This window comes from Agrococcus baldri (assembly GCA_900114805.1).
Taxonomy (GTDB): Bacteria; Actinomycetota; Actinomycetes; order Actinomycetales; family Microbacteriaceae; genus Agrococcus; species Agrococcus baldri.
The window spans coordinates 114,286-170,129 of sequence record FOZN01000003.1; the positions used below are offsets into that span (position 1 = coordinate 114,286).

General features: G+C 72.0%; 58 protein-coding genes and 2 tRNA genes (2 of these 60 only partly in view). 44 read left to right on the top strand and 16 right to left on the bottom strand.

Translation table 11 applies throughout. The features are described from left to right. On the top strand, window positions 1-390 hold the final stretch of the coding sequence (ahcY, locus tag BM288_RS08805) for an adenosylhomocysteinase (protein ID WP_404799698.1). Its footprint begins 1,056 nt before the window's first position; 390 of the gene's 1,446 nt are visible here — the last part of the coding sequence; its start codon lies beyond the left edge, outside the window; it ends in the stop codon at window positions 388-390. 33 nt (window positions 391-423) lie between these two features. Here ahcY and BM288_RS08810 read toward each other — a convergent pair whose 3' ends face one another. The 3 genes from BM288_RS08810 to BM288_RS08820 all read right to left on the bottom strand — a co-directional run bounded on the left by BM288_RS08810 (window position 424) and on the right by BM288_RS08820 (window position 2,624). Further along, window positions 424-1,854, bottom strand: coding sequence for a phospholipid carrier-dependent glycosyltransferase (locus tag BM288_RS08810; RefSeq protein WP_177220325.1), 1,431 nt, complete (start codon window positions 1,852-1,854; stop codon window positions 424-426). 39 nt (window positions 1,855-1,893) lie between these two features. Further along, window positions 1,894-2,382: a MarR family winged helix-turn-helix transcriptional regulator gene (locus tag BM288_RS08815; RefSeq protein WP_092918062.1), complete on the bottom strand. Its 489-nt coding sequence runs from the start codon at window positions 2,380-2,382 to the stop codon at window positions 1,894-1,896. Window positions 2,383-2,553: 171 nt separating this feature from the next. Next, window positions 2,554-2,624 (bottom strand) — tRNA-Gln (locus tag BM288_RS08820). A 63-nt stretch (window positions 2,625-2,687) separates the two neighbouring features. On the opposite strand from BM288_RS08820, the gene BM288_RS08825 reads away from it, so the two are divergent. The 7 genes from BM288_RS08825 to BM288_RS08855 all read left to right on the top strand — a co-directional run bounded on the left by BM288_RS08825 (window position 2,688) and on the right by BM288_RS08855 (window position 10,745). Further along, window positions 2,688-3,611 (top strand): glycosyltransferase family 2 protein, encoded by a 924-nt coding sequence (locus BM288_RS08825; protein WP_092918064.1) that lies wholly within the window; start codon window positions 2,688-2,690, stop codon window positions 3,609-3,611. Window positions 3,612-3,637: 26 nt separating this feature from the next. After that, a complete protein-coding gene (gene glmU / locus BM288_RS08830) occupies window positions 3,638-5,080 on the top strand; it encodes a bifunctional UDP-N-acetylglucosamine diphosphorylase/glucosamine-1-phosphate N-acetyltransferase GlmU (protein ID WP_092918066.1) in 1,443 nt (480 codons plus the stop codon). 11 nt (window positions 5,081-5,091) lie between these two features. Further along, entirely contained in the window at window positions 5,092-6,069 is a 978-nt protein-coding gene (locus BM288_RS08835) for a ribose-phosphate diphosphokinase (protein WP_092918068.1), read from the top strand. A 10-nt stretch (window positions 6,070-6,079) separates the two neighbouring features. Then, complete coding sequence (locus tag BM288_RS08840; protein ID WP_318255444.1) at window positions 6,080-7,201, top strand: methyltransferase domain-containing protein; 1,122 nt, start codon at window positions 6,080-6,082, stop codon at window positions 7,199-7,201. Window positions 7,202-7,469: 268 nt separating this feature from the next. Further along, complete coding sequence (locus tag BM288_RS08845) at window positions 7,470-9,200, top strand: sodium:solute symporter family protein (RefSeq protein ID WP_092918070.1); 1,731 nt, start codon at window positions 7,470-7,472, stop codon at window positions 9,198-9,200. 15 nt (window positions 9,201-9,215) lie between these two features. Beyond that, window positions 9,216-9,344, top strand: a complete 129-nt coding sequence (locus tag BM288_RS14655; protein WP_092918072.1) for a putative transporter small subunit — start codon at window positions 9,216-9,218, stop codon at window positions 9,342-9,344. A gap of 54 nt (window positions 9,345-9,398) precedes the next feature. Further along, complete coding sequence (locus BM288_RS08855) at window positions 9,399-10,745, top strand: APC family permease (RefSeq protein WP_092918074.1); 1,347 nt, start codon at window positions 9,399-9,401, stop codon at window positions 10,743-10,745. A 106-nt stretch (window positions 10,746-10,851) separates the two neighbouring features. On the opposite strand, the gene gndA is transcribed toward BM288_RS08855, so the two are convergent. Next, window positions 10,852-12,294: an NADP-dependent phosphogluconate dehydrogenase gene (gene gndA, locus BM288_RS08860; protein ID WP_318255445.1), complete on the bottom strand. Its 1,443-nt coding sequence runs from the start codon at window positions 12,292-12,294 to the stop codon at window positions 10,852-10,854. 73 nt (window positions 12,295-12,367) lie between these two features. Further along, complete coding sequence (locus tag BM288_RS08865) at window positions 12,368-13,252, bottom strand: NAD(P)-dependent oxidoreductase (protein ID WP_092918076.1); 885 nt, start codon at window positions 13,250-13,252, stop codon at window positions 12,368-12,370. A 100-nt stretch (window positions 13,253-13,352) separates the two neighbouring features. Here BM288_RS08865 and BM288_RS08870 point away from each other — a divergent pair, with 100 nt between their 5' ends. From BM288_RS08870 to BM288_RS08940, 15 genes are all read left to right on the top strand, one after another. Beyond that, window positions 13,353-14,144: an IclR family transcriptional regulator gene (locus BM288_RS08870; protein ID WP_092918078.1), complete on the top strand. Its 792-nt coding sequence runs from the start codon at window positions 13,353-13,355 to the stop codon at window positions 14,142-14,144. A 103-nt stretch (window positions 14,145-14,247) separates the two neighbouring features. Next, window positions 14,248-15,666: an MFS transporter gene (locus BM288_RS08875; RefSeq protein ID WP_092918080.1), complete on the top strand. Its 1,419-nt coding sequence runs from the start codon at window positions 14,248-14,250 to the stop codon at window positions 15,664-15,666. Further along, window positions 15,666-16,463: a fumarylacetoacetate hydrolase family protein gene (locus BM288_RS08880; protein WP_318255446.1), complete on the top strand. Its 798-nt coding sequence runs from the start codon at window positions 15,666-15,668 to the stop codon at window positions 16,461-16,463. Before BM288_RS08875 ends, BM288_RS08880 begins: the two co-directional genes overlap by 1 nt. A 59-nt stretch (window positions 16,464-16,522) precedes the next feature. Next, a complete protein-coding gene (locus tag BM288_RS08885) occupies window positions 16,523-17,578 on the top strand; it encodes a D-2-hydroxyacid dehydrogenase (protein WP_092918082.1) in 1,056 nt (351 codons plus the stop codon). Window positions 17,579-17,604: 26 nt separating this feature from the next. Beyond that, the gene (locus BM288_RS08890; RefSeq protein ID WP_092919024.1) at window positions 17,605-18,399 is read left to right on the top strand and encodes a glucose 1-dehydrogenase; all 795 of its coding nucleotides are present in this window, start codon (window positions 17,605-17,607) and stop codon (window positions 18,397-18,399) included. Window positions 18,400-18,441: 42 nt separating this feature from the next. Continuing rightward, window positions 18,442-19,503, top strand: coding sequence for a zinc-binding dehydrogenase (locus tag BM288_RS08895; RefSeq protein WP_092918084.1), 1,062 nt, complete (start codon window positions 18,442-18,444; stop codon window positions 19,501-19,503). Further along, a complete protein-coding gene (locus tag BM288_RS08900; RefSeq protein ID WP_177220326.1) occupies window positions 19,500-20,084 on the top strand; it encodes a gluconokinase in 585 nt (194 codons plus the stop codon). Before BM288_RS08895 ends, BM288_RS08900 begins: the two co-directional genes overlap by 4 nt. Window positions 20,085-20,146: 62 nt before the next feature. Further along, window positions 20,147-21,556, top strand: coding sequence for a GntP family permease (locus BM288_RS08905; RefSeq protein ID WP_092918086.1), 1,410 nt, complete (start codon window positions 20,147-20,149; stop codon window positions 21,554-21,556). A 239-nt stretch (window positions 21,557-21,795) separates the two neighbouring features. Then, entirely contained in the window at window positions 21,796-22,434 is a 639-nt protein-coding gene (locus BM288_RS08910; RefSeq protein WP_092918088.1) for a 50S ribosomal protein L25/general stress protein Ctc, read from the top strand. 21 nt (window positions 22,435-22,455) lie between these two features. After that, window positions 22,456-23,034, top strand: coding sequence for an aminoacyl-tRNA hydrolase (pth, locus tag BM288_RS08915; protein ID WP_092918090.1), 579 nt, complete (start codon window positions 22,456-22,458; stop codon window positions 23,032-23,034). A gap of 51 nt (window positions 23,035-23,085) precedes the next feature. Beyond that, window positions 23,086-23,562 (top strand): hypothetical protein, encoded by a 477-nt coding sequence (locus BM288_RS08920; protein WP_092918092.1) that lies wholly within the window; start codon window positions 23,086-23,088, stop codon window positions 23,560-23,562. Beyond that, window positions 23,559-27,098 (top strand): transcription-repair coupling factor, encoded by a 3,540-nt coding sequence (gene mfd, locus BM288_RS08925; RefSeq protein ID WP_404799699.1) that lies wholly within the window; start codon window positions 23,559-23,561, stop codon window positions 27,096-27,098. Before BM288_RS08920 ends, mfd begins: the two co-directional genes overlap by 4 nt. Beyond that, entirely contained in the window at window positions 27,095-27,730 is a 636-nt protein-coding gene (gene mazG / locus BM288_RS08930; RefSeq protein WP_092918096.1) for a nucleoside triphosphate pyrophosphohydrolase, read from the top strand. The genes mfd and mazG overlap by 4 nt, the downstream gene beginning before the upstream one ends. After that, window positions 27,727-28,392, top strand: a complete 666-nt coding sequence (locus BM288_RS08935) for a hypothetical protein (RefSeq protein ID WP_092918098.1) — start codon at window positions 27,727-27,729, stop codon at window positions 28,390-28,392. Before mazG ends, BM288_RS08935 begins: the two co-directional genes overlap by 4 nt. 111 nt (window positions 28,393-28,503) lie before the next feature. Then, complete coding sequence (locus BM288_RS08940) at window positions 28,504-29,166, top strand: DUF1775 domain-containing protein (protein WP_092918100.1); 663 nt, start codon at window positions 28,504-28,506, stop codon at window positions 29,164-29,166. Between the two features lie 58 nt (window positions 29,167-29,224). Here BM288_RS08940 and BM288_RS08945 read toward each other — a convergent pair whose 3' ends face one another. After that, window positions 29,225-29,905: a Pr6Pr family membrane protein gene (locus tag BM288_RS08945; RefSeq protein WP_092918102.1), complete on the bottom strand. Its 681-nt coding sequence runs from the start codon at window positions 29,903-29,905 to the stop codon at window positions 29,225-29,227. Window positions 29,906-30,032: 127 nt separating this feature from the next. Between BM288_RS08945 and BM288_RS08950 the strand changes: the two genes are divergently transcribed. The 9 genes from BM288_RS08950 (at window position 30,033) to BM288_RS08990 (ending at window position 39,049) form a co-directional block, all read left to right on the top strand. Then, window positions 30,033-31,355, top strand: coding sequence for a histidine--tRNA ligase (locus tag BM288_RS08950; RefSeq protein WP_092918104.1), 1,323 nt, complete (start codon window positions 30,033-30,035; stop codon window positions 31,353-31,355). Between the two features lie 178 nt (window positions 31,356-31,533). Continuing rightward, complete coding sequence (gene eno, locus BM288_RS08955) at window positions 31,534-32,814, top strand: phosphopyruvate hydratase (RefSeq protein WP_092918106.1); 1,281 nt, start codon at window positions 31,534-31,536, stop codon at window positions 32,812-32,814. 70 nt (window positions 32,815-32,884) lie between these two features. Continuing rightward, complete coding sequence (locus tag BM288_RS08960) at window positions 32,885-33,337, top strand: FtsB family cell division protein (RefSeq protein ID WP_092918108.1); 453 nt, start codon at window positions 32,885-32,887, stop codon at window positions 33,335-33,337. 32 nt (window positions 33,338-33,369) lie between these two features. Then, entirely contained in the window at window positions 33,370-33,858 is a 489-nt protein-coding gene (locus BM288_RS08965; protein WP_092919026.1) for a DUF501 domain-containing protein, read from the top strand. 54 nt (window positions 33,859-33,912) lie between these two features. Beyond that, window positions 33,913-35,247, top strand: coding sequence for an NAD(P)/FAD-dependent oxidoreductase (locus tag BM288_RS08970; RefSeq protein ID WP_092918110.1), 1,335 nt, complete (start codon window positions 33,913-33,915; stop codon window positions 35,245-35,247). Window positions 35,248-35,352: 105 nt separating this feature from the next. Then, window positions 35,353-35,952: a TetR/AcrR family transcriptional regulator gene (locus BM288_RS08975; protein WP_177220327.1), complete on the top strand. Its 600-nt coding sequence runs from the start codon at window positions 35,353-35,355 to the stop codon at window positions 35,950-35,952. After that, window positions 35,949-37,166, top strand: a complete 1,218-nt coding sequence (locus BM288_RS08980) for an alanine racemase (RefSeq protein ID WP_092918114.1) — start codon at window positions 35,949-35,951, stop codon at window positions 37,164-37,166. Before BM288_RS08975 ends, BM288_RS08980 begins: the two co-directional genes overlap by 4 nt. Continuing rightward, complete coding sequence (locus BM288_RS08985; protein WP_177220328.1) at window positions 37,163-38,455, top strand: D-arabinono-1,4-lactone oxidase; 1,293 nt, start codon at window positions 37,163-37,165, stop codon at window positions 38,453-38,455. Before BM288_RS08980 ends, BM288_RS08985 begins: the two co-directional genes overlap by 4 nt. A gap of 45 nt (window positions 38,456-38,500) precedes the next feature. Then, a complete protein-coding gene (locus BM288_RS08990) occupies window positions 38,501-39,049 on the top strand; it encodes a LemA family protein (RefSeq protein ID WP_177220329.1) in 549 nt (182 codons plus the stop codon). 21 nt (window positions 39,050-39,070) lie between these two features. Here BM288_RS08990 and BM288_RS08995 read toward each other — a convergent pair whose 3' ends face one another. Beyond that, a complete protein-coding gene (locus tag BM288_RS08995) occupies window positions 39,071-40,279 on the bottom strand; it encodes a winged helix-turn-helix domain-containing protein (RefSeq protein WP_318255447.1) in 1,209 nt (402 codons plus the stop codon). A gap of 70 nt (window positions 40,280-40,349) precedes the next feature. Here BM288_RS08995 and BM288_RS09000 point away from each other — a divergent pair, with 70 nt between their 5' ends. Continuing rightward, window positions 40,350-41,501 (top strand): AI-2E family transporter, encoded by a 1,152-nt coding sequence (locus tag BM288_RS09000; protein WP_318255448.1) that lies wholly within the window; start codon window positions 40,350-40,352, stop codon window positions 41,499-41,501. Further along, complete coding sequence (ilvA, locus tag BM288_RS09005) at window positions 41,498-42,730, top strand: threonine ammonia-lyase (RefSeq protein ID WP_092918122.1); 1,233 nt, start codon at window positions 41,498-41,500, stop codon at window positions 42,728-42,730. The genes BM288_RS09000 and ilvA overlap by 4 nt, the downstream gene beginning before the upstream one ends. Before the next feature lie 70 nt (window positions 42,731-42,800). On the opposite strand, the gene greA is transcribed toward ilvA, so the two are convergent. Beyond that, entirely contained in the window at window positions 42,801-43,289 is a 489-nt protein-coding gene (gene greA, locus BM288_RS09010) for a transcription elongation factor GreA (protein WP_092918124.1), read from the bottom strand. 55 nt (window positions 43,290-43,344) lie between these two features. After that, window positions 43,345-43,737, bottom strand: a complete 393-nt coding sequence (locus tag BM288_RS09015) for a DUF4307 domain-containing protein (protein ID WP_092918127.1) — start codon at window positions 43,735-43,737, stop codon at window positions 43,345-43,347. A gap of 89 nt (window positions 43,738-43,826) precedes the next feature. Here BM288_RS09015 and mca point away from each other — a divergent pair, with 89 nt between their 5' ends. Beyond that, a complete protein-coding gene (gene mca / locus BM288_RS09020; RefSeq protein ID WP_318255449.1) occupies window positions 43,827-44,681 on the top strand; it encodes a mycothiol conjugate amidase Mca in 855 nt (284 codons plus the stop codon). Continuing rightward, entirely contained in the window at window positions 44,681-44,971 is a 291-nt protein-coding gene (locus tag BM288_RS09025; protein ID WP_092918131.1) for a hypothetical protein, read from the top strand. The genes mca and BM288_RS09025 overlap by 1 nt, the downstream gene beginning before the upstream one ends. Window positions 44,972-44,994: 23 nt before the next feature. Here BM288_RS09025 and BM288_RS09030 read toward each other — a convergent pair whose 3' ends face one another. Then, on the bottom strand, window positions 44,995-45,387 hold the full coding sequence (locus tag BM288_RS09030) for an Rv3235 family protein (protein WP_092918133.1): 393 nt from the start codon (window positions 45,385-45,387) through the stop codon (window positions 44,995-44,997). A gap of 176 nt (window positions 45,388-45,563) precedes the next feature. Here BM288_RS09030 and BM288_RS09035 point away from each other — a divergent pair, with 176 nt between their 5' ends. Beyond that, window positions 45,564-46,133 carry a hypothetical protein gene (locus tag BM288_RS09035; protein WP_092918135.1) on the top strand — a complete coding sequence of 190 codons (570 nt, stop codon included), beginning with the start codon at window positions 45,564-45,566 and terminating at the stop codon, window positions 46,131-46,133. Window position 46,134: 1 nt separating this feature from the next. On the opposite strand, the gene BM288_RS09040 is transcribed toward BM288_RS09035, so the two are convergent. Further along, window positions 46,135-46,383 carry a helix-turn-helix domain-containing protein gene (locus tag BM288_RS09040; protein ID WP_092918137.1) on the bottom strand — a complete coding sequence of 83 codons (249 nt, stop codon included), beginning with the start codon at window positions 46,381-46,383 and terminating at the stop codon, window positions 46,135-46,137. 108 nt (window positions 46,384-46,491) lie between these two features. On the opposite strand from BM288_RS09040, the gene BM288_RS09045 reads away from it, so the two are divergent. From BM288_RS09045 to BM288_RS09060, 3 genes are read left to right on the top strand one after another with little or no spacing between them, the layout of a single operon-like run. Then, window positions 46,492-47,103: a hypothetical protein gene (locus BM288_RS09045; RefSeq protein ID WP_092918139.1), complete on the top strand. Its 612-nt coding sequence runs from the start codon at window positions 46,492-46,494 to the stop codon at window positions 47,101-47,103. Next, window positions 47,100-48,353: a CpaE/TadZ family protein gene (locus tag BM288_RS09055; RefSeq protein WP_143103074.1), complete on the top strand. Its 1,254-nt coding sequence runs from the start codon at window positions 47,100-47,102 to the stop codon at window positions 48,351-48,353. Before BM288_RS09045 ends, BM288_RS09055 begins: the two co-directional genes overlap by 4 nt. A 4-nt stretch (window positions 48,354-48,357) precedes the next feature. Then, the gene (locus tag BM288_RS09060) at window positions 48,358-49,869 is read left to right on the top strand and encodes a sensor histidine kinase (protein ID WP_092918145.1); all 1,512 of its coding nucleotides are present in this window, start codon (window positions 48,358-48,360) and stop codon (window positions 49,867-49,869) included. Window positions 49,870-49,968: 99 nt separating this feature from the next. On the opposite strand, the gene BM288_RS09065 is transcribed toward BM288_RS09060, so the two are convergent. Next, window positions 49,969-50,217 (bottom strand): WhiB family transcriptional regulator, encoded by a 249-nt coding sequence (locus tag BM288_RS09065; RefSeq protein ID WP_072314150.1) that lies wholly within the window; start codon window positions 50,215-50,217, stop codon window positions 49,969-49,971. A 138-nt stretch (window positions 50,218-50,355) separates the two neighbouring features. Between BM288_RS09065 and BM288_RS09070 the strand changes: the two genes are divergently transcribed. Further along, window positions 50,356-50,757: a hypothetical protein gene (locus tag BM288_RS09070; RefSeq protein WP_092918147.1), complete on the top strand. Its 402-nt coding sequence runs from the start codon at window positions 50,356-50,358 to the stop codon at window positions 50,755-50,757. A gap of 3 nt (window positions 50,758-50,760) precedes the next feature. Here the strand turns inward: BM288_RS09070 and bcp are convergent, their stop codons facing one another. Beyond that, on the bottom strand, window positions 50,761-51,231 hold the full coding sequence (gene bcp / locus BM288_RS09075) for a thioredoxin-dependent thiol peroxidase (protein WP_092918149.1): 471 nt from the start codon (window positions 51,229-51,231) through the stop codon (window positions 50,761-50,763). A 69-nt stretch (window positions 51,232-51,300) separates the two neighbouring features. Here bcp and BM288_RS09080 point away from each other — a divergent pair. After that, window positions 51,301-51,373 (top strand) — tRNA-Lys (locus BM288_RS09080). A gap of 58 nt (window positions 51,374-51,431) precedes the next feature. Here BM288_RS09080 and BM288_RS09085 read toward each other — a convergent pair. From BM288_RS09085 to BM288_RS09095, 3 genes are all read right to left on the bottom strand, one after another. After that, window positions 51,432-52,655 carry a pyridoxal phosphate-dependent aminotransferase gene (locus BM288_RS09085; RefSeq protein ID WP_092918151.1) on the bottom strand — a complete coding sequence of 408 codons (1,224 nt, stop codon included), beginning with the start codon at window positions 52,653-52,655 and terminating at the stop codon, window positions 51,432-51,434. A gap of 104 nt (window positions 52,656-52,759) precedes the next feature. Beyond that, the gene (locus BM288_RS09090) at window positions 52,760-53,632 is read right to left on the bottom strand and encodes a PfkB family carbohydrate kinase (RefSeq protein WP_177220330.1); all 873 of its coding nucleotides are present in this window, start codon (window positions 53,630-53,632) and stop codon (window positions 52,760-52,762) included. Between the two features lie 40 nt (window positions 53,633-53,672). Continuing rightward, entirely contained in the window at window positions 53,673-53,897 is a 225-nt protein-coding gene (locus BM288_RS09095) for a hypothetical protein (RefSeq protein WP_092918155.1), read from the bottom strand. A 144-nt stretch (window positions 53,898-54,041) separates the two neighbouring features. Here BM288_RS09095 and BM288_RS09100 point away from each other — a divergent pair, with 144 nt between their 5' ends. Together BM288_RS09100 and BM288_RS09105 are read left to right on the top strand one after the other, a co-directional pair. Next, window positions 54,042-54,614 (top strand): TetR/AcrR family transcriptional regulator, encoded by a 573-nt coding sequence (locus BM288_RS09100; RefSeq protein ID WP_092918157.1) that lies wholly within the window; start codon window positions 54,042-54,044, stop codon window positions 54,612-54,614. After that, a protein-coding gene (locus BM288_RS09105) for an MMPL family transporter (RefSeq protein ID WP_092918159.1) crosses the window boundary here: on the top strand, window positions 54,614-55,844 show its 5' portion. The gene runs 1,748 nt beyond the window's last position; only the first 1,231 of its 2,979 coding nucleotides appear in the window; it begins with the start codon at window positions 54,614-54,616; its stop codon lies beyond the right edge, outside the window. Before BM288_RS09100 ends, BM288_RS09105 begins: the two co-directional genes overlap by 1 nt.

The window sequence follows — 55,844 nt, forward strand, 5'->3', positions numbered from 1 at the left end:
TTCGACAACGAGATCGACATCGCGGGGCTCGAGCGCTCCGGTGCCGAGCGCATCGAGATCAAGCCGCAGGTGCACGAGTGGCGCCTCTCCTCCGGGCGCGCGATCCTGGTGCTCTCCGAGGGCCGTCTGATGAACCTCGGCAACGCGACCGGGCACCCCTCGTTCGTGATGTCGAACTCGTTCTCGAACCAGGTGCTGGCGCAGATCGAGCTCGCGACGAAGGACTACGAGCTGGGCGTCTTCCGGCTGCCGAAGGTGCTCGACGAGGAGGTCGCGCGCCTCCACCTCGATGCGCTCGGCGCACGCCTCACGACCCTCACCGACGAGCAGGCCGCCTACATCGGTGTGCCTGTCGAGGGCCCCTTCAAGCCCGAGCACTACCGCTACTAGCAGCGCTGTCCTGCTGCTCGCAGCTCGTGTCGCTCAGGGCGCCTCGGCGAGCAGCTCGTCGAGCTCCTCGTCGAGGAGGTAGAGCACGACGTCATCGAGGACGACCGGCTGCGTCTCGCGCTCGAGCAGCAGGACGAGCTCGGGGTCGGCGGGGAAGCGCAGGTCGTTGCCGATGGCGACGGCTGTCACGCCGTCGGCTCCAGGATCCTCGACGAACGGCGCCTCGATGTTCGGCCGTGCGACATGGCGCGAGAGCTGCAGTACGAGCACCGCGCCGTCGGGGGCGGGGTCGGCCGCCATGGCCGCGTCGATGCGCGCGACGCCGGTCGGGCTCACCGAGAGCACATGGACCACGCCGCTCGCCGGGCCGACGAGCAGCAGCGCCGTGAGCGCGCCGGCGATGACCCCCGCGCGACGGCTGCGTACCCGGCGCCACAGCGCGACGATGCCGATGCCGCTCAGCAGCAGCGGTGCCCACAGCCAGCCGATCGTGTAGTGGGGGAGCGCGACGGGCGATGCCGAGAGCAGCACGGCCGCGGCGGCGCCCGCGCTCGCGATCGCGAGGACGGCGCGCAGCCGGCGCTCGAGCACGACGCCGAGCGCTGCGGCGAGCGCGATCGCGACGAGGGCGAGCCAGCCGACCGTCTCGCCGCCGAGCCACGCGATCGCGAACCACGGGGCGTGGCGGTAGGTCTGACCCGCGATCTCGACCAGGTGGCCACGCTCGGCATGCTCCGCCTGCCACGCGATCATGCTTGCGACGGCATCCACGCCGCCGAAGGGGGCGTAGACGACGAGGCACGTGGCGATGCCCGCGGCGGCGAACGCGAGGATCGAGCCCCACACCTGCGCCTGCCGCAGTGCCCGCCACGGCACGAGCACGAGCGCCCCGATGAGGAACGCCGCGGCCGACGCCTTCGAGAGCAGCGCGAGGCCGAGGGCCACGCCCGCGATCGCGGCGAGCCAGGGCTGCCGATGGGCGTTCCACCGCCACAGCAGCGCGAGCCCGACGAGCCCGAACAGGATGCTGAAGGGGTCGAGCAGCACCTGCCGGTCGACGAAGTCGGCGCCGACCACGCGGTGCGTCGTCACGAGCATGAGGCTCGCGGCAGCGGCGCTCGCGGTGCCGACGGCCGCGCGGATCCAGAGGAAGGCGACCGCCGCGGTGAGCACCATGACGATGCCCATCGCAATGCGCGCGCTGTCGATCCCGGGGCCTACGACGGCCTGCCAGAGACCGAGCAGCAGCTTGGCAAAGGGTGGATGCTCGGGGTTGAGCGAGAGGTCGCCATCGAGGTAGGCGACCCCGGCGCGCTGGTAGACGGTCTCGTCCGCGCCGACGTTGGCCTGGTCCAGTCGCCAGAACGCGATGAAGGCCGCGACGGCGAGCACGACCACCGGCGTGAGCACGTGGAGCCAGCGCTCCCCGCGCCGCACGGCGTCGGCAGTCGAGGGCGCTGACATCGGCACCATCATCCCACAGGGCCTCCCGCGGAGCCCGCCTCAGAGCATCGCGTCGGCGAGCACGCGCAGCAGCTCGGCCAGCCGCGCCTGATCGTCGGCGGGGATGTCCCGCAGCAGCCGCCGCTCGGCCTCCAGCAGCGCGTCGAGCGCGACGTCGACGCGGTCGATGCCCTCCTCGGTGAGCGCGACGAGCCGCACCCGGCGGTCCGAGGAGCCCTCGACGCGCTCGACCAGGCCGGATGCGACCAGGTTGTCGATGCGGTTCGTCATCGTGCCGCTCGTCACCATGGTCTGCGCGATGAGGCCCTTCGGGCTGAGCGGTCCGCCCTCGCGGCGCAGCGCGGCCAGCACGTCCCACTGCCAGGGCTCGAGCCCCGCCTGCTGGAACGCCTCCGCACGCACCCGACCGAGCTGCCGGGAGATGCGGGTCATGCGGCTGAGGACGTCGAGCGGTGACACGTCAGCGTCGGGCCGCACGCGCATCCACTGCTCCATGATGCGGTCGACGTCGTCGCGCGGCTCAGCCATGGCGCCAGTCTCGCACTATCGCCGCGGCGCTCGCCGACTCCGCCAAGCTCCGCCCTCGCTCGCTGCGCTCGCGACTCGCGGCGTCGCAATCGACCCACAGGGTCGATTGCTCCGCCCTTCCTCGCTCCGCTCGGAACTGGCGACGTCGCAGACGGTCCACAGGACCGTCTGCTCCGCCACCAGGATTCGAACCTGGACGAACGGCTCCAAAGGCCGTCGTGCTGCCGTTACACCATGGCGGATCGCGGCTACCAGGCTAGTCGTGCCAGAGGCGAGGCGCGCACGCATCCGACAGACTGGTGCGCATGCCCTCGACCGCCGCAGATGTCGTCGCCGTCGCCGTGACCTATCGCCCCGACGAGGAGGCGATCGTCGAGGTGCTCGAGCGCGCGGCCGCGCAGGTGGGCGCCCTGGTGGTGCTCGACAACGACTCGCCGGAGGTCGACGGCGCGCACTGGAGCTCACGGGCGGTCATCCCGGCCGGCGTCGAGCTGCAGCGCGAGCCGCGCAACCTCGGCCTGGGCGCCGCCTACAACCGGGCTGCCGCCATCGCCCGCGAGCGCGGCGCGCGATTCGTCATGCTGCTCGACCAGGACTCGCTGCTCGAGCCGGACTGCGTCGATGCGCTGCTGCGCCACGCCGACCAGCGCTCCGCCCGCGGCCCGCTCGGCGCCGTCGGCCCCACCTTCGTCGACGGCCGCAGCGGCAAGCGGGCGCCCTTCGTGCGCTTCGGGTTCCCGCTCAACAGGAAGTTCCACGCGCCGCCCGGCGGCGACGTCGACGTCGACTTCCTGATCTCCTCCGGCTCGCTCATCCCGCTCACGGCGCTCGAAGTCGCGGGCGGCTTCGACGAGGGGCTGTTCATCGACAGCGTCGACATGGAGTGGTGCTTCCGCGCCAGGGCCGCCGGCCTGCAGCTGGTCGGCGTCGCCGACGCCCGCATGCTGCACACCATCGGCGACGAGCTCGTGCGGCTGCCGGGCGGCGGCACGATGTTCGTGCACTCGCCGCTGCGGCTCTACATGATGACCCGCAACCGCGTCGCCCTCTGGCGCCGCTCGGCCACCCCGCGCACCTGGACGGCCCAGGACGTGCCGCGGATGCTCTTCAAGCTCGGGCGCATGACGGCGTTCGCGGCCCCGCGCATCCGGAACGCGAAGGCCATGCTGCGCGGAGCGCGCGACGGCTGGCGCGGCAAGCAGGGGCCGCCGCCCCCGTCGCGCCGGTAGCCTGAGAGCGCAATCGTACGCATCCGATGGGAGAGACCGTGCCTCAGGTCGCCGTCATCGTGCTCGCCGCTGGCGCGGGCACCCGCATGAAGAGCCGCACGCCGAAGCCGCTGCACCCGCTCGCGGGCAGACCGCTCATCGCCCATGTGCTCAGCACCGCCGGTGAGCTGCACCCCGAGCGCATCGTCACCGTCGTCCGCCACGAGCGCGACCGCATGGCGGAGGCCGTGCTGGAGTTCGCGCCGCACGTGCTCATCGCCGATCAGGATGAGGTGCCGGGCACCGGCCGCGCCGTCGAGCAGGGCCTCGAGGCACTGGGCGAGTTCGACGGCCACGTGGTCGTGCTCTCGGGCGATGTGCCGCTGATCGACGCCGGCACGCTCGGCACGCTGATCGAGCGCCACGAGCGCGAGGCCAACCAACTGACGCTGCTCTCGGCGCACCTGCCCGACCCGACCGGTCTGGGTCGCATCGTGCGCGACGGCGCCGGCACCTTCCTGCGCATCGTCGAGCAGAAGGACGCCTCGGAGGCCGAGCGCGCGATCGACGAGGTCAACGGCGGCATCTACGTCTTCGATGCCGCGGCGCTGCGTGCCGCGCTGCGCACCATCGACCGCGACAACGCGCAGGGCGAGATGTACCTGACGGATGCGGCGGTGCGGATTCAGGCGTCCGGCGGCCGCATCGACGCAGTGCCGGCGGGCGACAGCTGGGCGATCTGGGGCATCAACGATCGCGTGCAGCTCGCCGCCGCCGCGCATGAGCTGAACGACCGCATCATCCGCCGCTGGCAGCGCGCGGGCGTCACGGTCGTCGACCCCGCGTCCACCTGGATCGACGTCGACGTCACGCTCGCGGAGGACGTCACGATCCTGCCTGGCTCGCAACTGCACGGCGCCACCGTCGTCGCCGCCGGCGCCACCATCGGTCCGGACACCACGCTCGTCGACACCGAGGTGGGGGAAGACGCGGTCGTGAGGCGCACCGACGCGACCCTGTCGGTGATCGGCGCCCGCGCATCCGTCGGCCCGTGGTCCTACCTGCGCCCGAACTCGGTCATCGGCGAGGGCGGCAAGATCGGCACGTTCGTCGAGACCAAGAACTCGCAGCTGGGCGCAGGCAGCAAGGTGCCGCACCTGTCGTACATCGGCGACGCGACCATCGGCGCGGGCGTCAACGTCGGCGGCGGCGCCATCACCGCCAACTACGACGGCGTCGACAAGCACCGCACCACCATCGACGATGAGGTGCACACGGGCGTCCACAACAGCTTCGTCGCGCCCGTTAGAATCGGGGCCGGTGCGAAGACCGGAGCCGGTGCCGTCATCCGCAAGGACGTCGAGCCGGGGGCGCTGGCGATCTCGGTCGCACCGCAGCGGAACATGGCGGGCTGGGTCGAGGCGAACCGGCCCGGATCGAAGGCAGCCGACGCAGCCGCGGCGGCGGACACGCACGCACCTGAGGCCTAGGAGGCACCCGAGTGGGATCGATCGTCGCGAAGAACCGCAAGCACCTGGTGCTGGCGACCGGCAGGTCGCATCCGGAGCTCGCGAGCTCTGTGGCAGCAGAGATGGGCGCCGATCTCATGGATGTCGACATCCGCACCTTCGCGAACGGTGAGATCTACGCGCGGTTCCAGGGCTCGGTGCGCGGCGCCGACGTGTTCATCCTGCAGTCGTACTGCCGGCCGGTGAACGAGTGGCTCATGGAGCAGCTCATCATGGTCGATGCCCTCAAGCGCGCGAGCGCCAAGCGCATCACGGTCGTCATGCCGTACTACCCGTATTCCAGGCAGGACAAGAAGGGCCGCGGCCGCGAGCCGATCTCGGCCCGCCTGATCGCCGACCTGTTCAAGACCGCCGGCGCCGACCGCATCATGTCGATCGACATCCACGCCTCGCAGATCCAGGGCTTCTTCGACGGCCCCTTCGACCACCTCTTCGCGATGCCGGTGCTGCTCGAGCACTTCAGGCACACCGTGGACCCCGAGACGCTCACGGTCGTCTCGCCCGACATGGGCCGCGTGCGCGTCGCAGACGTCTGGAGCGACAAGCTGGGCGCCCCGCTCGCGATCATCCACAAGCGCCGCGACCCGCTGGTGCCGAACCAGGTCTCGGTGCACGAGATCGTCGGCAAGGTGCGCGGCCGCACGTGCCTGCTGGTCGACGACATGATCGACACCGGCCGCACGATCGTCAAGGCCGCCGAGGCGCTGAAGGCCAACGGCGCCACGAATGTGATCGTCGCGGCCACGCACGCGATCTTCTCCGACCCGGCCGGCGAGATCCTCAACTCCGACGTCATCGACAAGGTGGTCGTCACCGACACCCTGCCGCTGCGCGACGACCAGCGCTTCGAGAAGCTCGAGGTGCTCTCGATCGCACCGCTGCTGGCTCGCGCCATCACCGAGGTCTTCGAGGACGGCTCGGTCACGAGCCTGTTCGACGGCGCCGCCTGAGCCGCTTCCGATGATCGCGGCCGGCGAGCTGCAGTGCGCCTACTTCGACGCCTGGCGCTGCCGCTCCTGCACGCTGCTCGAGACGCCCTACGTGCGGCAGCTGGCCGAGCAGCAGTCGCGCATCGAGGCGCTGCTGCCCGAGATGCCATGGGATGCGCCGCACGCCAGCGCCGTGGGCGGGTTCCGGAACAAGGCCAAGATGGCCGTCGCCGGCAGCGTCGAGGCGCCGACGCTCGGGATCCTCGCCGTCGACGGCACCGGCATCGACCTGCAGGCATGCCCCCTGCACGAGCAGCCGATCGTCGACGCCATGCCGGTGCTCGAGCAGCTCATCCGCGACGCGCGCCTCACGCCGTACGACGTGCCGAGCCGGCGCGGCGAGCTCAAGCATCTCATCCTCACCTCGTCTCCCGACGGCGAGCTGGCGCTGCGCATCGTGCTGCGCTCCAGCGAGGCGCTGCCACGGATCCGCAAGCACCTCGGGCTGCTCGGCGCGCTGCCGATCGCGAGCGTCTCGGCCAACCTGCAGCCCGAGCACAAGGCGGTGCTGGAGGGCGACGAGGAGCTGCTGCTGGCGGGCACGGGCGTGCTCGAGATGCGCATCAACGGCATCGGCCTGCGCCTGCGCCCGCGCAGCTTCTTCCAGACCAACACCGCGGTGGCGGCCGCGCTCTACCGGCAGGCGACCGCCTGGATCGACGAGGCGGCGCCGGCAAGCCTGCTCGACCTCTACTGCGGCGTCGGCGGCTTCGCGCTGCACGCCGCTCGACCCGGCCGCCGCGTCGCGGGCGTCGAGCTCACGGCCGAGGCCATCGAGGCGGCGCGCGAGACCGCGGCGGCGATGGGGGCGGATGCGTCGTTCACCGTCGGCGACGCCGGCTCCGTCGACCTCGAGGGCGCGCGAGCGCCCGAGCTGGTGGTGGTGAACCCGCCTCGCCGCGGCATCGGCGCGCTCGCGGCGCGACTGGACACATCCGCCGTCTCCCGCGTCGTCTACTCGAGTTGCAACCCGGTGACGCTCGCGAGGGATGTGGCCGCGATGCCCGGTTTCCGGCCGGTGCGCGGGCAGGTGTTCGACATGTTCCCGCACACCGAGCACGCCGAGGTGCTGGTCGAGCTCGAGCGTCGCTGACCGACCGCGCGCCCAGCTCAGCAACCTCTCGATTGGCTTTGACGCGCCATTGATGCGACAGTGGAAGCACTGGCCCATGGCCAGCGCCGGTGCACAGATCGCCTCGCCCGGGTCGTTTGCAGAGGATTCGCAGACCCGCTTGTGCGGCGCCGGTGGCGCCCCGCGGGAGAGCCCCGCGAGATCGAGCTCGACTCGATATGAGCCGTCAGCGCGGCGCGCCTTCGGCGTGCCCGCGCGACCCAGGTGGGCGCCTGAAGAGAGGATCAGGATGCCGCCCCAGGAGATCATGCAGCTCGGAATCGGGGCGGTCATCGTGCTGCTCGTCGTCTTCTACGGCGGCACGCTGCTGATGACCTTCGGCATCGGCCGCAAGCAGGAGAACGCCGACGGCTACATGACCGCCGGCAACACGATCGGCTTCGGCATCTCCGCCGCCTCGATGACCGCCACCTGGATCTGGGCGTCGTCGATGTACGCCTCCGCGACCGCCGGCTACACCTACGGCATCTCCGGGCCCATCCACTACGGGCTCTGGGGCGCGCTGATGATCCTGTTCATCTACCCCTTCGGCAGGCGCATCCGCACGGTGGCGCCGAGAGCGCACACCCTCGCCGAGGTCATGTACGCCCGCCACGGCCGATCCTCGCAGCTGATGCTCGCCGGCTCCAACGTGCTCGGCTCGGTCATCTCGCTCACCTCGAACTTCATCGCCGGCGGCGCGCTCATCGCCATGCTGTCGCCGCTGGACTTCGGCGCGGGCATCCTCATCATCGCCGGCGGCGTGCTGCTCTACACGCTCTGGTCGGGCTTCCGCGCCTCGGTGCTGACCGACTTCGCGCAGGTGATGGCCATGCTCGGCGCGGTCGTCATCGTCATCCCGGTGATCTTCGTCGCCGCCGGCGGGCCCTCCATGTTCGAGGCGGGCGTCGCCGCCGGCCACGTGACGCCGCAGCAGCAGGACTTCTTCTCTTCGGACGCGTTCCTCAACCAGGGTGCGCCGTACATCGCCGCCGTGCTGGCCTACGCGATCGGCAACCAGACCATCGCGCAGCGGCTGTTCGCGGTGCGCGAGGATCTCATCAAGCCGACCTTCATCACCGCCACCATCGGCTACGGCGCCACGGTGATCGGCATCGGCATGGTGGGCGTCATGGCGCTCTACCTGGGCATCGACCCGATGAACGGCGACATCAACAACCTGCTGCCGCAGATGGCCGCCACCTACCTGCCCTGGGCGCTGCTGGCGCTCGCGTTCGTGATGATCATCGGCGCGCTCTCGTCGACGGCCGATTCCGACCTGGCCGCGCTCTCCTCGATCGTGATGACCGACGTCTACGGGCAGTCGGTGGGCAAGGACAAGGCGAACCCGAGGACGATGCTGCTCATCGGCAGGCTGACGATGATCGTGGCCACCGGCGCCGCGCTCTTCTTCGCCACCAGCCAGTTCAACATCCTCGACCTGCTGGTGTTCGTCGGCGCGCTCTGGGGCTGCCTGGTCTTCCCGGTGATCGCATCGTTCTACTGGAAGAAGGTCACCAACGTCGCGTTCACGGCGGCCGTGCTGACCGCCCTCGTGGTGTTCGTGCCGGTGCGCTTCGAGTGGGTCTCGCTCACCGGCCTGCTCGCGCTGCCGTTCGAGATCCTCGCGACGGTCGGCATCGGCGTCGTGCTCGGCATCATGGCGTTCGGCTTCTTCGGGCTGCGCACGGGCGCCGCGGTCGGCGTGCTCGCGACCCTCGCTGCGGCCCCGTTCACGCTCTTCTTCCTGCGGGACTACACGGTGCTGTCGGCCTCGCTGATCGCCTACGCCGTCTCCTTCCTGGTCTGCTCCCTGCTGTCGTTCCGATCCAAGCAGCGCTTCGACTTCTCCACCATCAAGGACCTCACGGGCGACTTCGACCCGGAGACGGAGACGACGGATGTGGCAGGTGCCGTACCGCGGGACACCGCGGGTGACGCAGAGGGTGCCGGCACCACCGCCGCACGAGCACGAGACTGACCGGAGGGATTCCCCATGACCATCGCGCTGACCATCTACTTCCTCGTCTGGCCCGTGATCGTCGCCGGCGTGCTGTTCGTCATCGCCCGCGGCTTCTTCCGTGAGCTGCGCGCGGCCAAGCGGGAGGGCCGCCCGATCATCTGATCGGCGCGGCGGTGCAGCACCGGCCGTTCACCCGGTGCCGCTACCGTCGTCCGCGTGACCCAGCTCGAGCGCCGCATCGGCGTGCCCGGGGCCATCGCGATCGGCCTCGGCGCCATGATCGGCGCCGGCCTGTTCTTCGTGTGGGCGCCGGCGGCGGCACTCGCGGGGCCGATGCTGCCGGCGGCGATCGCGCTCGCCGGCGGGATCGCGGTGCTCAACGCGCTCTCCACCGCGCAGCTCGCGATGGAGCACCCCGTCTCCGGCGGCGCCTACGCGTACGGGCGCGCGGAGGTGGGGGAGCGGGTGGGCTTCGCCGCCGGCTGGATGTTCCTCACGGGCAAGACCGCGTCCGCCGCGGCGATCGCGGTGATCGCGGGGCAGCACCTCTGGCCAGAGCATGCGCAGTGGGTCGCAGCCGCCGCAGTCGCGGCGCTCGCGGTGCTCAACATGCTGGGCGTGCGCGTGACCGCCTGGGTCTCGAGCGCCATCGTCGGGGTCGTGCTCGTGGTGGTGCTCGGTGCGCTGGTCTGGGCGGCAGCAGGCGGCCCGACCGCCGAGCCCGACGGCTGGCTCGCGTACGCGCCGCTGTCGCAGCAGCACGTCGGCACCAGCGGCGACTTCGTCTTCGTCGGCGGCACGGGCGGCGTGCCGGCGGCCGGCCCGCTCGGTTGGCTCACCGCCACCGGCTTGCTCTTCTTCGCCTTCGCGGGCTACGCCCGCATGGCCACGCTCGGCGAGGAGGTGCGGCGCCCGCGGCGCACCCTGCCGATCGCGATCATCGTCGGTCTCGCGGTGGTGCTGGCGCTCTACGCGGCGGCCGGCTGGGCCACGAGCGCACGCCTGGGCGCTCTGCTGCCGGTCTCTGCCACACCGCTCGCCGATCTCGTCGGCGACCCGGTGCTGCACGTGGTCGTGCTGGGCGCCGGTGCGCTGGCCTGCCTCGGCTCCCTGATGGGCATCCTCGCCGGCCTGAGCCGCACGGGTCTGGCGATGGCCAGGAACGGCGACCTGCCGGGACCGCTGGGCCTCATCGCCGACCGCACCCGCACACCCGTCGTCGCCGAGGCCACGACCGCGCTGGTCGCCATCGCTGCCGCGCTGCTGCTGCCGGCCGGCAGCCTGGTCGCCTTCTCGTCGACCTGCGTGCTGACGTATTACGCGATTGCCCACCTGTCGGCGGTGCGCATGCGCGCGGCCAGCCGCGCTCGCGCGGGCGCTTCGGACGCGGGGGCGTCCGGCGCGGTGCGGATGTGGCTGCCCGCCTGGGTGCCATGGCTCGGCATGGTCGCCTGCCTGGCAGTGGTGCTGACGCTGCCGTGGCTGGGCGTGCTGGGTGCCGTCGCCTGGCTGGCGCTGGGGCTCGCGGCGCGAGCGCTGCTGCGCCGCCGCGCCACGCGCTGATCGCGCGCTGCGGAAGCCCCGCGCGGCCGAAGCCCCGCGCGCGGCTGTCGTCGCGCTGCAGGCGGCGCGCCGCGCCGCTGAGCCGCGCGGCGGATGCGTCAGCGCGTCAGTGCGTGTCGGTCGCCGCGATCTCGGTGCGGTCGCCCGACCACTGCGTGTGGAAGGTGCCCTCGCGGTCGACGCGACGGTACGTGTGCGCGCCGAAGAAGTCGCGCTGGCCCTGCACGAGCGCTGCGGGCAGACGGTCAGCACGCAGGCCGTCGTAGTACGCGAGCGACGACGAGAACGCCGGCGAGGGGATGCCCGCCTGCGCCGCGGCGACGACCACGCGGCGCCAGGCTTCCTGCGTGCGGCCGACGACTTCGCGGAAGTACGGCGCCAGGATCAGTGCCGGCAGCTCGGGCGTCGTGGCGTACGCCTCGGTGATGTCGTTCAGGAACCGGGCGCGGATGATGCAGCCGGCACGCCAGATGCGAGCGACCTCGCCCTTCTGGATATCCCAGCCGTGCTCCTCGGCCGCGGCGACGATCTCGTCGAAGCCCTGCGAGTACGCGACGACCTTCGACGCGAACAGGGCCTGTCGCACGTCCTCGATGAACGCATCCGCATCGTCGACCTTCCACGCCTCGGCCGGTCCGGGCAGATCGGTCGCTGCGGCGCGCTGCGCGAGCTTGGAGGAGAGCGAGCGGGCGAAGACGGCCTCGGCGATGCCGGAGACCGGCACGCCCAGGTCGAGGGCGGTCTGCACGGTCCACGCTCCGGTGCCCTTGGCTCCTGCGGCGTCGAGGATGATGTCGACGAGCGGCTTGCCGGTGTCGGCGTCGACCTGGCGCAGCACCTCTGCGGTGATCTCGATCAGGTACGACTCGAGCTCGCCGGTGTTCCACTCGTCGAAGACGTCCGCGATCTCGGCGGGCGACTTGCCGGTGCCGCGGCGGATGAGGTCGTAGGCCTCAGCGATCAGCTGCATGTCGGCGTACTCGATGCCGTTGTGCACCATCTTCACGAAGTGGCCGGCGCCGTCGGTGCCGATGTGCGTCACGCACGGCTCGCCCTCGGCGACCGCGGCGATCGAGCGCAGGATAGGGCCGAGCGTCTCGTACGACTCGGCGGTGCCGCCGGGCATCAGCGAGGGGCCGTTCAGCGCGCCCTCCTCGCCGCCGGAGATGCCGCAGCCGACGAAGTGGATGCCGGTCTCGCGCACCGCTGCCTCGCGGCGGATGGTGTCGGTGAACAGCGCGTTGCCGCCGTCGACGATGATGTCGCCGGGCTCGAAGACGCTCGCCAGCTCGTCGATCACGGCGTCGGTGGCCCTGCCGGCCTTCACCATGATGATCGCCGTGCGCGGCGTCTGCAGGCTGTCGGCCAGCTCCTGCATCGTGGCGGCCTTCACGAAGCCCGCCTCGGGGTGCGCGGCGATCAGATCGTCGGTCTTGGAGGTCGTGCGGTTGTAGACCGCGACGGTGTTGCCCTCGCGGCTGGCGAGGTTGCGGGCGAGGTTCGAACCCATCACGGCGAGGCCGACGACGGCGATGTTGGCGTTGGTCACGATGGTCCTCCTGGACGGTCGGGTCTGCACTCAGGCTAGTCAGGGGCGGATGCGCGCGGTTGCGCCGGTGCGCTCAGCGCTCGGCGATGACGCGGCGCGCGACGGTGATGTCGCGCTCGCCATGGCCGCGCTCGACGATCTCGTCGAAGAACGCGCGCAGCGTGGGCAGGAGCGCCGGGTTGGTGCCGGTCGCCTCCGCCACGTCGGCAGCGAAGGAGAGGTCCTTGATCATGTAGCGCGCGATGCCGGAGGGGGAGTCGTCGCCGCCGACGAGCTGCTGCTTGCGGCTCGCGAGCAGGTTGGAGCCCGCGTAGCCGCCGCCGAGCAGCGTCCACAGCGCGTCGAGGTCGATGCCCGAGCGCTCCGCGAGCACCGTCGCCTCGCCGAGCGCGGTGATGGTGGCCGAGACGACGAGCTGGTTGCAGGCCTTCGCCACCTCGCCGGCACCCAGCGGGCCCAGGTGCACCGGTCGGCCGCAGGGCGCGAGCAGCTGCGCGGCGCGGGCGGTGTCAGGGGCATCGCCGCCGAGCATGATCGAGAGCGTGCCGGCCTCGGCGCCGTCCACCCCGCCGGAGACGGGGCTGTCGACGACCCGCACCCGACCGCCGGTCGCCTGGTCGAGGCGGGCGGCGAGCTCGCGCACGCCGGTCGGCGATGACGTCGAGCCGATCATGAGCAGCAGGCTGCGCTCGTCGCCGAGGCCGGCGAGCAGCCCGTCGTCACCCGCGAGTGCCTGCTCGAGCTGCGGCAGGTCCGGCAGCATTGCAAGCACAGCGCCGGCGCGCTCGGCGAGCTCGCGCGGTGTCGCCGCCCACTCGGCGCCCGCGTCGACCAGCTCGGGCTTGGGAGAGCGGCCCGTGATGACGACGGTTGCCTCGCGCAGCAGCCGCCGCACCATGGGCGCGCCCATGGCTCCCAGCCCGATGACCCCGACGATCTCGTCACGCGTCTGCTCCATGGCGTCAGGATAGCCCGCGCCCAGCATGTCGAACAGTGTCCACCCCCCTGACTTCGTCGTAGGGTGGGGCGCATCAGCCACCGACCGCGAAGGAGCGGCCATGACCGACACGACCGACAGGACCGATCGTGGTCCCGCACCGGCGGTGACGCGCGCGCTGCGCATCCTCACGCTGCTGGCCGAGGCCGAGGGCGTGCCGATGACGCTGAGCGAGATCGCGCGATCGCTGGGCATCGCGAAGTCGTCCACCGCCAACCTCTGCATCGTGCTGGAGGAGGGCGGCATGATCGAGCGCGACCCGGCCGGCTACCGGCTGGGGCGGCGCACGGCCGAGCTGGGCGGTGCCTTCGCGCTGCAGTTCAACCAGGTGCGCGAGTTCTACCGCGCCGTGGCCGCGTCGCCCCTGCTGCATCGCGAGGTCGTGCAGATCGCGATGCTCGACGGCACGCACGCGCTGTATCTCGCGCGGCACGAGGGCCGCACGCCGTACCGGCTGGGCACACCGCTCGGCTCGCGGCTGCCCGCCGCGCTCAGCGCCACCGGCATCGCGCTGCTCGCGCGCCTGGGCGACCAGCAGGTGCGTGCGCTGCTGTCGCCGGAGGAGCCGTTCCCCGGGCTGACGGCCGACAGCATCACGACCGTCGACGCGCTGCTCCCGCAGCTCGACGAGGTCCGCGCGCTCGGCTACGCGGTCGATCGGGGCGGCTCGTTCGGCGGCATCACCGGCGTCGCGGTGGCCCTGGAGGGGTGGGCGCCGAGCGATCCGGCGCTCGCGATGGGTGCCGCGCTGCCCGCCGAGCAGGCCGACGAGGAGCGCATCGCGAGCGTCGGCGCCGCACTGCTCGAGGTCGCCGCCGTGCTGACGAATCCGCTCGGGGGACGCCCGGCCTGAGCGACACTCCGCAGCGCCCGTCCAGTGGGTTGTACGTCGTTCACTCTGGTGGTAGCGTCACGGCAAGCAACGCAGCACCCACGCCTGTCAAGGGAGATGGTTCGTGACCGACACCACATCGCGCCCCGCGCATACCGACGACCCCGAGTACGCCGCCAATCTGCGGCGCGCGACGCTCGCCTCGAGCGTCGGCAGCGCGCTCGAGTACTTCGACTTCGCCCTCTACGGGCTCTCGTCAGCGCTGATCTTCAACGTGCTGTTCTTCTCGAACCTCGACCCGGCGATGGGCGTGGTCGCAGCGTTCGCCTCGTTCGGCGTCGGCTTCGCGGCGCGCCCGCTGGGCGGCCTCTTCTTCGGCACCATCGGCGACCGCATCGGGCGCAAGTGGGTGCTGGTCGTCACGATCCTGCTGATGGGCGGGGCGACGACGCTCATCGGCCTGCTGCCGACGTACGAGACCATCGGCATCTGGGCGCCGATCCTGCTCACCGTGCTGCGCCTGCTGCAGGGCTTCGGCGCCGGTGCCGAGCAGGCCGGCGCCACGGTGCTGATGGCCGAGTACTCGCCGGTGGGCCGACGCGGCTTCTTCTCGTCGCTGCCATTCATCGGCATCCAGCTCGGCACGCTGATGGCCGCGGTCGTCTTCTCGATCCTGTCCTCGCTGCCCGAGGACGTCTTCCTCGGCTGGGCCTGGCGCATCCCCTTCATCCTGTCGTTCGTGCTCATCCTGGTGGCGCTGTTCATCCGCATGCGCCTGCGCGAGACGCCGACCTTCATCGAGCTCGAGAAGCACGAGCAGATCGCCGACAGGCCGATCCGCGACATCTTCACCAGGGGCCTGCCGGGCGTGGTCGTCGGCATCGGCCTGCGGATGGCCGAGAACGGCGGCTCGTACATGTTCCAGAACCTGGCGCTCGCGTTCGTCGCGACCGCCGGCACCGGCGCCTTCATCGCCAGCCCCGTCGACCGCGGCGTCGCCACCTGGGGCGTCACGATCGGTTCGCTCATCGGCATGGCGGTCATCCCGCTCACCGGGCACCTCTCCGACCGCTTCGGCCGGCGAGCGGTCTACCGCTTCGGCTCGGTGTTCATGCTGCTCTACACGTTCCCGGCCTGGTGGCTGCTCTCGCTCGGCGACCCCGCGATCGTGATCGCCGTCATCGCGCTCGGCATCGGCATCGCCGTCAACACCATGCTCGGCCCGCAGTGCGCGATGCTGCCGGAGCTGTTCGGCAACCGCCACCGCTACCTCGGCGTCGCGATGGCGCGCGAGATCTCTGCCGTGCTCGCGGGCGGCCTGGCCGGTGTGCTGGGCGCCTACCTGCTCGTCACCTCGGACGGCGACTGGCTGATGCCCGCCATCTACATGGCCACGCTCGCGCTGATCACGACCGCCTCGACCTTCCTCGTCCCCGAGACGCGCGGTCGCGACCTGCTGCGGCTCGACGACGCCGTGCGCGTCTCGGCCGGCGAGAGTGGCGATGCCGAGCGGCAGCCGGTCTCCGCCAGCGCCCGCGCCTGATGCGCATCGCCAGGGTCGCCCCGATCGGCCGGCCGGATGTCGTCCTGCACGCGCGGCCGGTCGGGGCGATCGGGCCCGACGGCCTCCCCGAGGGGTGGATGCCGGTCGACGACCCCTACCGCACGATCGCCCGGGGCGGGGAAGCCCGCGACGCCTCGAACGCGGCGATGCCCGCATCGAGCGTCGTGCTCCTGCCCCCGGCCGCGCCGACCGTCCTGGTCGGCATCGCGCAGAACCGCGGCGCGAACGAGCACCCGCTGCCCGTGCAGGCATGGCTGAAGAGCCCGCGCACGGTGGTCGCGCACGGCGAGCCCGTGCGCGCCCGCCGCGATGCGGGTCGGGTGGTCGCCGAGGCCGAGATCGGCATCGTGATCGGCCGCGACACGGGCGACCCGACCGCACCGGCGCTGCAGGAGGCGAACGCGCACGAGTTCGTGCTCGGGGTCACCGCCGTGAACGACCTCTCCTATCCCGATCGCGCGCAGCTCGATGCGCGCAACTTCGAGTCGAAGGGCGGCGACGGCTCGACGCCGCTCGGTCCCTGGATCGACACCGATGCATCGATCGACGCGCTGCCGTTCGCGCTCGAGCTCGACGGCGAGCGCGTCTGCGACACGAGCGCCGAGGCGATGCCCGTCCCCGTGCGCGAAGCCCTCGCCTATGTCGCCCGCTGGGTGCGCCTCGGCCCCGGCGACGTCGTGATGGCGGGCGCCCCGCACTCGAACCACGAGGCGCATCCTGGCCAGACGATCACCGTGATCGTCGGCGACGTGCGCCTCGAGACGCCGCTGCGCTGACGCGCACATCCCTAGGTCGTCCGCGACCGCATGACTAGCCTGGAGCCGAAGGAGCACCCATGCCCGAGCACACCCTGAAGGTCGCCGTCGCCGTCAGCCTCGACGACGCATCCGCCCAGCGCATCGTGGAGCTCGAACCGCGCATCGAGCTGCTGCGGGACCCGGCCCTCACCCGGCCGTGGCGCTGGACGGGCGACTGGGAGGGCGAGCCCGGGTGGCAGCGCAGCCCCGAGCAGCAGGCGGCCTTCGAGTCGATGCTCGATGGGGCGGATGCGCTGTTCGGGCTGCCGGACGTCTCACCGGCCGCGCTCGCCCGCGCGGTGCGCGCGAACGAGCAGCTGCGCTGGGTGCACACCACCGCCGCCGGCGGCGGCGGCCAGGTGAAGGCCGCGCAGCTGACCGAGCAGGAGCTCGAGCGCGTCGTGGTGACCACCAGCGCCGGCATGCATGCCTCGACGCTCGCCGAGTGGGCGGTCTTCGGGGTGCTCGCGGGGGCGAAGGGCCTGCGCCGGCTCGAGGCCGACCAGGCCGCGCGCACCTGGGGCGACGGTCGCCGCATCATGCGCCATGTGAGCGAGATGACGGTGCTGGTCGTCGGGCTCGGCGGCATCGGCACGGTCGTCGCCGAGCGCTTCGCCGCCCTCGGCGCGACCGTCTGGGGCACCACCCGCAGCGGTGCGCCGGTGCCGAACGTCGAACGCCTGGTGCCGATGGACGAGCTGGTCGCCGCAGCCGGCGAGGTCGACGCGATCATCAACACGCTGCCCGGCACCGAGCTCACCACCGGCCTGATCGGCGCCGACGTGCTCGGTGCCGCGCGGCCCGACACCATCCTCGTCAACGTCGGCCGGGGCTCCGTCGTCGACGAGCCGGCGCTGCTCGACGCGCTCGATGCCGGCCGCATCGGCTTCGCCGCGCTCGACGTCACCGCGATCGAGCCGCTGCCGCAGGAGAGTCGCATCTGGGACCACCCGAGCGTGCTGCTGAGCCCGCACACCGCGGCGCTGTCGGTGCAGGAGCCGCACCGCATCGCCGAGCTCTTCGCCGCCAACGCCACCCGGCTGCTCGACGGGCTGCCGCTGCAGAACATCATGAGCACGAAGGAGTTCTACTGATGGCCACCGGCTTGACTCCCACGGGCATGACTCCCGCCGGTACCGCTCGCACGGGCACCGCGCTGTTCGACCTCACCGGCCGCACCGCGCTCGTCACCGGCTCCGGCCAGGGCATCGGCCGCGCGCTGGCGCAGGGCCTCGCCGAGGCCGGCGCCACCGTCGTCGTGCACGGCCGCGACCGCGCCAAGGCCGAGCGGGCCGCGAGCGAGATCGCCGCCTCGACCGGCCGCGAGACCCACGTCGCGATCTTCGACGTGACGGATGCGTCGGCCGTCGACGCCGGGGTCGCCGACGTCGAGGCGCGGCTCGGCACCCCCGACATCCTGGTGAACAACGCCGGCATCCAGCGGCGCAACCCGATCGCCGAGTTCGCCGACGAGGACTGGCACGACCTCGTCGCCACCAACCTCACCAGCGCCTTCCTGCTCTCGCGCCGGGTCGCGCAGGGCATGATCGAGCGCGGCTCGGGCCGCATCGTCTCGATCGGCTCGGTGCAGTCGCAGCTGGCGCGCCCGTCGATCGCCCCCTACAGCGCCACGAAGGGCGCGATCGTGATGCTCACGAAGGGCCTGTGCGCCGACCTCGCCCCGCACGGCATCAGCGTCAACGCGCTCGCGCCCGGCTACTTCGCCACCGAGCTCACCCAGAAGCTCGTCGACGACGCCGAGTTCTCGGCCTGGGTCGCGCAGCGCACACCGGCGGGCCGCTGGGGCGACGTCGCCGATCTGGTCGGCACGCTCGTGTTCCTCTCGAGCGACGCGGCGGCGTTCGTCAACGGGCAGACCATCTACGTCGACGGCGGCATGACGGCGGTCGTCTGACGCATCGCGGGCCGAATCGGCCGGCAGCAGGAGGAGGAAGCCATGAGCGAGAACCTGGCGCTGGTCGCCCATGCCAAGGAGGACGTGCGCGTCGAGGGTCTGCCGGAGCCGGCACCGGCGCCGGACGAGGCCGTCGTCGCGATCGCCTACGGCGGCATCTGCGGCTCCGACCTGCACTACTGGCTGCACGGCGCAGCCGGCCAGTCGATCCTGCGCGAGCCCATGGTGCTCGGGCACGAGATCGTCGGCACGGTGCTCGCCGCCGCCGCCGACGGCAGCGGGCCGGCGGCCGGCACGCGCGTGGCCGTGCACCCCGCCACCGAGGGCGACGACGGCACGGCACCGTACCCATCCGATCGCCCCAACCTCAGCCCCGCGGGCACCTACCTCGGCTCCGCCGCCCGCATGCCGCACACGCACGGCGCCTTCGCCAGCCGCGTCGCCCTGCCGAGCCGCATGCTGCGCAGCATCCCCGAGGGGCTCGAGCTGCGCCTGGCCGCGCTCGCCGAGCCCGCCGCCGTCGCCTGGCACGGCGTCGGCCAGGCGGGCGAGATCACCGGCAGGCGCGTGCTCGTCATCGGCGCCGGCCCGATCGGCGCGCTCGCGATCGCGGTGGCGAAGCACCACGGTGCGAGCGAGATCATCGCCACCGACCTGCACGCGCACCCGCGCGCACTCGCCGAGCGGCTCGGCGCCACGGCGATGGAAGCGACGGATGCGGCGGGCATCGCGAGCGTGCACGCCGACGTCGTCATCGAGTCGTCGGGCACCGTGCCCGGGCTCGCTGCAGCCATCAGCGGCGCTCGCCGCGGCGGCACAGTCGTGATGCTCGGCCTGCAGCGTGCCGGCGACATCGGGGTGCCGATGGCCAGCGCGATCACGCGGGAGCTCACGCTCGTCGGCTCGTTCCGCTTCAACGACGAGATCGACGAGGTGCTCGCCGCGCTCGCGGACGGCTCGCTCGACGCCGGGCCCGTCATCAGCCACGAGCTGCCGATCGGCGACGGCCTGCGCGCCCTCGAGCTCGCGCGCGACGCTTCCGTATCCTCGAAGGTGCTGCTGACGTTCCCGGCGGCCGAGCAGGATGAAGGAGCCCAGCCATGAGCGAGACGCGCTACCCCTCGATGATCATCATGGGCGTGCAGGGCTCGGGGAAGTCGACCATCGGCGCCGCGCTCGCACAGCGGCTCAACATCGACTTCATCGACGGCGACGACCTGCACCCGAGGGCCAACAAGGACAAGATGGCCGGCGGCACCCCGCTCACCGATGAGGATCGGGTGCCGTGGCTCAAGACCATCGGCCAGACCATCGCCGACGGCACCGCCAAGGGTCGCGTCACCATCGTCGCCTGCTCGGCGCTCAAGCGCTGGTACCGCGAGCTGCTGCGCTCGAGCGATCCCTCGCTCGTCTTCGTGCACCTGGTGGGCGAGAAGGGGCTGCTGGCCGACCGCCTCGCGCACCGCGATCACGAGTACATGCCCTCGACCCTCCTCGAGAGCCAGATCGACACCCTCGAGCCGCTGGCCGAGTGGGAGCACGGCATCGCCATCTCCGTCGAGCAGACCCCCGCCGCGATCGTCGACGAGGTCACCCGCATCCTGATGGCCCGCGCGGCGGGCCGCACCGTCGAGCCCGACCCGGGCACGACGATCACCGGCACGATCGACATCCAGACCGGCTGATCCCCGCGCCGCCACCGGCGGCAGCTCCTCCCTCGCACCGCACGCACAAAGGAGTCAGACCCATGGAAGACCTCGTTCTCAACTGGGACCTCGGGACCGGAGGGCTGCTGCTGCTCGCGGCGGCTTCGATCGCGTTCCTGCTCGTCCTCATCATGACGTTCAAGATCCACGCCTTCCTGGCGCTGATGATCACGAGCCTGCTGACCGCCGTCGCCGCGGGCATCCCCTTCAACCAGCTCATGGCGGCGATCGCCTTCGGCTTCAACCCGACGCTCGGCAGCGTCATGCTGCTGGTCGCGCTGGGCGCGATGCTCGGCCGCATGATCGAGACCTCCGGCGGCGCCAGAGTGCTGACGGACAAGCTCATCGAGTGGTTCGGCGAGCAGCGGGCCGCCATGGCCGTCGGCGTCGCGAGCCTGCTGATGGGCTTCCCGATCTTCTTCGACGCCGGCCTCGTCGTGATGCTGCCGATCATCTACGCGGTCTCGCGCCGACTCGGCGGCTCGCTGCTCACGGTTGCGTTCCCCGCCGCGCTGGCGTTCAGCAGCATGCACATCTTCGTGCCGCCGCACCCCGGGCCGGTCTCCGCATCCGCGATCCTCGGTGCCGACGTCGGGCTCGTCCTGCTCCTCGGCCTCGTGGTCGCGCTCCCGGTCTGGTACGTCGTCGGCGTGCTCTTCAGCAAGTGGGTCGCTCGCAGGTACGACGTCGCGGTGCCGTCGATCCTCGGAGGCCCGTCGGACGATGAGAACGAGATGGAGTCGAACCCTGCGTTCGGCAAGATCATCTTCCTGCTCGTGCTGCCGCTCGTGCTCATCCTGATGAACACGGGGCTCAACATGTTCGCCTCGACGCAGGAGGACCCGGACGCCTTCAAGGCTGAGCCCGTGATCGCGCTGCTGCGCACCCTCGGCGAGACGCCCATCGCGCTGCTCATCACGGTGATCGTCTCCATGTGGCTGCTCGGCTGGGGGATGGGCAAGGCCGGCACCCTGATCGAGAAGGTCGCCGACAGCGCGCTCGGACCGATCGCCTCGGTCGTGCTCGTCACCGGTGCCGGCGGCATGTTCGGAGGCGTGCTGCGCGTCACGGGCATCGGCGACGCGATCGCCGAGTCGCTCAACTCCATCGGCATGCCGGTCATCGTCGCTGCCTTCCTCATCGCCCAGATCGTCCGCATCGCGCAGGGCTCGGCCACGGTCGCGCTCACCACGGCCGCCTCGCTGATGGCCGGCGTGGTCGTCGACGGCGGCTTCAACCCGGTCGAGGTCGCCGCGATCGTGCTCGCGACCGCTGCCGGCTCCGTGGGCTTCAGCCACGTGAACGACTCGGGCTTCTGGCTGGTCAGCAAGTTCTTCGGCATGGATGTGAAGACGACCCTCAAGACCTGGACGGTCGCGCAGGGCCTGATGGCCATCGTCGGCTTCATCATCTCGTTCGCGATCTACCTGGTCGGCGGGCTGTTCGGCTAGCCGACTTTCAGCGAGGCCCGGGACGGGCCTCGGCGCTGGGGTCGCGGCGGAGACCCGAAAGGGTCTCCGCTTCCGAGCTCCACCGCGCAGCTCCAGCGTGCTGTAGGATCAGAGGCTGAACTTCGGCGAGGGATGCAGAGGCATCCGTGATCGACGCGGTGGGAGCAGCGGACCAGGTCCTCACGCTTGCGCGTTCGAGTCGACAATTTGACGGGCTGCGGCCCACGAGGAGCACTTCCATGAGCACCGAATACGACAAGCTCGAGACCGAGACCCGCGAGTCCTTCGGCAAGGGCGCGGCCCGCAAGCTTCGCGCCGCCGGCAAGGTCCCGGGCGTCCTCTACGGCCACGGCACCGCGGCGCAGCACCTGACCGTCGACGCGCACGCGCTCTACCTGCTGGTGCGCCGCTCGAACGCCATCATCGACCTGCAGATCGACGGCAAGTCGCAGCTCGCGCTCGTCAAGGACGTGCAGCGCAACCCGGTGCTGCAGGGCAAGCCCGCCATCGAGCACGTCGACCTCGTGATCGTCAAGAAGGGCGAGAAGGTCATCGTCGACGTGCCTGTGCACATCGAGGGCGAGTCGGCTCCCGGCACCATCGCGAACCACGAGACCGTTGCGATCTCGATCGAGGTCGAGGCGCTGCACATCCCCGACACGATCGTCGTCTCGATCGAGGGCCTCGAGGAGGGCGCGCACATCCTCGCCGGCGACGTCGAGCTGCCCAAGGGCGCGACGCTGCTTACCGACGCCGAGATGCTGGTCGTGGGCATCATGACGCCCGCCGCCCCGTCGCTCGACGAGGACGAGACCGCAGCCGAGGGCGAGACCGCCGAGGCAGCGGCCGAGCAGGCCGAAGAGGCCGCAGCGGAGTAACGCTCCTCCGGCGGCGTCGAGATGACGCAGACGTGGCTCGTGGTCGGGCTCGGGAATCCCGGGCCCGACTACGCGCGCACGCGCCACAACATCGGCCAGATGGTCGTCGCCGAGCTCGAGCGGCGCGCGGGCGCGAACCCCAAGAAGCACGGCCGGGCGGATGCGCTGGTCGCGGAGTCACGGGTCGTCGGCGGCCCGAAGGTGGTCACAGCCTTCCCCCTGTCGTACATGAACCGCTCCGGCGGGCCGGTCTCGAAGCTGATGGACTGGTACGGCGTGGAGGCGGAGCAGGTGATCGTCCTGCACGACGAGCTCGATCTGCCCCTGGGGGAGATCCGGTTGAAGCAGGGCGGCGGGCACGGCGGCCACAACGGGATGCGCGACATCATCGCCGCGCGCGGCCCGGACGTGCTGCGCGTGCGGCTCGGCATCGGCCGCCCGCCCGGCCGCCAGGATGCCGCCTCCTTCGTGCTCAAGCCCTTCGCGAAGGCCGAGCAGCCCGAGGCCGAGCTGCTCGTGCAGCTGGGTGCCGATGCCATCGAGCGCATCATCGCCGAGGGCTTCCTCGCCGCCCAGCAGCGCATCCACGCCCCGTCCTGACTCTCGGGCGCGCGCCGCTAGCATGGAGTGCCGATCGGAAGGAAGACGCCCGTGCATCGACTCGCCAAGGTCGCCGTCGCAGTGAGCGCCGGTGCGCTGGTGCTCACCGGCTGCACCAGCACGGACGAGCCACGGGGTCCGCAGGGCCCGACCGGCTATGAGCTGGCGACGACGCTCGAGAACGGCGCGCACGTGTGGTGGGACCGCGGTGACGAGTCCGGCATGACCGATCTGATCGTCACCCGCGGAGCGGGCGGCGTGATCGACTCCTGCCTCGGGAAGGCGCCCCTGCTGTGCTTCGTCGGGCCCGAGGAGAGCCGCATGGCGCTGATCATCGCGCCGCCGCAGGCGACCGGCGGCGTGGTCCACTACTTCGGCGAGGACATCCCGCTGCAGCTCGGCACCGGCCCCACTGCTGAGCAGGACGCGGTGCTGGCCGCCAGCATGCCGCCGGAGCACCTCGATGACGCTGCCGGATGGACCTACGAGGTGGTCGACGCCGCAGGCGGCGTCGTCATGTCGCGGTGAGCCTGCAGCCACTGCTCGGACTGCTCGAGCGCGGCGCGCTCGCTCCGGTCGTGGAAGCGTCGGTGGGCGGTGCCCTGACCGGCATCGAGGCGATGCGCGCGCCGGTCGTCGCGACCATCGCGAACCAGCATGAGCGCCCGCTGCTGGTGATCACCGCCACCCGCCGCGAGGCAGAGGCGGTGCGCGATGACCTAGGCGCGTGGCTGCCGGGCGCACAGATCCTCGAGCTGCCGGCGTGGGAGACCCTGCCGCACGAGCGGCTGAGCCCCTCGCCCGAGACGGTCGGTCAGCGCGGTGCCACCCTGCGTGCGGTCGCCGAGCGCGACCGATCGCGCCCCACCGTCGTGATCGCCTCGGTGCGCGCGGCGCTGCAGCCGCTGGCCGACAACCTGCTCGCGGTCGAGCCGATCGAGCTGGCCGCCGGTGCGCGCGGGGTCGACCTGACCGCGCTCTCACGGCAGCTGGTCGACCTGGCATACGCCCGTGTCGACATGGTGACCCGGCGCGGCGAGTTCGCGGTGCGCGGCGGCATCGTCGACGTCTTCAGCCCCGCCGAGGACCACCCGGTGCGCATCGAGCTGTTCGGCGACGAGGTCGAGCAGATGCGCTGGTTCCACGTCGCCGACCAGCGCTCCGACGCCACCCCCGTCGAGCGCATCGTGCTGCCTCCCAGCCGCGAGCTGCTGCTGACGGATGCGGTGCGCGCGCGGGCGCGGCAGCTGGCGCCCGAGTTCCCCGGCATCCAGCAGATGCTGGAGAAGATCGCCGAGGGGATGCCGGTCGAGGGCATGGAGTCGCTCGCGCCCGCGCTGCTGCCGCGGCTCGTGCCCATCACGCACTACCTGCCCGGCGCGGGGGTCGTCGTGCTCGGACCCGAGCGCATCCGCGACCGCATCACCAGCCTGAACGAGACGAACCAGGAGTTCCTGGAGGCCGCCTGGAGCGTCGCCACCGCCGGCGGTGCGGCACCCGTGGACCTCTCGAGCGGCTTCCTGAGCCTCGACGAGCTGCACGCATCCGTCGACGCCCCGTGGTGGACGTTCTCGGTGCTCGCCGCCGACGACCTCGTCACGGTGGTCGAGGGTGAGCCGGTGCCGAGCTTCGCCGGCCGCGCCGACGGCGCCCTCGAGCATCTGCGGGAGCGCACCCGCGCGGGATGGCGGGTCGTGGTGACCGCTGCCGGGCACGGCCTGGTCGAGCGCGCCGCGCAGGTGCTCGGCGAGCACGAGGTGGGCGCCCGCATCGTCGACGCGCTGCCGGACGAGCTCGAGCCCGGCCTCGTGCACGTCACGCAGGCGTCGGTCGAGCACGGCTTCTCGCTGCCGGAGGAGCGCATCGAGCTGGTCAGCGAGGCCGAGTTCTTCGGCCGCGCGGTGGGCGTCGACTCGCGCCAGTCGCGCAAGCTCGCCCGCCGCCGGCGCTCGGTCGTCGACCCGCTGCAGCTGAAGGCCGGCGACTACGTCGTGCACGAGACGCACGGCGTGGGCCGCTTCGTCGAGCTCACGCAGCGCACCGTCTCGACGGGCGGACGCAACCCGGTGAAGACCACGCGGGAGTACCTCGTGATCGAGTACGCGCCCTCGAAGCGCGGCCACCCCGGCGACCGGCTCTCGGTGCCCACCGACCAGCTCGACCAGCTGAACCGCTACGTCGGCGGCGAGGCGCCGCAGCTGTCGAAGATGGGCGGCAGCGACTGGCAGCAGTCGAAGGCCAAGGCGCGCAAGGCTGTGCGGGAGATCGCGGTCGAGCTCGTGCAGCTCTACTCGAAGCGGATGGCCTCCAAGGGGCGCAGGTTCGGCCCGGACAGCCCCTGGCAGCGCGAGCTCGAGGACGCCTTCCCGTTCGCCGAGACGCCCGACCAGCTCACCACCATCGACGAGGTCAAGCGCGACATGGAGCGCGAGGTGCCGATGGACCGGCTGCTCTCGGGCGACGTCGGCTACGGCAAGACCGAGGTGGCCGTGCGCGCGGCGTTCAAGGCCGTGCAGGACGGCACGCAGGTCGCCGTGCTCGTGCCCACCACCCTGCTCGTGCGGCAGCACCACGAGACCTTCGCCGCCCGCTTCGCCGGCTTCCCGGTGCAGGTGCGCGCGCTCAGCCGCTTCCAGAGCGACAAGGAGGTGCGCGAGACGATCGCCGGCATCGCCGACGGCACTGTCGACGTCGTGATCGGCACCCACCGCCTGCTCTCCGACACCGTCCGCTTCAAGGAGCTCGGGCTCGTCATCATCGACGAGGAGCAGCGCTTCGGCGTCGAGCACAAGGAGAAGCTGAAGGCGCTGAAGACCAACGTCGACGTGCTCTCGATGTCGGCCACGCCCATCCCGCGCACGCTGGAGATGGCCGTCACCGGCATCCGCGAGATGTCGACGCTCGCGACCCCGCCGGAGGCCCGCCACCCGGTGCTCACCTTCGTCGGCGAGTACAACGAGCAGCAGGTGGCGGCCGCGATACGCCGCGAGCTGCTGCGCGAGGGGCAGATCTTCTTCGTGCACAACCGCGTCTCGTCGATCAACCGGGTGGCGGCGCAGCTGGCGGAGCTGGTGCCGGAGGCGCGCATCGGCGTCGCGCACGGCAAGATGCACGAGACGGCGCTCGAGCGCGTGATCGTCGACTTCTGGGAGAAGCAGTACGACGTGCTGGTCTCGACCACCATCGTCGAGACGGGTCTCGACATCCCCAACGCCAACACCCTGATCGTCGACCGCGCCGAGCGCTACGGACTCAGCCAGCTGCACCAGCTGCGCGGGCGCGTCGGCCGCGGCCGCGAGCGCGCCTACGCCTACTTCCTCTACGACGGCGACAAGCCGCTGTCGGAGACCGCGCACGACCGGCTCGAGACCATCGCGGTGCACAACGAGCTCGGCGCCGGCATGCAGGTGGCGCTCAAGGACCTCGAGATCCGCGGTGCGGGCAACCTGCTGGGCGGGGAGCAGTCGGGCCACATCGCCGGCGTCGGCTTCGACCTCTACCTGCGGATGGTGGGCGAGGCTGTCGCCGTCTTCCGCGGCGAGGAGGACGAGGGGCCGCGCGAGCTGCGGCTCGAGCTGCCCGTCGACGCGGTGATCCCGGAGGAGTACGTCGACTCCGAGCGCCTGCGCCTGGAGGCCTACCAGAAGCTCTCGGCCGCCGCCTCCTCGCGCGACGACGAGGCGATCGACCACGTGGTCGACGAGCTGCGCGACCGCTACGGCGAGCCGCCGGCCCAGGTCGCCGCGCTCTTCGCCATCGCGCGGCTGCGGCGCAAGGCGCAGGCGGCGAAGCTCTCGGAGGTCATCACCGTCGGCCCGAACCTGCGCGTCGGCCCCGCGGAGCTCGCCGACTCCGTGCAGTTGCGACTGCGTCGCATGTACCCGGAGGCGAAGCTCAACAGCGCCGCGAAGACGCTCGTCGTGCCGATCCCCACCGCAGGCGGTGGCCGGCTCGCCGGCACCCAGGCCGAGCCGCTGCCCGACACCGAGCTGATCGCCTGGGTCGACGCGCTGCTGACCGCCATCTTCCCGCCGCCGAAGCCGCCCGCGGAGCAGACGGCATGAGCGAGCTCGACGACGTCGTCGCCGTCATGGCACGGCTGCGCGGCCCCGGCGGCTGCCCCTGGGATGCCGAGCAGACCCACGCCTCCCTCGTGCCCTACGCGATCGAGGAGGCGCACGAGCTCGCCGAGGCGGTCGAGTCGGGCGACGACGCGCACCTGCGCGAAGAGCTCGGCGACGTGCTGCTGCAGGTGGTCTTCCACGCCGAGATCGCGCGCACCGAGGGCCGCTTCGACATCGAGGACGTCGCGGCCACGCTCGCCGGGAAGCTCCGCCGCCGGCATCCGCACGTGTTCGGCGACACCGAGGTCGCCGGCGTCGACGGCGTGCTCGAGAACTGGGACGCCATCAAGCGCGCCGAGAAGCCGGAGCGCGAGAGCGCGCTCGACGGCATCCCCGTGAGCCTGCCGGCGCTCGCGCGCGCCGAGAAGCTGCTCGGCCGCGCCCGGCGAGCCGGACTCGACGACGGTCGCGCGGCGGATGCGTCGGCGCCCGACAGCGAGGCGGCCCTCGGTCGCGCGCTGCTCGAGATGGTGCGCGGCGCGACCGCCGCCGGCCTCGACTCCGAGCGCGCCCTGCGCGGCGCCACGCGCGAGCTGGAGCGCGAGCTGCGCGCGCGGGAGGCTGACGGGTGAGCATGCAGGCGGGCAGTCAGCGAGCGGTGAGCATGCCGGTCGGGGGCTCGCACCCGGCGACGATCGAGGCGAAGCTCGAGCGCCGCCGACGCGCGCTCGCCGCGGCGGTCGTGGTCTCAGCCGCGACGACGCTCGTCACGGGGCTCGCGCACTCGCTCGGCGGGGGAGCCGCGCCCGACCACCTGCTGGTCGCCACGGCCTTCGTCGCCACGCTGCTGGTGCTGGCGCCCGTCGTCGGCGCCCGCGGCTCGCTCCCGCGCCAGGTGGTGGCGGTCGCGGTCGCGCAGCTCGTGCAGCACGTGCTCTACTCGCTGCCGGGCGCCGCCTCGCCGGCCGCGGAGCAGGCGCACGTCGCGGTGCACGCGCACGGCGCGGCCGCCGCCATGCCCTCGGCGACCGTCCTGCACGAGCACGCGAGCATGCCGCTCGCGCACGTCGCCGCCGGCGCCCTCACGCTGGTTGTGCTGCGGCTCGCGCCGCTCGCCATCGCCGCGATGCTCGCCGCCATGTCGCCGCGCCTTGCCGCCACCGTGCTGGACGGCACGGCACCGCCCGCGCGACGCCGCGCATCCGTCACCGCCGCCCACGCTGCCCGCCGCTGCACGCTCGACGTGCTGCGCAGCGCACTCGTCACCCGCGGTCCGCCGCTGCCCGTCGTCTGAGCCCATCCGCAGCGCCTCGGCCTGCGAACCCCCTTCGGCGACCGCTCTCGCGGCACGCCCCTCATGCGACCCTGCGCGCCGCACGCGCCCAGCAGCAATTGGAGCACCACCATGCAGACCTCCACCTCCGACCGCACCCGTCCCCGCCTCGCCACCGGCCTCGCCGTCGGCGTCGGCGCCGCCGCCCTGGTGCTCGCCGCACCCGTCGCGGCGAGCGCCCACGTGCACGTCACGCCCACCTCCACCGAGGCGGGCGCCACCAGCGAGCTCGGCTTCTCGTTCAGCCACGGCTGCGACGGCTCGCCCACCACCGCCGTCGAGGTCTCCATGCCCGACGAGATCACCTCGATCGCGCTCATCGCCAACCCCGGCTGGGATGTCGCCTCCGAGCTCGTCGACGGCGCGCGCACCGTCGTCTTCACCGCCGACGAGCCGATGTCCGACGGCGTGCGCGAGACCCTCGAGGTCGAGGTGACGCTGCCGGAGGGCGCCGCCGACGGCACCGTGCTCGCCTTCCCCGCGCTGCAGGTGTGCGAGTCGGGCGAGACCCTGTGGGGCGACCTCGACGCCGAAGCAGAGAGCCCGGCGCCGACCATCACGATCGGCGAGGCGGCGGATGCGCACGGTCACGGCCACGACGCGCTCGCCGACGAGGCCCCGCAGCCTGCCGCGCAGGCCGACTCGGCGGCCATGCCGCTGGCGATCACGGCGCTCGTGATCGCGGTGCTGTCGGCGGCAGTAGCGGCTTTCGCGGTGGTGCGCCGCCGCGGCTGACCGCTCAGCAGGGCCGGCGACGGGCGCTCGACGACGTCGCCGGCCCTGCCTCGCCGAGCTACCCGGTCGCGGACGGGCTCGGCTCCCGGGCGCTCGCGCCCGACTCCCGGTAGCGCAGCCGCCCGACGCCCGCCACCAGGAAGATCCCGAGCAGGAACGCCAGCAGCACCTGCCCGGTCGGCCACACCAGCCCGGCCCATCCGCCGTGCACGCCCGGATCGAGGAACGGGTACGGGTACCAGCCGTCGATCAGCCCGCCGCGCAACCAGGAGCAGCCCAGGTACGCGAGCGGGTAGAGCATCCACCACGCCCCGCGGCCGAAGCGGATGCGCCGGGCGGTGGGCACCAGCAGCCAGTCGAGCGCGACGAGCCACGGGATCACCCGGTGCTGCGCGGCGTTCGTGAACTCGATCGACCACGACCACACCTCCTCGGGCTTCGCCAGCAGCACCGCGTAGACGAGGCCGGTCAGCACGATGTAGGCCGTGGCGGCACCGCGCAGGTGGTCGAACCAGGCGGGCCTGCGCGCCGGTGGCACCAGCAGCATCCACGCCATCACGACGATCACGAGCAGGTTCGCCTGCACCGTGAAGTACGCGAAGTGCTCGCTCGCCCGCTCGCCCGAGGCGAGCATGTTCTTGATGTTCCAGGCCTCGGCCAGCACTGCCATCAGCACGGTCGCGATGCGCCACGAGACGACGGGAACGGCTCGGTCGTGGAGGGGCCATGGTCGTCGCACGTGCCCATGGTGCCAGGGACGGTGCCAGGGATGATGCCAAGGACGGCGCCGGGGGCCGCGCCGGCGGCGACCGCGGGCGGATGCGGCCCCGGCAGATTGCTGGCCGTGCGTGCGGGAGAATGGGGGCATGGCTACCCAGGTGAACCCGCCGCGCGGCATGCGCGACTTCCTGCCGGTCGACAAGCGTGCGCGGGAGCGCGTGCTGCGCGTGATCCGGGCTGCCTACGAGCACCACGGCTTCGAGGAGATCGAGACGCCGGTGGTGGAGGACGCCGCACGGCTGCACGCCGGCCTCGGCGGCGACAACGAGAAGCTCGCATTCGCGGTCATGCGCCGCGGGCTCACCGTCGACGACCTGCGCGCGGCCGAGGCGCCGCTCGCACTCGCCGATCTCGGCCTGCGCTTCGACCTCACGGTGCCGCTCGCCCGCTTCATCGCCACGCACCGCTCGAGCCTGCCGCCGGTCTTCCGCGCCATCCAGATCGCGCCGGTGTGGCGCGCCGAGCGCCCGCAGCGCGGCCGCTACCGCCAGTTCATGCAGTGCGACATCGACATCGCCGGCGAGCCCGGCATCACCGCCGAGCTCGAGCTGCTGACGGCGACCGGCGATGCCCTCACCAGGCTCGGCATCCCCGACGCGTTCATCCGCATCAACGACCGCCGCATCCTCTTCGCAGCGCTCGAGCACGCCGGCGTCGCTCCCGAGCAGCACGAGAGCGCGCTCGTCACGGTCGACAAGCTCGACAAGATCGGCCGCGAGGGCGTGACCGAGGAGCTCGCGGGCCGCGGCATCGACGGCGCCCGACTGCTCGAGACGCTCGACGCGATCCGCGCGCTCGCGGAGGGCGCCGGCGCCGCGCCCGAGGCGGCGCACGCTGGCGGCGACGCGCACGCACCGGAGCGCATCCCCGGCGCCGGCGTCGCAGCGGATGCCTCGCGCGAGCCACTCGAGGGCTTCGACGTCGCGGTGCTCGAGCCCGTCCGGGAGCTTCTGGGTGCCGAGGTCGGCATCCGGCTCGAGTTCGACCCCACGCTCGTGCGCGGCATGGGCTACTACACCGGCCCGATCTTCGAGATCGCGCACCCCGAGCTGCCGTTCTCGATCGGCGGCGGCGGCCGCTACGACGGCATGATCGGCCGCTTCCTTGGGCAGGAGCTGCCCGCTGTCGGCATCTCGCTCGGCTTCGAGCGACTGGTCGACCTCGTCGAGCTGCCCGCCGAGGCCGCGGCCGAGACGGTCGCCCTGCTGGTCGACAAGGCCGTCGAGCCGGCCGATGCGGTGGCCATCAAGCGCGCGCTGGTGGCGGCCGGGCAGACGGTCCGCATGCAGCGCCGCACCAAGAACGTGACCGGCCTGCTCGAGCAGCTGGCCGCATCCGGCGCCACGCACTTCGCCTTCGTGCGCCCCGGCGACACCGCCGAGACCCTGGAGCTCAAGCCCATCGCCTGAAATCTCACCGTGTGAGGTGGCACTTCGGCGCACCACCTGCGCCGAACGACCACCTCACACGTTGAGATCGGGGAGCGTCGGCGCGCGCCGGGACGAGGTCGCGGGTGCGGTGGTGTGCCGGGATGCGGGCGGGGCTAGGCTCGAGTCGGCCATCCACTGCGATTCCCAAGGAGCACCCGTGGCACTCATCGACACCCTGCAGGCACGCGAGATCCTCGATTCGCGCGGCAACCCGACCGTCGAGGTCGAGGTGCTGCTCTCGGACGGCTCCGTAGGCCGCGCCGCCGTCCCCTCCGGCGCCTCGACCGGCGCCTTCGAGGCCTACGAGCTGCGCGACGGCGACAGCGCCCGCTACCTGGGCAAGGGCGTCGAGCAGGCCGTCGACGCCGTCAACGAGGAGATCGCGGAGGCGATCGAGGGCATGGTCGCCGACGACCAGCGCGTGCTCGACGCGACGCTCATCGAGCTCGACGGCAGCGACAACAAGAAGAACCTCGGCGCCAACGCCATCCTGGGCGTCTCGCTCGCGGTTGCGAAGGCCGCCGCCGACTCCTCGGGCCTTCCGCTGTTCCGCTACCTGGGCGGGCCGAACGCCTTCCTGCTGCCGGTGCCGATGATGAACGTGATCAACGGCGGCGCGCACGCCGACACCGGCGTCGACATCCAGGAGTTCATGATCCTGCCGATCGGCGCCGAGTCGTTCCGCGAGGGCCTGCGCTGGGGCACCGAGACCTATCACACGCTCAAGAGCATCCTGAAGGAGCAGGGCCTGGCGACGGGTCTGGGCGACGAGGGCGGCTTCGCCCCCGACCTGGCCAGCAACCGCACCGCGCTCGACCTGCTGGTGCAGGCGATCGAGAAGGCCGGCTTCACGCCCGGCAAGGACATCGCGCTCGGACTCGACGTCGCTGCGAGCGAGTTCTTCGAGAACGGCGTCTACCGCTTCGAGGGCCAGGACCGCACGAGCGCCGAGATGGCCGACTACTACACCGAGCTGGTCGACTCGTACCCGCTGGTCACCGTCGAGGACCCGATGGACGAAGAGGACTGGGACGGCTGGGCCTCGCTCACCGAGCGCCTCGACGACCGCGTGCAGCTGGTCGGCGACGACCTGTTCGTCACCAACCCCGAGCGCCTGATCGACGGCATCGAGCGGGGTGCCGCCAACGCGCTGCTGGTGAAGGTCAACCAGATCGGCACGCTCTCCGAGACGCTCGACGCCATCCGCATCGCCACGCAGGCCGGCTACGGCTCGGTGCTCTCGCACCGCTCGGGCGAGACCGAGGACACCACGATCGCTGACATCGCGGTCGCGGTGAACTGCGGCCAGATCAAGACTGGAGCCCCCGCGCGCAGCGAGCGTGTCGCGAAGTACAACCAGCTGCTGCGCATCGAGGAGGACCTCGGTGACGCGGCGGAGTACGCCGGCGCCGGCGCCTACCCGCGCTTCGAGGGCTGAGCGCAGCACGCATCAGCCAACACAGGCGGTTCGGCCGCCTGCGGAGGGCACCCGCCGGTAGCATCGGCGGGTGCCCTCCTCGTCTGACGTCGCCCTCGGGCAGCTGCGCGTGTCGTGGCTGCTGCTGGTCGTCGTCGGTCTGGTGGTGGCGGGCTTCGTCGTGCTCGCGCCCACGGTCGGGCTGCTGCTCGAGCAGCGCCGCGACATCGCAGCGCTCGAGGCGCAGGTCGCCGAGCAGCAGGCGAACGTCGAGACGCTCCAGACCGAGGCCGGGCGCTGGGAGGACCCGGCGTACATCGAGGCACAGGCGCGCGACCGGCTCTTCTTCGTCTACCCGGGTGAGACCAGCTTCGTGCTGCTCGACGACCGCTCGGCGCTCGAGACGGCATCCAGCGAGGTGCCCGACGCGACGCTCGAGGCGCCCAGCGACGACTGGACGGCGGCGGCCGCCGGCTCCTTCCTGCTCGCGGGCCTGACCACGCAGGCGCCGCCGGAGCCCGGCCCGGCACCGGAGCCGCAGTGATCACCGAGGCGAGCGAGCGCGACCTCGAGATCATGGCCTCACAGCTGGGCCGCACGATGCGCGGTGTCATCGGCATCGGCGCCCGCTGCGCCTGCGGCGCCCCCACCGTGGTGGTGACCAGCCCGCGGCTGCCCGACGGCACCCCCTTCCCGACCTTCTACTACCTCACCCATCCCGGCGCCACCGCATCCGCCTCACACCTCGAGGCCGACGGCACGATGGCCGAGCTGCAGGAGCGGCTGCGCGAGCCCGAGGTGGCGGATGCGTATGCCGCGGCCCATGCGGCCTACCTCGCCGACCGGGAGGCGCACGGGCACGTCGAGGAGATCGCCGGCATCAGCGCCGGCGGCATGCCGACGCGCGTGAAGTGCCTGCACGCCGTGCTCGCGCACGCGCTGGCGGCCGGGCCGGGTGTGAATCCGATCGGCGATCTGACGCTCGCGCTGGGGGAGTGGTCGCCCGCGGTGTGCGTCTGCGCACCGGGCGCTCGCGGCTCCGCCGCCGGAATGCCCGCACCCTGAGCGCGGTAGAATCATCGCGCATCCACATCTGATACCTGGGGAAGAAGTGCGTCTGTGAACAAGATCCTGATCGTCGGAGGCGGCTACGCCGGTCTCTACACCGCGCGTGGGCTGGAGCGTCAGCTGGGCGACTCCGAGGCGGAGATCACCATCGTCGACCCGCTGCCCTACATGAGCTACCTCCCCTTCCTGCCGGAGGTCGCCGCCGGGTCGATCGAGCCGCGCCACGCCGTCGTGACCCTGCGCCGCCACCTGGCCCGCACGAAGATCGTGCAGGCGAAGGTCACGAACATCGATCACGCCAACAAGGTCGCCACCATCAAGCCCGAGCTGGGCGAGGAGCGCACGTTCGAGTACGACGTCATCGTCATGACGGCCGGCTCCGTCTCGCGCACCTTCCCGATCCCTGGCGTCGCCGACGAGGCGATCGGCATGAAGACCATCGAGGAGGCCGCCGCCGTGCGCGACCGCCTGATCTCGAACTTCGCCAAGGCGGCTGCGCTGTCCGAGGGCCCCGAGCGCGACCGGCTCCTGAACGTCACGGTCGTCGGCGGCGGCTTCGCCGGCATCGAGACGATCGCCGAGCTGCGCGACTTCGCCACCTACCTGCTCTCGCGCTTCCGCGAGATCGCCTTCGAGGATGTCTCGTTCCACCTCGTCGAGGCGATGGGCCGCATCATGCCGGAGGTCTCCGAGCAGACCGCGCTCTGGGTCGTCGAGGACCTGCGCAAGCGCGGCGTCAACGTGCACCTCGAGACGCAGCTGCAGGGCGCCGTCGACGGCGTCGTCGAGCTCTCGACCGGCGAGCGCTTCGGCTCCGACCTGATCATCTGGACCGCAGGCGTCATGGCCAACCCGGTCGTGCGGGCCACCGACCTGCCGCTCGACGACCGCGGCCGCATCACCGCGCTCGCGACCCTGCAGGTCGCGCGCGACGGCGTCGTGGTGCCGGATGCCTGGACCGCCGGCGATGTCTCGGCCGTGCCCGACAAGTCGAGCACCCCTGGGCCGGGCGGCTTCTGCGTGCCGAACGCCCAGCACGCCGTGCGCCAGGCCAAGCTGCTGGCGAAGAACATCGTCGCCGTGCTGCGCGACGAGGCCCCTCGCGAGTACATCCACGCCAACGAGGGCGCCGTGGCCGGCCTCGGGCTCTGGAATGGCGTGTTCCAGAAGGGCAAGTTCGCCATCAAGGGCCCGATCGCCTGGCTCATGCACCGCGGCTACCACGGCATGGCGATGCCGATGTGGGAGCGCAAGCTGCGCGTCTTCGGTGACTGGTGGAACCAGTTCTGGCTGGGCCGCGACTTCGCAGAGCTCTCCGACCGCGAGCATCCGCGCGTGGCGTTCGAGACCTTCGCGTCGCGCCCGAAGCCCAAGGTCGACGCCTAGTCTCCGACCGCACGTCACAGCGCCGCGCCCCGCACCCGGGGGCGCGGCGCTGCCGTATGGTGGGACCCGGACAACCGTCCAAGTCGAGCGAGGATGGGAGTGCGGGTGACGCGGAAGCCGGCGGAGGAGCGCCGCAGGGATCTGGTCGAGGCCGGCCTGCGCGTGATCGCCCGCGAGGGGATGCACGGCGCGACGGTGCGCGCGATCGTCGCCGAGGCGGGCGTGCCGCTCGCGACCTTCCACTACGTGTTCGACTCGCGCGACCAGATGATCGGCGAGGCCTACGCGTACGTCGTGCTGCCGCGGGTCGGCGATGTGCCGATGCCCTTCCCGGACGACGCCAGCCCGGTCGATGCGGTGCGCGCCGTGCTGCACGACTGGGTCGATCGCTTCGCCGAGCACCCCGAGTACGAGCTGGCCGTGATGGAGATCATGGCCTACTGCACGCGCACGCCCACGCTCGCCCACCTGCCCGGCGAGGTGCAGGCGCGCTACGTCGAGATCGTCTCGACGGTCATCTCGGCGATCTGCGAGCAGCTCGATGTCGAGCCGCAGCAGCCGCTCGAGGAGCTCTCGCAGCTCGTGCTGCATATCACCGACGGCCTCACCTACTGCATGCTGCGCACGGGGGACGCCGCCGCATCGCGCCGCTTCGTCGAGGCCGCGGCGCCCATGCTCACGGCGGCAGTGATGGGCGAGCGATGACGCCGCTCGACCTCGAGGCAGCCCGCCCCTGGTCGGCTGAGCACCACTGGCAGCGGATGGATGCGGCCACCGCCGGGATCGACGGCCCCTTCGCCGCAGTCTCGCTCGAGGCGCTCGCAGCAAACGCGCGCGACATGGTCGGTCGAGCCGATGGCACGACGCTGCGGCTGGCGACGAAGTCGGTGCGCAGCCGTGCCGTCATCGAGGCGGTGCTCGCCACGCCCGGCTGGCACGGTGTGCTGGCAGCGACCCTGCCGGAGGCGCTGTGGCTCTCGGCCACCGTCGACGACGTGCTGCTGGGCTACCCGACCATGGATCGCACCGCGCTGCGCGCACTCGCGGTCGACGACCGCGCGCTCGAGCGCGTGACGATCATGATCGACAGCGTCGAGCACCTCGACCAGATCGATGCGGCGATCCCCGGCCATCCGGAGATCCGCGTCGCCATCGAGCTCGACGCCGGATTCGAGCTCGGACGCTGGCGTGCCGGCGTGCTGCGCTCGCCGCTGCGCTCGCCGCAGCAGCTGGGCGGGCTCGCCCGGGCGGTCGTCGCTCGCGGCGGCTTCCGCCTCGTCGGGATCATGTCGTACGAGGCGCAGGTCGCGGGAGTGCAGGACGGCAGGCGTCGCGGCGGCAGCCCCGCGTTCATGGTTCGTGCGATGCAGCGCCGCTCGGCCGCCGACCTGCGCGAGCGCCGCGCCGCAGCGGTCGCCGCGGTGCGCGAGGTCGCCCAGCTGGAGTTCGTCAACGGTGGCGGCACCGGATCGATCGAGTCGACCGCCGCCGACCCCTCCGTCACCGAGATCGGGGCCGGCAGCGGCGTCTTCGGCGCGCACCTGTTCGACGGCTACCGCAGCTTCCGTCCGGCGCCGGCGCTCGCGTTCGCCCTGCCGGTCGTGCGCCGCCCCGGGCCCGGCATCGTCACGCTGCTCGGGGGCGGCTGGGTCGCCTCCGGCCCGCGCATCGTCGATCGCGACCCGGTGATCGCCTGGCCGCCCGGGCTGCGCATCGATCCGGGCGAGGGACCCGGCGAGGTGCAGACGCCGGTCCGCGGCGCCACCGCCGACCGCCTGCGGCTCGGCGACCGCGTCTGGCTGCGCCACGCGAAGGCAGGCGAGCTGTGCGAGCGCACCGACGCACTGCACCTGGTGGCCGGCGATCAGGTCATCTCCACCCTTCCCACGTACCGTGGGGAGGGGAGGAAGCTGCTGTGACATGGAGGAACTGGGCGCGCTCGCAGCGCGCCGCGCCGAGTTGGGTGCACGCGCCCACGACGATCGACGAGGTCCGGCGCGACGTGGAGCACGTGCGGCAGCAGTGCCGCACCATCCGCCCGGTCGGCAGCAGCCATTCCTTCTCGGCAGCGGCGCGGCCCGACGACGTGCAGCTCAACGTCGACGCGCTCCGCGGCGTGGTCGCGCTCGACGTGCCCGGCCGCCTGGTCACGGTGCTCGCCGGCACCACCGTCCGGGAGCTCTCCGCGCTGCTGGCCGAGCAGGGACTGGCCCTCGACAACCTCGGTGACATCGACCGGCAGACCATTGCCGGCGCCATCTCCACCGGCACGCACGGCACCGGCATCCGCCATCAGTCGATCGGCGCCTCCGTCGTCGCCGCCACGCTCGTCACCGCCGAGGGGCGCGCGCTGCACGTGAGCGAGACCGAGCGGCCCGAGCTGCTGCCCGCGATCAGGCTGGGCCTCGGGGTGCTCGGCGTGCTCGTCGACGTCACCCTGCGATGCGTGCCGGCCTTCGCGCTCGAGGCGATCGAGGCCGCGGTCGAGCTCGACGCCGTGCTCGACGACTGGCAGGGGCTGCTGCGCCGCACCGACCACTTCGAGTTCTTCTGGTTCGCCGGCACTTCGTTGGCGGTGACGAAGTCGAACACCCGCGTCGACGGCCCGCTCGCCCCTCGCTCGGCGATCGGCCGCTTCATCGACGAGAAGGTGCTCACCGACGTCGGCCACAGCGCCCTGCTGACGCTCAGCGCGCTGGTGCCGGCCGCGTCGCGGGCGGTCAACGAGGTGGCTGCCAGGGGCATGGCGCGCGGCCGCTTCGTCGAGCCGAGCCATCGGGTGTTCTCCGCCGAGCGCGCGGTGCGCTTCCGTGAGCTCGAGTACGGCATCCCGGTGGCGGCGATGCCGGAGGCGCTGCGAGAGATCGACCGGGCGCTGCGGCGCGCGTCGCTGGTGCCGACGTTCCCGTTCGAGGTGCGCGCGATCGGTGCCGACGACGCGCTGCTGTCGACCGCCAACGGCCGCGAGACCGCGTACATCGCCGCGCACCGCTGGTGGCGAGAGGATCCGCGGCCGCTGTTCGACGTGGTCGAGCCCATCCTGCTCGCGCACGACGGCCGCCCGCACTGGGGCAAGCTGCACTCGCTGCGGGCGCCGCAGCTGGCCGAGCGGTTCCCTGGCTTCGCCGATTTCCTCGCGATCCGCGACGAGCTCGACCCCGAGCGCATCTTCGCGAGCGCATGGACCAAGAGGGTGCTGGGCGCCTGAGCACGGCGCCTGATCGGCCCCTCGGATCGGCCTACCATGGAAGCCATGGACCCCCTCCTCATCGTCTGGATCGTCGTCGGCGCCCTGGTCGTGCTGGCGCTCATCGTGCTCGCGTGGGGCATCGCGGCGCGCGGCTCCCTCCGCCGCCTCGGCGCGACGGTGGATGAGCGCTGGGCGTCCCTCGCCACCACCCTCGAGCGCCGCAGAGCCGTCGCGGAGCCGCTGCTGGCGACGGCGGGCGAGCAGCAGCGCACGCAGGCGGCGGATGCGTTCACCGCGCTCGAGCGCGCCGACCGACCGGGGGCCAAGGCCGCCGCCGAGGGCGAGGTGCAGCGGGTGCTGCGTCCGCTCGTGCAGGCGGCCGGGTCGCAGCCCGCCGGATCCGACGCGGCCGAGGCGCGGGCCGCACTCGCGACCCTCGACGACGACGCCCAGGCGCGCCGGCGCGACTACAACACCGGCGCGCGCGAGCTGAATGCGAAGGCGCGGCGCTTCCCCGCCTCGATGTTCGCCGGCTCCGTCTCGGTGCCGCGGGAGTTCTTCGAGGTCGATCACACCGGCGCCGTCGCCGAGCCGCCCCGCATCCAGTTCTGAGACCAGCGCCGCCGCGGCGCGTCAGAGCGCCCGCGCGACCTCCCGCGCCCAGGTGCCCGGACCGGCCACCTCGATGCGGTTGAGCCCCTGCCACGCGGCAGCCTCCGCGAGCGCGGGCGCGAGCCGGTGGGCGAGCTCGCCCGCGCGCTCGGCATGCTCCGGCTCGACCGTCGCGTGCTGCACCCGCAGCACGCCCGCCCTGCGATCGCTCTTGAGGTCGATGCGTCCCACCAGCTCGTCGTCGATCAGCACCGGCAGCACGTAGTAGCCGTGCTGGCGCTGCGCGGCCGGCGTGTAGATCGAGATGCGGTACTCGAAGCCGAAGATGCGCTCGGCCCGCGGCCGGAACCACACGAGCGGGTCGAACGGCGAGAGCAGCGCGGTCGAGCGGATGCGTCGCGGCAGCCGGGTACCGGCGCTCAGGTAGGCGGGCCGCCCCCAGCCGGCGACCTCGACCTGCTCGAGCTCGCCGGCGTCGGTCAGGTCGGCGATCGCCGTGCGCGCGTCAGCGACCTTCAACCGGTAGTAGTCGGCGAGGTCGTCGAGTGTCGCGACCCCGAAGGCCCGCGCCGCCCGCCGCACGAGCTCGCGCTGCGCGTCGGCGCGATCGATGCGCGGCTGCGGTTCGGGGAGCACGGCGACGGCAGCCGCGTAGCGGCGCTCGAACCGGGAGCGGCCCACGGTGACCAGCTGCCCGTGGCGGAACAGCACGCTCGTCGCCCAGTACGCATCCGACTTGTTCCACCACCCGCCCGGCATGCGCTGGTGCTCGGGATACTCCATCTCGCTCGGGCGCAGCGGGCCGCGCTCGGTGAACTCGGCGAGCACGTCGTCGATGAGCTGCGCGTGCCCGGCGACCCACCGCTCGTCGCTGGGACGCATGGGCTGCGCTCGCTTCCAGGCCCACAGCGGCCAGTCGGCCACCGGGATGACGGCCGCCTCGTGCGCGACGTACTCGGTGTAGCCGCCCAGCCCGCTGCCGTGGTCGTGGTGCAGCATGCGGTCGAGCAGCGGGCGGTCGTAGGGACCGAGGCGGGCCAGCAGCGGCAGGTAGTGGCTGCGCTCGAAGACGTTCACGGAGTCGAGCTGCAGCAGCCCCAGGCGATCGATCGTGCGCTCGATGGTGCGGGCGCCCAAGCGGCCGCGCTCGCCCGGCAGGGCGCCGTCGAGGCCGCTCGCGGCGATGGCGATGCGGCGGGCCTGCGCGGCCGAGATGCGGGGTGGCGTCACGAGTGGTGAGGCTAGCAAGCACTGCCCACGCATGCGCCTGCGTCGCCGTGGCGGCCCGTAGGATCGAGCAATGCTGCTCCGTCGCCCCAAGAACGTGGGCCCGCGCCTCACGCTCGCCGCCGGCGACGAGGCCGTGCCCCGCGGGATGCAGATCGCGGGCGCCTGGTCGTGGCGGTTCCTGGTCGTCGCCGCAGCGGCAGCGGTCGTGATCGCGCTCATCGTGACCTTCCGCATCGTGGTCATCCCGCTGCTGGTCGCGGCGCTCATCACCACGGCGCTGCTACCGGTGGTCGCGGCGCTGGTGCGCGCGCGCTGGCCGCGCGGACTCGCCGTCGCGGTGTCGGTGGTCGCGCTCATCGTGGCCGTCGTCGGCCTCGGCTGGCTGGCTGTCGCGCAGATCCGCGACGAGTACCCGCAGCTGCAGGAGCGGGCGCTCGAGTTCTGGGAGGAGTCGCAGGCGTGGATCATGTCGCTGCCGTTCGGCATCGACGCGGCCGAGATCACCGCCTTCGGCGAGAACATCCTGGCCGTCATCCGGGACGACATCTCGACCGTCCTCTCGAGCGCGCTGTCGGTCGGATCCTCCGTCGGCCACTTCCTGGCCGGCGCGCTGCTGACGATCTTCGCGCTCATCTTCACCCTGCTCGACGGCCGCCGCATCTGGCAATGGATCGTGGGCGTGCTGCCCGCCCGCGCGCAGCCCGCGACCGACGGCGCAGCGCGCGCCGGCTGGGTGACGCTGGGCAACTTCGTGCGCGTGCAGGTGCTGGTCGCCTTCATCGACGCGGTCGGCATCGGCCTGGGCGCGTTCATCCTCGGCCTGTTCTACCCCGGCGGCATGCCGCTGGTGCTGCCGATCGCCATCCTGGTCTTCCTGGGCTCGTTCATCCCCATCATCGGTGCGGTCGTCACCGGCGCGATCGCCGTGCTCGTCGCGCTCATCTCCTTCGGCCCGCTGGCCGCGGTGATCATGCTCGGCATCGTGCTGCTCGTGCAGCAGATCGAGAGCCACGTGCTGCAGCCGCTCATCATGGGCACGGCCGTCAAGGTGCACCCGCTCGCCGTCGTGCTGGCGGTCGCCGCCGGTTCGACGATCGCCGGCATTGCCGGCGCCTTCTTCGCCGTGCCGGTGGTCGCCTTCCTCAACAACTTCGCCAAGACCATCGCCACCGGCTCCTGGCGCGAGAACCCCAACCCGACGATCGAGGATGTCGTGCGATGAGCGCTGCCCTGCCCGGCCCCTCCCTGGCCGACTTCGAGACCGCGAGGGGTCGACTGGTCGGCATCGTGCAGGAGACGCCGATGGAGCGCTCCCGCTACCTCAGCGGCATGCTGGGCGCCGAGGTGCACCTCAAGTGCGAGAACCTGCAGCGCACCGGCGCCTACAAGATCCGCGGCGCCTACAACATGCTCGCGAAGCTCACCGACGAGCAGCGCGCTCGCGGGGTGGTGGCCGCCTCGGCCGGCAACCACGCGCAGGGCGTCGCCTTCGCCGCCACCGAGCTCGGTGTGCGCTCGACGATCTTCATGCCGGTGGGCGTGGCGCTGCCGAAGCTGCAGGCGACTCGCGACTACGGCGCGGCCGTCGAGCTGCGCGGCCTCGAGTTCCAGACCGCGCTCGCCGCGGCGATCGAGCATGTCGAGCGCACCGGCGCGACCTTCGTGCCGCCCTACGACCACGCCGACATCATCGAGGGCCAGGGCACGCTCGGCCTCGAGATCCTCGACCAGGTCCCGGATGCGTCCACGGTCGTCGTGCCCATCGGCGGCGGCGGGCTCGCGGCCGGCGTGGCCTCCGCGATCCGGCAGCGCGCCGAGCGCGACGGCCGCACGGTGCGCATCGTGGGTGTGCAGGCCGAGCGCGCCGCCTCCTACGTCACCTCGCTCGAGGCGGGGGAGCCGACCACCATCCAGACCCAGTCGACCATCGCCGACGGCATCGCCGTCGCGCGACCTGGCACCCTGCCGTTCGCGATCATCCGGGAGGCGGTCGACGAGATCGTCACCGTCTCGGAGGACGACATCGCCCGCGCCCTCATCGTGCTGCTCGAGCGCGCGAAGCTCGTGGTCGAGCCGGCCGGAGCGGTCACGACCGCCGCGATCATGACGGGACTGGTCGCATCCGACGGCCCGACGGTGGCGGTGCTCTCGGGCGGCAACATCGACCCGCTGTTCATGGAGCGCGTGATCGGGCGCGGCCTCGCCGCCTCGCAGCGCTACCTCAAGGTGCGGATGGCGCTGCCCGACCGCCCCGGCCAGCTGGCGATCATCGCGCAGATCGTCTCGGACGAGCAGGCGAACGTGGTCGAGGTGCTGCACTCGCAGCACGACGCCTGGACCTCGATCGCCGACGTCACGCTCGACATCTCGGTCACCACCCGCGGGCCGGAGCACGCCGAGCGCGTGCTCGAGGCGCTGCGGAGGGCTGGCTACCAGCCGGTCGTGCTCTGACGCGGACGCCCGCGAACGACGACGGCCCCGCGCCTGCGCTGCAGGGCGGGGCCGTCGTCGTGTCGGGGGCTCAGCCCCGGTAGGTCTGGACGTCCTTGACGACGACGTCGATCGTGGCGCCCGAGGGTGCCTGGTACGAGGTCTTCGCGCCGATCTTCAGCCCCATGATCGCGGCCCCGAGCGGGCTCGCCTCGCTGTAGACGTCGAGCTCATCGCCGGCCTCGGCGATCTCGCGGTTGCCGACGAGGAACGTGGCGTCATCGCCGGCGATCGTCGCGGTCACGACCGTGCCGGGCTCGACCACACCGGAGGCCTCCGGCGCCTCGCCGACGGTGGCGTTGCGCAGCAGCTGGGTGATCTGGGTGATGCGGGCCTCGATCTGGGCCTGGTCGTCCTTGGCTGCGTGGTAGCCGCCGTTCTCCTTGAGGTCGCCCTCTTCGCGGGCTTCCTCGATGCGCTTGGCGATCTCGGCGCGGACGGGCCCCTGCAGGTGCTCCAGCTCGCCCTGCAGGCGGTCGTGCGCCTCCTGGGTCAGCCAGGTCTCCGTGGTGCCGTTCATGTCGTCTCCTGATATGCACAGAACCGGCCCCGAGTGGGCCGGTCCGACCTGCATTCTATGTCACCCAGCACTCGGAGACCAATCCGGTGGTCGCCAGAGAGCTCGTGCGCACCGGCACGACGTGCGTACTGGTGAAGGCATCGGTGGCAGGCAGGTCCACCTGCACCCACCCGACGATGCCGTACGCGGGGTCGAGCGCCTCGAGCGCGCACTCGACCGTGGTGCCAGCCTCGACCGAGACCTCGAAGATCACCTCGACGGTGGAGTCGTCGACGATCTCATGCCCGATGGTGCGCGATTGCAGCTGCGTGCTCCCCGGCTCGGTGCCCACCCACCACACCCAGAGGGTGGCCGTGAGCAGGATGGCGACGCCGACGGAGATCCCCAGGATCTTCTCGCGCCGCGTGCGCGAGCGCGTTCGCCCGTAGCGGGCTGCCAGATCGGTCATGGGGGCCTGTCCGTGGGAAGATGGAGACCTATCCAGCCTATCTGCCGCGCCGTCGAGCGCCGCGGTGCGCTGGGCGGAAGGGAGAGGCAGTGCGACGACTGCTCGCGGTGCACGCGCACCCAGACGACGAGTCGAGCAAGGGCGCAGGGACGCTGGCCCGCTACGCGGCCGACGGCGCCCAGGTCACGGTCGTCTCCTGCACCGGCGGCGAGAGCGGCAGCGTGCTGAACGAGCGGTTCGAGCTCGGCCACCGCGCCGCCCGCGACATGACGGGGCTGCGAAGACTGGAGATGGCTGCCGCGCAGGAGGCGCTCGGCATCGACCACGCCTGGCTCGGCTACGTCGACTCCGGGATGCCCGGCGAGGGCGAGCCGCTGCGGCCGCTCTCGTTCGCCACCATCCCGCTCGAGATCTCTGGCCGCCCGCTCGTGCGCCTCATCCGGCGGCTCAAGCCTCAGGTGGTCGTCACCTACGACGAGACCGGTGGCTACCCGCACCCCGACCACATCCGCTGCCACGAGGTGACGATGTGGGCGGTGGAGCATGCGGCCGAGGGCCTGCCGGAGCTCGGCGAGCCGTGGGAGGTGGAGAAGCTCTACTTCGATCGCACCATGAGCGGCGCGCGGCTGCGCGCGCTGCTGGGCGCGCTCGAGGCGTCGGCGCCCGATGACGAGCGGCTCGGCTTCGTGCGCGAGTGGGTCGAGCGGATGGGCGACCGCGGCGAGACGATGACCACGCGCGTCGACGTCGCCGCCTACTTCGAGGCCCGCGACATCGCGCTGCGCGCGCACGCGAGCCAGGTCGACCCGGAGTCGCGCTTCTTCTTCTGGCCGAACGAGCTGCTGCGCGAGACGTGGCCGACCGAGGACTACGAGCTGGTGCGCTCGCGCGTGCCCAGCACGGGCCCGGAGGACGACCTGTTCGCAGGCGTCGAGGAGGACTGATGCACGCGCTGTTCCTGGAAGAGCTGCCCTACGACCCCAACCAGGTGACGCCGGGCGTCATCGGGTTCGCGGTCACCGCGATCGTCGCGGTCGCGGTGATGCTGCTGATGTGGGATTTCAACCGCCGGGTGCGTCGCATCAACGACCGCGAGGAGGCGAAGGAGCGACTGCTGGCCGAGATGGCGGCCGCGCAGGGGTCGACCGCCGAGGACGGCGGGGCGGTGCAGGAGGCGCAGGCGGCGGAGACCGAGCGCGGCGCTTCCGAGAGCCCGGACGACCCGCGAGCCTAGCCCTGCCGCAGCGTGTTCTGCGACTACAGGACGCGGATCGCAGTGGCGCGCCAGCGCCCGTCGAGGCCCTCGAGCCGCAGCGCCACGGCGCGCGTGCGGACGGCCGATCGCACCACCACAGCGCCTTCCACAACGCCGTCGGCGGTGTGGCAGGTGTGCACGCTGCCGACCGCGAACCCGGGCACCTCGCGCTGCTGCCGCTGCGCGCGATCACGTCGGGCTGTGAGCGCGCGCTCGGTGAGCTGCTGGAAGAGCCCCTCGGTCACGAATCGGGCCATCTGCTGCACCTCGCGCACGCCCAGCAGCACCTCGATCACGCCCGTCGCGAGGTTCTCGATCAGCGGTGTCGGATCAGGCAGCGCGGCCGAGGAACAGGGTTGGAAGTCGAAGAACTCCTCGGCGTCCACTGCCGTCATCCGCTGTCTCGTCGCCCGCACCATGCCTCCTCGCATACCGCTGTCGCGGTGCGCGGCCCGCAGAGGCGCCGCCGTGCCGGAAAGGTAGCGGGTTCGGCGGGTGCGGCGTCATGGGGAGTTCTGCCCTGTGGAGAACGCTCGACACGGGGCGGTGCGCGGCGGTTAGATTCGCCCGCGTGCGCTTCGAGGACCTGTTCGACGACCTGGAGAGCCAGCTCGAGGCCGAGCTGGGCGCCGAGCAGCGCGACCTGCAGGCCGAAGAGGAGCGCTTCCGCATCGGCAGGCTCGAGCTGCGCGATCGCCTCGCGGCTGCCCCGCGCCTGCTCGATCTGACACTGCGGGCCGGCGGGCGGCTGCGGCTGCGGCGCATGTCGCTCGGCCGCGACTGGCTCAACGGCGTGGTGGTCGAGGGAGCGCCGGCCGAGACCGGCGCCGTCGTGCCGCTGCACGCGATCGTCGGCGTCGAGCTCGACGGCGACGGCGCCGCGGCCTCGGTGCGGCAGGCGAACGCGGCCGGCGACCTGCAGGCGAGGCTGAGCTTCGCCTTCGCGCTGCGCGATCTCGCACGTCGCCGGGCATCCGTCATCCTCGAGGGCCCGAGTCCGGTCGCGGGCACCATCGACCGCGTCGGCCGGGACCACCTCGATCTCGCGGTGCACGAGCCGGGAGAGCGGCCGCGTGCGAGCGCCGTGCGCTCGTGGCGGATCGTGCCTTTCGCCGCGTTCGACTGGGTGCGGCTGCCGTAGTTCAGCGCTCGCCGAAGAGGTCCACGATGCTCGGCGTCTGCGCCTGGCGCCAGAGGCCGCGCCGGCGCTCGAGCTCGAGCTCCCGGTCGATCCACGCCTGCACCTCGTCGTCGGCGACCCGCCAGGCGCCGCGCACGCGCACCCCGCGGAGCTCGCCGGCCTCGAGCAGCTCCACGACGGCGCCGGGCGTCGAGCCCAGCACGTCGGCGACGTCTGCGACCGCGAGGAAGCGGCGGGGTTCCATCGACATGCGCACCATTGTGCGCCAGTCGGGGCCGACGTGAGCGGAGGCTGTGGAGAACTTCAGCGACGTGTCGCGGCGACGTGTCAGGTTGTCGTCGTCGACGAGGGAGGACGCATGGCCGCACGCCGCACCTGGATGGATCCGAGGCTGGTGATCGGGGTGGTCCTCGTGCTCGTCTCGCTCGCGGGCGTCTGGTTCGTCGTGCAGCAGTCGTCGCGCACCGAGACTGCGTGGGCGGCGACCCGCACGCTGCTGCCGGGCGACATCGTCGCGGCGGGCGATGTCGAGCAGGTCGATGTGCGGCTGCCGCAGTCGCAGGACCGGTACCTGGATGCCTCGGCCGACCCGGTGGGCATGCTCGTCGCGTCGACGGTCGGCACGGGCGAGGTGCTGCCGGTGCGGGCGCTCGGCGATGCGGCGAGCGAGGATCGCTCGGCGATCGTCGTCGACATCGAGGGAGCGCTGCCGCGGGCGGTGCGCACGGGATCCCTCGTGGACGTCTGGACCGCGGCTCCGACGGAGGACGGCTACCAGGCGCCCGCCGTGCTCATCGACGACGCGATCGTCGTCGGCGTGCTGGAGGACGAGGGGATCCTCGCGAGCTCGGCGCAGCAGCTCGAGCTGCTCGTGCCGACCGACGAGACCTCGGTGCTGCTCGAGGCGATGTCGAACGAGCACGTGCTGAGCGTCGTGCCGCTCGCTCAGCCCGTCGAGGCGGCGCCGTGATCGGCATCGCGGTCTCCGCGCCGCTCGAGCGGGAGGATGCCGTCGTGCGGGAGGCCGCTCGGCACGGGCATCGGGTCGCCATCCGTGCAGCCACGGCAGCCGACCTGCTCGAGCGCCTTGCCGCTCGAGCCGACGACGCCGAGCCGAGCATCGATCTCGTGCTGGTGGTCGCCGACGAGCGGCACGCCAGCCGCGACCTCGTCGACGCCTGCGACCGGCGAGGCATGCGGCTGCTCGCGCTGGCCGATGACGCTCCGGAGCGCGCGCGTGCGCAGGCGCTCGGGATCGATGCGGTCGCATGGGACGACGGCTTCGCCGCGATCGAGGCGCAGGTGCAGCCGTCGGCTCGATCCCAGGGCGAGCCCGAGCGCGCGAGCGGCCGCGTCGTCGCCGTCTGGGGACCCGCCGGTGCGCCCGGCCGCACGACCGCTGCGATCGCACTGGCGGCCGAGCTGGCGCTCCTGGGGCAGCGGGTCGCGCTCGTCGACGCCGACACCACCAGCGCATCCGTCGCGCCAGCGCTCGGGCTGCTCGACGAGTCGCCGGGCTTCGCCGCGGCAGCGCGGCTCGCCCGCGCGGGCAGCCTGACCGTCGACGAGCTCGACCGCATCTGCCAGCAGGTGCCGAGCATGGGCGGCACCGTGCGCGTGCTCACCGGCATCGGGCGCTCGAGCCGCTGGCCGGAGATCGGCGGCGACCGCGTGGCCGAGGTGCTCGAACGCTGCCGCGACTGGGTCGATGTGACCGTGGTCGACGTGGCAGCGAGCCTCGAGCGCGACGAGGAGATCTCCAGCGACCTGTTCGCGCCGCGCAGGCACGCCGCGACGCTCGCGTCGCTGGAGGCCGCCGACGAAGTGCTCGTCGTCGCCGGCGGCGACGCGGTCGGCATCGCCAGGCTCGTGCGCACTCTGCCGGAGCTGCGCGAGCTCGTGCCGCAGGCGCGCGTGCGGGTGGTCGTGAACAAGGTGCGTGCCTCGGCCATCGGCATCGCGCCTGAGCGCGCCGTGCAGGAGACGCTGCGCAGGCTGGCGGCCGTCACTCCCGAGGCCTGCTGGCCGTTCGACGGCAGGGCAGCGGATGCGGCGCTGCTCGAGGGCCGCCCGCTGGTCGACGTCGCGGGCCGCTCGCGCCTGCGAGGCAGGGTGCAGGAGCTCGCGACCGCACTGATCCCGTCGGAGGCGCCGGCGAGCCGCGCGTCGCTGCGCGCGGCGGAGCGGCCCAGGCGGCGGTGGCTTCCCGCGCTACGCTGAGGCGGTGACGAGCCTGACGTCGATCGCCGAGCGCTACGGCCTGCTGAGTGACCCGGACGTGCGGTGGCTGCATCGGCTGGTCGCCGACTTCCAGCTGCTGGCCGACCTCGCCATCGGCGACATCGTGCTGTGGCTGCCGACCGGTGACGACGACGGCTACATCGCGGTGCAGCACGCGCGCCCCGCCGGCGCCGCGACGCTCTTCTACCGCGACATCGTCGGCCAACCGGTGCGGAACGCATGGCGCGAGCAGGTCCACCGGGCATACACCGAGGGCGTCTCCCTCGACGCCGACTCGCCTGAGTGGGGCGTCGAGTCCGACGCCAAGGTGCGGGCGATCCCCGTGCGGCGCCGCGAGGTCGAGCCCTCGGTCGCGCTCGTGCAGCAGCCGATCGCCGTCATCACCCGCCATGCCAACCACGCCGACACGCGCAGCGCCGGCCGCCTCGAGCGCACCTTCCGCGAGTGCGCGAGCGAGCTGTTCCGGATGATCGCCGACGCCGACTTCCCCGACCCCGCAGCACCGTCGGGCCAACGACGCGGCGCGGCCCGCGCATCCGACGGCCTGATCCGCCTGGACCAGGCGGGCGTCGTCACCTTCGCGAGCCCGAACGCGCTCTCCGCCTTCACGCGGCTCGGCTTCCGCGGCGAGCTGGAGGGCGAATCGCTCGCCGAGATCACGACCGAGCTGATCGACGAGTCGCACGAGGTGGATGAGGCGCTGCCGCTCGTCGTCACCGGCAGGGCGCCGTGGCGCACTGACATCGAGACGAGGCTCGTGACGCTGACGCTGCGCGCGGTGCCGCTGCGGCAGGGCTCGGCGCGGCTGGGCGCGCTCGTGCTGGCGCGCGACGTCACCGACATGCGCGCGCAGGAGCAGACGCTCATCACCAAGGACGCAACGATCCGCGAGATCCACCATCGCGTGAAGAACAACCTGCAGACGGTCGCTGCGCTGCTGCGGATCCAGTCCCGGCGGTCGAAGAGCGAGGAGTCGCGCACCGCGCTGCAGAACGCCGAGCGGCGCGTCTCATCGATCGCGGTCGTGCACGACACGCTCTCGGAGGGCCTCAGCCAGTCGGTCGACTTCGACCAGGTCTTCGACCGGGCGATGAAGCTCACGAGCGAGCTCGCGTCGATCCACGGCGCGCAGGTGCGCACCGAGCGGCAGGGCACGTTCGGCGTGCTGCCGAGCGGCTACGCGACGCCCCTCGCCCTTGCCCTCACCGAGCTCGTCACCAACGCGGTCGAGCACGGTCTCCCGGGCAGGAAGGACGGGCTCGTGCGGATCACCGCCGCGCGCGACGAGAAGTGGCTCACCGTGCAGGTGTGCGACAACGGCTCGGGCCTGCCGCCGGGCCGGGTGGGCTCCGGGCTCGGCACGCAGATCGTGAAGACGCTCGTCACCGGCGAGCTCTCGGGCACGATCGACTGGGGCGCCAGGGCGATCGAGGGCACCGAGGTGACGGTGAAGGTGCCGCTGTCGTACATCCGCTCGGACGACGACACCGCCTGACGCGCCCGGCGTCACCGCGCGCTCAGCCGCTGCAGCGCGGTGCTGACCGCACACAGAAGCGGGGCCGCCCGAAGGCGACCCCGCTTCTCTCGTGCTGCGTCAGCCGGCGCGGCGAGCGCGCGCGGCGCGGCGCTTGAGCGCGCGGCGCTCATCCTCGGAGAGGCCGCCCCACACGCCCGAGTCCTGGTTGGTCTCGAGGGCGTACTGGAGGCACATCTCGGTCACCGGGCACGTCGCGCAGACTGCCTTCGCCTTCTCGATCTGCTCGAGCGCTGGGCCGGTGTTGCCGACCGGGAAGAACAGCTCGGGGTCCACCGTGAGGCAGGCAGCGTCATCACGCCAATCCATACATGTGCTCCTTGTACATTGGAGGGGGAAGTCGCGCTTCGCGGGAATCCGCGGCGCAGAAGACTCGGGGCGCAGCAGCGGTGCCGCCCGACGTTCTATGCTTCCACAGCACCCCCAGAGAGGCAAGGGTTTTCTTCTGTGAGCGATCACTCCAGACTTCGGCCGCGCACGGCTTCGACGGCCGGCGGCCTCCTGCTGCTCGAAGCGCTCGGCATGCTCGTGATCGCCGCCTGGGTGGCCATCTCGGCGCTCGGCGACGGGCCGCAGCACGTCGCCGGCGGCCTGTTCCTGGCGGCGCTCGCGGCGGGCTCGGCCTTCTTCCTGCTGCAGGCCGGCAGGGCGATGCTCGACGGCCGATCCTGGTCGCGCGCGGCCGCCGTGGTGTGGCAGGTGCTGCAGCTCGGCGTCGCCGCAGGCACCTTCAACGGGGGAGAGGGGCCGGTGTGGCTCGCGCTCATCCTGGCCGCGCTCGCGGTGACGGTGCTGGTGCTCGTGCTGCGCCGGAGCGTCACCGTGTGGTTGCGCCCCGAGGTCGAGTAGCCGTCAGTCGCTGAACGCGAGCCGCTTGTGGAGCATCTCGAGGTGGCCCTTCGCTTTCGTGTTGTAGAAGGCGTGCGTGATCACGCCTTGCTCGTCGAGCACGAAGGTCGAACGGCGCACGCCCTCGACGAGGCGGCCGTAGCTGTTCTTCTCGCCGAACGTGCCCCAGGCGCGGTGCACGGCGAGGTCCTCGTCGCTCAGCAGCGGGAAGGTGAGCGCGTCGAGCTCATGCGCTCGGGCGAGCCGCTCGATCGAGTCGCGCGATATGCCGACGACCGCATAGCCGTGCTGCGACAGATCGGGCAGACGGTCGCGGAAGTCGCACGCCTGCTGCTTGCACGCGACGGTGAGCGCCTGCGGGTAGAAGTAGACGATCGCCTTGCGACCGCGCAGATCGGCGAGCGAGACGGGAGTGCCGCTCTGGTCGGGCAGGGTGAAGTCGGGTGCGGCCATGCCGGGCTGGAGGTGCGTCATCGGTTCCATCCAAGCAGTGCACAAGTGCTCGCAACGTCTGGTATCGTTATTCCTCGGTCGAGAGACCATGCACCTCTAGCTCAATCGGTAGAGCAGTTGACTCTTAATCAATTGGTTCCGGGTTCGAGTCCCGGGGGGTGTACAGCGAGAAAGCCCGGCGCAGAGCGCCGGGCTTTCTTCATGTCGTGAGGCAGTCCTGGCTACTGCCGGTAGGACGCCAGGAAGTTGCCGATCCGCTCGACCGCGTCTTCGAGGTCGCGCTTCCACGGCAGGGTCACGATGCGGAAGTGGTCGGGTGAGGGCCAGTTGAAGCCCGTGCCGTGCGTGACGAGGATCTTCTCCTCGCGCAGCAGGTCGAGCGCGAACTGCCGGTCGTCGTGGATCTCGTGCACCTCGGCCTCGAGCCGTGGGAAGAGGTAGAGCGCCCCCTTCGGGTTGACGACGCTCACCCCGGGGATGCGCCGCAGCCCCTCCACGGCCGCGTCCCGCTGCTCGAGCAGCCGGCCGCCGGGCAGGATGAGGTCCTCGATCGACTGGTGGCCCCCGAGCGCCACCTGGATGCCGTACTGCGCCGGCACGTTCGGGCACAGGCGCGTCGATGCCAGCAGCGTCAGCCCCTCGAGGAAGCCGGCCGCGTGCGCCTTCGGCCCCGTGATCGCGAGCCAGGCGGCGCGGAAGCCTGCCGCGCGGTAGGTCTTCGACAGCCCGTTGTACGTCAGCGTCAGCAGGTCGGGCGCGAGCGTCGCGATCGAGATGTGCTCGGCGTCGTCGTAGAGGATGCGGTCGTAGATCTCGTCGGCGAGGATCAGCAGCGAGTGCTTGCGCGCCAGGTCGACGATGCCCTGCAACGACTCGCGCGTGTAGACGGCGCCTGTGGGGTTGTTCGGGTTGATGACGACGATCGCCTTCGTGCGGGGCGTGATCTTCGCCTCGATGTCGTCCAGATCCGGCACCCAGTCGTTCGCCTCGTCCGTCAGGTAGTGCACGGGCGTGCCGCCGCCGAGCGAGGTCATCGCGGTCCAGAGCGGGTAGTCCGGCGCGGGGATGAGCACCTCGTCGCCGGCATCCAGCAGCGACTGCATCGTCATCGTGATGAGCTCCGAGACGCCGTTGCCGAGGAAGACGTCGTCGACGCTCAGCTGCGGGAAGCCCGCGACGCCCTCGTAGCGCGTCACGACCGCGCGGCGTGCCGAGAGGATGCCCTTCGAGTCGGAATAGCCCTCGGCGAGCGGCAGGTTCGCGATCATGTCCTGCACGATCGTGTCGGGCGTCTCGAAGCCGAACGGCGCGGGATTGCCGATGTTGAGCTTCAGGATGCGATGCCCCTCGGCCTCGAGCCGCGCGGCCTCGGCGGCCACCGGGCCGCGGATCTCGTAGAGGACGTGCTTGAGCTTCGAGGACTGATCGAGCGACTTCAGGGCCATCACCCCATGCTAGGCGCGCGCTGGAGCTGAAAGCGGCGGCCCGTTCGGGCCGACGCTGCGATGCCAGCGCCCGGGTCCGTCTCCGACCCGGTCCACCGGTGCTGTCAGCTCACTTCGTCGGGCAGCTGCAGCAGCCCTCCCGCCGAGCGCGTGGTCGCGGCGGCCACGGCCATGGCGCGCTCGAGCGGCGCCGCCCATCCGCCCTCGTGGTCACGGGTGATGACGGATGCGGTGAGCGAGGCGAGCACGCTGTCACCGGCGCCGATGGTGTCGACGATGGGCCTCGACAGCTCGGGCACGGGCGCCGAGACGTAGCCGCGCGCCGACGTGATGACCGCGCCTTCGGAGCCGCGTGTGACCGCCACCGCACCCGCACCGGCACCGAGCCAGCGGGAGGCGGTCTCGCTGGCATCCTCGCCGTAGACCAGCTCGGTGTCCTCGTCGCTCACCTTCACCAGCAGCGCCCGGCCGGCCAGTCGGTCGAGCCCGGCCGCGAAGCGCTCGCGAGCCCCCTCGGCCTGCAGGTAGCCGGGCCTGGCGTTCGGATCGATCAGCAGCCGCTCGCGCGAGTGCGAGAGCGCCAGTAGCGGGGCAATCTGCGCCGGGTGCTCGAGCGCGAGGCACGAGACCACCACGAGCGGCGCCGCCTCGAGCAGGTACTCGAGCCCGGCCAGGTCGACGAAGCGCGACGTGCCGGCCTGGTTGAACTCGTAGTGCATGGTGCCGCCGGCGCGCACGGCGCTCGCGACCGCCGTGCCGTGCGGCGCATCCGTCGCCAGCAGCTCGACGCCGTGCGCGGCGCAGTGCTCGCGCACCAGCCGACCTGCGGCGTCGTCGCCGACCATGGCGATCAGCCGCGCGGGCACGCCCAGGCGGGCGAGGCCGACCGCCACGTTGAGGGCGGCGCCGCCGACGATCGACGCGCCGTCGACCTCATCGACGAGCGCGTCGCCGATCACGACGACAGGGTCGGTCACGGGCACTCGTACCGCGGGACTGCCGTGAGGGACCTAAGGCTCACTTGCGCTTAGCCGCCTTGCGCAGCTCGCGCTCGAGCTCTTCCTGCCGGATGCCCTCGTCGCGCTGGCTGACGGCGCCGATGGCGAGCGCCACGCCGATGCCCCAGCTGGCCCACAGCAGAGCGAGGCGCCAATCGCGCGGTCCGGTCCGCGTCGCCCTGAACACTGGCCAGGCGCTGGTCACCGAGCTGATCACGCTCGCATTCATCAGGTACTTGCGCATGTCGCCTCCTCGTCGCGACCAATGTATCGGCGGCGACCTGAACACCGGACGCGAGCCGACGCATCCGCCCGACGACGGCGCAGGATCGAGTCAGACTGACCGATCGGTCGACATCTGACCGATCGGTCAGTACAGTGGTGTCACGTGACCACTCGCGATGAGATCCTCCAGGCCGCGCTTGAGCGCTTCGCCCGCTACGGCTACCTCGGCAGCTCGATCCAGCAGATCGCCGACGACGTCGGCACCTCGAAGTCGTCGGTGCTCTACCACTTCGACTCGAAGGAAGCGCTGCTCGAGGCCGCGATGCAGCCGACCATGGACGCGCTGAGCGCGCTCATCGACGCGCTGCCCGCCGCCAAGGACGACAAGGTCGCCGCCGCCCCCGCACTCGTCACCCGCTTCGTCGACACGCTCATGGCGCACAGCGCCGCCGTGTCGATCTTCGTCACGCAGCGCGGCGCCCTGCAGGAGGTGCCCGCGATCGTGCGCGGCAACGCGATCGTCGACACCATCGCCTCGACCCTGGTGCTCGAGGCGCCCACCACGCGCAGCCTCACGCGGCTCTCGATCGGCCTCGCCGGCGTCGCGTTCATCCTCGCCGACGCGGTCGACACGACCCATGAGCACCCCAGCCCGGAGGAGATGCGCGAGATCTTCATCGACACGCTGCTCGAGCTGTGCATGCCCGAGGCCGTCGCCGCCGGAGAGGACGCCTGATGGCCACCTGGCTCTCGCGGGTCGGCGCCGCATCCATGCGCCGCGCCTGGTTCGTCATCATCGCCTGGGTGATCGCCCTCGCCGGCGTGCTCGGCGGCGCGTTCGCGCTCGGTCCGAACATGCAGGAGTCGTTCGACATCCCCGGCACCGAGTCGCAGGAGGCGCTCGACCACCTCGGCAGCGTCTTCCCGCAAGTCGCGGGCAGCTCGGTGCAGGTCGTGCTCTCCGCCGATGGCGGCATCGAGGCGCACCGCGACGCCATCGAGCGGCAGGCCGAGGCGATCGGCGACATCGACCTGGTGGCGCAGGCGGTCGACCCGTGGAGCGAGTTCGCGAACGACCAGATCTCCGCCGACGGCACGGTCGCGTACACGCTCGTGCAGTTCGAGCCCACCGACGGCGCGAAGCCGACGACCCTCGACGAGGTGGTGGCGACGGCGGATGCGCTGCGCGCGTCGGGCGTGCAGGTCGAGTTCGGGGGTCAGGTCTTCCAGTCGCAGTCGGTCGGCGTCACCATCGTCGAGGTGTTCGGCGTGGTCTTCGCCGGCGTGGTGCTGTTCGTCACGTTCTGGTCGCTGCTGACCGCCGGCATGCCGCTGCTGACCGCGCTCGTCGGGGTCGGCATCACCATGGGCGGCGTGCTGGGCGCCTCGGCGCTGGTCACCGTCTCGAACTCTGCGCCGCTGATGGCGCTGATGATCGGGCTCGCCGTCGGCATCGACTACGCGCTGTTCATCCTCTCCCGGCACCGCTCGCAGCTGGCGCGCGGCATGGGCGTGATCGCCTCGGGCTCGCTCGCCGTCGGCACCTCGGGCACGGCGGTGGTCTTCGCCGGCATCACGGTGATCGTGGCGCTCGTGGGCCTGCTGATCGTGAACATCCCGTTCCTGTCGGTGATGGCGATCGGCGCCGCCGGCTCGGTGGCGGTCGCCATCGCCGCGGCCACCACCCTGCTGCCGGCGATCATGGCGCTCGCGGGCGAGCGGCTGCGGCCGAAGGCCGGCGGCCGCGCGCACCGGCTGGCGCTGCGCGACGTCGACGCGGAGCCGACGCTCGGCATGCGCTGGGTCACCGCCGTCTCGAAGCGTCCGCTGCTGGCCATCCTGGGCGTCGTCGCGGTGACGGTCGTGACGGCGCTGCCGGTCGCCTCCCTGCAGCTCGCGCTGCCCGACAACGGCCGCGAGGCCGCCGGCAGCACGCAGCGCATCGCGAACGACACGCTGCAGGAGG

What these genes read in the sequence shown, in the direction of transcription:
- BM288_RS08810 (WP_177220325.1), bottom strand. Translation starts at nt 1,854, where the DNA reads ATGTCAGCGCCCTCGACTGCCGACGCCGTGCGGCGCGGGGAGCGCTGG.
- BM288_RS08815 (WP_092918062.1), bottom strand. Translation starts at nt 2,382, where the DNA reads ATGGCTGAGCCGCGCGACGACGTCGACCGCATCATGGAGCAGTGGATG.
- BM288_RS08825 (WP_092918064.1), top strand. Translation starts at nt 2,688, where the DNA reads ATGCCCTCGACCGCCGCAGATGTCGTCGCCGTCGCCGTGACCTATCGC.
- glmU (WP_092918066.1), top strand. Translation starts at nt 3,638, where the DNA reads ATGGGAGAGACCGTGCCTCAGGTCGCCGTCATCGTGCTCGCCGCTGGC.
- BM288_RS08840 (WP_318255444.1), top strand. Translation starts at nt 6,080, where the DNA reads ATGATCGCGGCCGGCGAGCTGCAGTGCGCCTACTTCGACGCCTGGCGC.
- BM288_RS08845 (WP_092918070.1), top strand. Translation starts at nt 7,470, where the DNA reads ATGCCGCCCCAGGAGATCATGCAGCTCGGAATCGGGGCGGTCATCGTG.
- BM288_RS14655 (WP_092918072.1), top strand. Translation starts at nt 9,216, where the DNA reads ATGACCATCGCGCTGACCATCTACTTCCTCGTCTGGCCCGTGATCGTC.
- BM288_RS08865 (WP_092918076.1), bottom strand. Translation starts at nt 13,252, where the DNA reads ATGGAGCAGACGCGTGACGAGATCGTCGGGGTCATCGGGCTGGGAGCC.
- BM288_RS08870 (WP_092918078.1), top strand. Translation starts at nt 13,353, where the DNA reads ATGACCGACACGACCGACAGGACCGATCGTGGTCCCGCACCGGCGGTG.
- BM288_RS08880 (WP_318255446.1), top strand. Translation starts at nt 15,666, where the DNA reads ATGCGCATCGCCAGGGTCGCCCCGATCGGCCGGCCGGATGTCGTCCTG.
- BM288_RS08885 (WP_092918082.1), top strand. Translation starts at nt 16,523, where the DNA reads ATGCCCGAGCACACCCTGAAGGTCGCCGTCGCCGTCAGCCTCGACGAC.
- BM288_RS08890 (WP_092919024.1), top strand. Translation starts at nt 17,605, where the DNA reads ATGACTCCCGCCGGTACCGCTCGCACGGGCACCGCGCTGTTCGACCTC.
- BM288_RS08895 (WP_092918084.1), top strand. Translation starts at nt 18,442, where the DNA reads ATGAGCGAGAACCTGGCGCTGGTCGCCCATGCCAAGGAGGACGTGCGC.
- BM288_RS08900 (WP_177220326.1), top strand. Translation starts at nt 19,500, where the DNA reads ATGAGCGAGACGCGCTACCCCTCGATGATCATCATGGGCGTGCAGGGC.
- BM288_RS08905 (WP_092918086.1), top strand. Translation starts at nt 20,147, where the DNA reads ATGGAAGACCTCGTTCTCAACTGGGACCTCGGGACCGGAGGGCTGCTG.
- BM288_RS08910 (WP_092918088.1), top strand. Translation starts at nt 21,796, where the DNA reads ATGAGCACCGAATACGACAAGCTCGAGACCGAGACCCGCGAGTCCTTC.
- pth (WP_092918090.1), top strand. Translation starts at nt 22,456, where the DNA reads ATGACGCAGACGTGGCTCGTGGTCGGGCTCGGGAATCCCGGGCCCGAC.
- mazG (WP_092918096.1), top strand. Translation starts at nt 27,095, where the DNA reads ATGAGCGAGCTCGACGACGTCGTCGCCGTCATGGCACGGCTGCGCGGC.
- BM288_RS08940 (WP_092918100.1), top strand. Translation starts at nt 28,504, where the DNA reads ATGCAGACCTCCACCTCCGACCGCACCCGTCCCCGCCTCGCCACCGGC.
- BM288_RS08950 (WP_092918104.1), top strand. Translation starts at nt 30,033, where the DNA reads ATGGCTACCCAGGTGAACCCGCCGCGCGGCATGCGCGACTTCCTGCCG.
- BM288_RS08965 (WP_092919026.1), top strand. Translation starts at nt 33,370, where the DNA reads ATGGCCTCACAGCTGGGCCGCACGATGCGCGGTGTCATCGGCATCGGC.
- BM288_RS08980 (WP_092918114.1), top strand. Translation starts at nt 35,949, where the DNA reads ATGACGCCGCTCGACCTCGAGGCAGCCCGCCCCTGGTCGGCTGAGCAC.
- BM288_RS08990 (WP_177220329.1), top strand. Translation starts at nt 38,501, where the DNA reads ATGGACCCCCTCCTCATCGTCTGGATCGTCGTCGGCGCCCTGGTCGTG.
- BM288_RS09000 (WP_318255448.1), top strand. Translation starts at nt 40,350, where the DNA reads ATGCTGCTCCGTCGCCCCAAGAACGTGGGCCCGCGCCTCACGCTCGCC.
- ilvA (WP_092918122.1), top strand. Translation starts at nt 41,498, where the DNA reads ATGAGCGCTGCCCTGCCCGGCCCCTCCCTGGCCGACTTCGAGACCGCG.
- greA (WP_092918124.1), bottom strand. Translation starts at nt 43,289, where the DNA reads ATGAACGGCACCACGGAGACCTGGCTGACCCAGGAGGCGCACGACCGC.
- BM288_RS09015 (WP_092918127.1), bottom strand. Translation starts at nt 43,737, where the DNA reads ATGACCGATCTGGCAGCCCGCTACGGGCGAACGCGCTCGCGCACGCGG.
- BM288_RS09025 (WP_092918131.1), top strand. Translation starts at nt 44,681, where the DNA reads ATGCACGCGCTGTTCCTGGAAGAGCTGCCCTACGACCCCAACCAGGTG.
- BM288_RS09030 (WP_092918133.1), bottom strand. Translation starts at nt 45,387, where the DNA reads ATGACGGCAGTGGACGCCGAGGAGTTCTTCGACTTCCAACCCTGTTCC.
- BM288_RS09040 (WP_092918137.1), bottom strand. Translation starts at nt 46,383, where the DNA reads ATGTCGATGGAACCCCGCCGCTTCCTCGCGGTCGCAGACGTCGCCGAC.
- BM288_RS09045 (WP_092918139.1), top strand. Translation starts at nt 46,492, where the DNA reads ATGGCCGCACGCCGCACCTGGATGGATCCGAGGCTGGTGATCGGGGTG.
- BM288_RS09065 (WP_072314150.1), bottom strand. Translation starts at nt 50,217, where the DNA reads ATGGATTGGCGTGATGACGCTGCCTGCCTCACGGTGGACCCCGAGCTG.
- bcp (WP_092918149.1), bottom strand. Translation starts at nt 51,231, where the DNA reads ATGACGCACCTCCAGCCCGGCATGGCCGCACCCGACTTCACCCTGCCC.
- BM288_RS09085 (WP_092918151.1), bottom strand. Translation starts at nt 52,655, where the DNA reads ATGGCCCTGAAGTCGCTCGATCAGTCCTCGAAGCTCAAGCACGTCCTC.
- BM288_RS09095 (WP_092918155.1), bottom strand. Translation starts at nt 53,897, where the DNA reads ATGCGCAAGTACCTGATGAATGCGAGCGTGATCAGCTCGGTGACCAGC.